The 56,407-nt window shown below is 70.0% G+C and carries 54 protein-coding genes, 1 tRNA gene and 1 pseudogene (2 of these 56 cut by a window edge); 34 read left to right on the top strand and 22 right to left on the bottom strand.

What is annotated here, in order from left to right; genetic code table 11:
* Positions 1–719 carry the 3' portion of a hypothetical protein gene (locus ACIA1L_RS09305; RefSeq protein ID WP_396072094.1) on the top strand. Its footprint begins 37 nt before the window's first position, so 719 of the gene's 756 nt are visible here — the last part of the coding sequence; its start codon lies off the left edge, out of view; its stop codon occupies positions 717–719.
* A gap of 1 nt (position 720) precedes the next feature.
* Here the strand turns inward: ACIA1L_RS09305 and ACIA1L_RS09310 are convergent, their stop codons facing one another.
* Together ACIA1L_RS09310 and ACIA1L_RS09315 are read right to left on the bottom strand one after the other, a co-directional pair.
* Entirely contained in the window at positions 721–1,035 is a 315-nt protein-coding gene (locus ACIA1L_RS09310; protein WP_396072095.1) for a hypothetical protein, read from the bottom strand.
* Positions 1,036–1,283: 248 nt separating this feature from the next.
* On the bottom strand, positions 1,284–1,544 hold the full coding sequence (locus ACIA1L_RS09315; RefSeq protein ID WP_396072096.1) for a hypothetical protein: 261 nt from the start codon (positions 1,542–1,544) through the stop codon (positions 1,284–1,286).
* Positions 1,545–2,062: 518 nt separating this feature from the next.
* On the opposite strand from ACIA1L_RS09315, the gene ACIA1L_RS09320 reads away from it, so the two are divergent.
* Together ACIA1L_RS09320 and ACIA1L_RS09325 are read left to right on the top strand one after the other, a co-directional pair.
* A complete protein-coding gene (locus tag ACIA1L_RS09320; protein ID WP_396072097.1) occupies positions 2,063–2,941 on the top strand; it encodes a helix-turn-helix domain-containing protein in 879 nt (292 codons plus the stop codon).
* A complete protein-coding gene (locus tag ACIA1L_RS09325; RefSeq protein WP_396072098.1) occupies positions 2,938–3,141 on the top strand; it encodes a DUF397 domain-containing protein in 204 nt (67 codons plus the stop codon). The genes ACIA1L_RS09320 and ACIA1L_RS09325 overlap by 4 nt, the downstream gene beginning before the upstream one ends.
* Positions 3,142–3,189: 48 nt before the next feature.
* On the opposite strand, the gene ACIA1L_RS09330 is transcribed toward ACIA1L_RS09325, so the two are convergent.
* Complete coding sequence (locus tag ACIA1L_RS09330) at positions 3,190–4,767, bottom strand: lysyl oxidase family protein (RefSeq protein WP_396072100.1); 1,578 nt, start codon at positions 4,765–4,767, stop codon at positions 3,190–3,192.
* 188 nt (positions 4,768–4,955) lie between these two features.
* On the opposite strand from ACIA1L_RS09330, the gene ppc reads away from it, so the two are divergent.
* The 3 genes from ppc to ACIA1L_RS09345 all read left to right on the top strand — a co-directional run bounded on the left by ppc (position 4,956) and on the right by ACIA1L_RS09345 (position 8,466).
* Positions 4,956–7,751: a phosphoenolpyruvate carboxylase gene (ppc, locus tag ACIA1L_RS09335; RefSeq protein ID WP_396072102.1), complete on the top strand. Its 2,796-nt coding sequence runs from the start codon at positions 4,956–4,958 to the stop codon at positions 7,749–7,751.
* Between the two features lie 106 nt (positions 7,752–7,857).
* Entirely contained in the window at positions 7,858–8,046 is a 189-nt protein-coding gene (locus ACIA1L_RS09340) for a hypothetical protein (protein WP_396072103.1), read from the top strand.
* A gap of 120 nt (positions 8,047–8,166) precedes the next feature.
* Positions 8,167–8,466, top strand: a complete 300-nt coding sequence (locus tag ACIA1L_RS09345; protein ID WP_396072104.1) for a hypothetical protein — start codon at positions 8,167–8,169, stop codon at positions 8,464–8,466.
* 14 nt (positions 8,467–8,480) lie between these two features.
* Here ACIA1L_RS09345 and ACIA1L_RS09350 read toward each other — a convergent pair whose 3' ends face one another.
* Entirely contained in the window at positions 8,481–9,239 is a 759-nt protein-coding gene (locus ACIA1L_RS09350) for a hypothetical protein (RefSeq protein ID WP_396072105.1), read from the bottom strand.
* 120 nt (positions 9,240–9,359) lie between these two features.
* Between ACIA1L_RS09350 and ACIA1L_RS09355 the strand changes: the two genes are divergently transcribed.
* Both ACIA1L_RS09355 and ACIA1L_RS09360 read left to right on the top strand, forming a co-directional pair.
* Entirely contained in the window at positions 9,360–9,923 is a 564-nt protein-coding gene (locus ACIA1L_RS09355; protein ID WP_396072106.1) for a hypothetical protein, read from the top strand.
* On the top strand, positions 9,923–10,174 hold the full coding sequence (locus ACIA1L_RS09360) for a hypothetical protein (RefSeq protein ID WP_396072107.1): 252 nt from the start codon (positions 9,923–9,925) through the stop codon (positions 10,172–10,174). Before ACIA1L_RS09355 ends, ACIA1L_RS09360 begins: the two co-directional genes overlap by 1 nt.
* Here ACIA1L_RS09360 and ACIA1L_RS09365 read toward each other — a convergent pair.
* The 4 genes from ACIA1L_RS09365 to ACIA1L_RS09380 all read right to left on the bottom strand — a co-directional run bounded on the left by ACIA1L_RS09365 (position 10,171) and on the right by ACIA1L_RS09380 (position 16,814).
* Positions 10,171–11,226 (bottom strand): glycoside hydrolase family 6 protein, encoded by a 1,056-nt coding sequence (locus ACIA1L_RS09365; protein ID WP_396072108.1) that lies wholly within the window; start codon positions 11,224–11,226, stop codon positions 10,171–10,173. The genes ACIA1L_RS09360 and ACIA1L_RS09365 overlap by 4 nt on opposite strands.
* Positions 11,226–13,175, bottom strand: coding sequence for a galactose oxidase-like domain-containing protein (locus ACIA1L_RS09370; protein WP_396072109.1), 1,950 nt, complete (start codon positions 13,173–13,175; stop codon positions 11,226–11,228). The genes ACIA1L_RS09365 and ACIA1L_RS09370 overlap by 1 nt, the downstream gene beginning before the upstream one ends.
* Complete coding sequence (locus tag ACIA1L_RS09375; RefSeq protein ID WP_396072110.1) at positions 13,172–14,959, bottom strand: glycosyltransferase family 2 protein; 1,788 nt, start codon at positions 14,957–14,959, stop codon at positions 13,172–13,174. Before ACIA1L_RS09375 ends, ACIA1L_RS09370 begins: the two co-directional genes overlap by 4 nt.
* A gap of 73 nt (positions 14,960–15,032) precedes the next feature.
* Positions 15,033–16,814, bottom strand: a complete 1,782-nt coding sequence (locus tag ACIA1L_RS09380) for a hydrogenase maturation protein (protein ID WP_396072111.1) — start codon at positions 16,812–16,814, stop codon at positions 15,033–15,035.
* A 192-nt stretch (positions 16,815–17,006) separates the two neighbouring features.
* On the opposite strand from ACIA1L_RS09380, the gene mfd reads away from it, so the two are divergent.
* Genes mfd through ACIA1L_RS09400 form a run of 4 tightly spaced genes read left to right on the top strand, consistent with a single transcriptional unit; the run spans position 17,007 to position 24,067 of the window.
* Positions 17,007–20,642 carry a transcription-repair coupling factor gene (gene mfd / locus ACIA1L_RS09385; RefSeq protein ID WP_396072112.1) on the top strand — a complete coding sequence of 1,212 codons (3,636 nt, stop codon included), beginning with the start codon at positions 17,007–17,009 and terminating at the stop codon, positions 20,640–20,642.
* A 7-nt stretch (positions 20,643–20,649) separates the two neighbouring features.
* On the top strand, positions 20,650–21,435 hold the full coding sequence (locus tag ACIA1L_RS09390; protein WP_396072113.1) for a hypothetical protein: 786 nt from the start codon (positions 20,650–20,652) through the stop codon (positions 21,433–21,435).
* Complete coding sequence (locus ACIA1L_RS09395) at positions 21,435–22,397, top strand: nucleoside triphosphate pyrophosphohydrolase (RefSeq protein ID WP_396072114.1); 963 nt, start codon at positions 21,435–21,437, stop codon at positions 22,395–22,397. Before ACIA1L_RS09390 ends, ACIA1L_RS09395 begins: the two co-directional genes overlap by 1 nt.
* Positions 22,398–22,450: 53 nt before the next feature.
* On the top strand, positions 22,451–24,067 hold the full coding sequence (locus ACIA1L_RS09400; protein WP_396072115.1) for a DUF885 domain-containing protein: 1,617 nt from the start codon (positions 22,451–22,453) through the stop codon (positions 24,065–24,067).
* Positions 24,068–24,071: 4 nt separating this feature from the next.
* Here ACIA1L_RS09400 and ACIA1L_RS09405 read toward each other — a convergent pair whose 3' ends face one another.
* Positions 24,072–24,689: a hypothetical protein gene (locus tag ACIA1L_RS09405; protein ID WP_396072116.1), complete on the bottom strand. Its 618-nt coding sequence runs from the start codon at positions 24,687–24,689 to the stop codon at positions 24,072–24,074.
* Between the two features lie 170 nt (positions 24,690–24,859).
* Between ACIA1L_RS09405 and eno the strand changes: the two genes are divergently transcribed.
* The 15 genes from eno (at position 24,860) to ACIA1L_RS09480 (ending at position 37,236) form a co-directional block, all read left to right on the top strand.
* Positions 24,860–26,143, top strand: a complete 1,284-nt coding sequence (gene eno, locus ACIA1L_RS09410; RefSeq protein ID WP_396072117.1) for a phosphopyruvate hydratase — start codon at positions 24,860–24,862, stop codon at positions 26,141–26,143.
* 112 nt (positions 26,144–26,255) lie between these two features.
* Positions 26,256–26,882 carry a septum formation initiator family protein gene (locus tag ACIA1L_RS09415; protein WP_396072118.1) on the top strand — a complete coding sequence of 209 codons (627 nt, stop codon included), beginning with the start codon at positions 26,256–26,258 and terminating at the stop codon, positions 26,880–26,882.
* Positions 26,879–27,379, top strand: coding sequence for a DUF501 domain-containing protein (locus ACIA1L_RS09420; protein WP_396072119.1), 501 nt, complete (start codon positions 26,879–26,881; stop codon positions 27,377–27,379). The genes ACIA1L_RS09415 and ACIA1L_RS09420 overlap by 4 nt, the downstream gene beginning before the upstream one ends.
* Before the next feature lie 6 nt (positions 27,380–27,385).
* Positions 27,386–27,889: an amino-acid N-acetyltransferase gene (locus tag ACIA1L_RS09425; RefSeq protein WP_396072120.1), complete on the top strand. Its 504-nt coding sequence runs from the start codon at positions 27,386–27,388 to the stop codon at positions 27,887–27,889.
* 9 nt (positions 27,890–27,898) lie between these two features.
* Complete coding sequence (locus tag ACIA1L_RS09430; RefSeq protein ID WP_396072121.1) at positions 27,899–28,804, top strand: exopolyphosphatase; 906 nt, start codon at positions 27,899–27,901, stop codon at positions 28,802–28,804.
* Positions 28,805–28,873: 69 nt separating this feature from the next.
* On the top strand, positions 28,874–29,203 hold the full coding sequence (locus ACIA1L_RS09435; RefSeq protein WP_396072122.1) for a PadR family transcriptional regulator: 330 nt from the start codon (positions 28,874–28,876) through the stop codon (positions 29,201–29,203).
* The gene (locus ACIA1L_RS09440) at positions 29,200–30,267 is read left to right on the top strand and encodes an HAAS signaling domain-containing protein (RefSeq protein WP_396072124.1); all 1,068 of its coding nucleotides are present in this window, start codon (positions 29,200–29,202) and stop codon (positions 30,265–30,267) included. Before ACIA1L_RS09435 ends, ACIA1L_RS09440 begins: the two co-directional genes overlap by 4 nt.
* Positions 30,268–30,326: 59 nt before the next feature.
* Positions 30,327–30,677 carry a hypothetical protein gene (locus ACIA1L_RS09445; protein ID WP_396072125.1) on the top strand — a complete coding sequence of 117 codons (351 nt, stop codon included), beginning with the start codon at positions 30,327–30,329 and terminating at the stop codon, positions 30,675–30,677.
* Between the two features lie 48 nt (positions 30,678–30,725).
* Positions 30,726–31,463 carry a uracil-DNA glycosylase gene (locus ACIA1L_RS09450; RefSeq protein WP_396072126.1) on the top strand — a complete coding sequence of 246 codons (738 nt, stop codon included), beginning with the start codon at positions 30,726–30,728 and terminating at the stop codon, positions 31,461–31,463.
* A 48-nt stretch (positions 31,464–31,511) separates the two neighbouring features.
* A complete protein-coding gene (locus tag ACIA1L_RS09455) occupies positions 31,512–32,213 on the top strand; it encodes a DUF4129 domain-containing protein (protein ID WP_396072127.1) in 702 nt (233 codons plus the stop codon).
* Positions 32,210–32,824: a hypothetical protein gene (locus ACIA1L_RS09460; RefSeq protein ID WP_396072128.1), complete on the top strand. Its 615-nt coding sequence runs from the start codon at positions 32,210–32,212 to the stop codon at positions 32,822–32,824. The genes ACIA1L_RS09455 and ACIA1L_RS09460 overlap by 4 nt, the downstream gene beginning before the upstream one ends.
* Positions 32,821–33,831 (top strand): AAA family ATPase, encoded by a 1,011-nt coding sequence (locus ACIA1L_RS09465; RefSeq protein ID WP_396072129.1) that lies wholly within the window; start codon positions 32,821–32,823, stop codon positions 33,829–33,831. The genes ACIA1L_RS09460 and ACIA1L_RS09465 overlap by 4 nt, the downstream gene beginning before the upstream one ends.
* A gap of 17 nt (positions 33,832–33,848) precedes the next feature.
* On the top strand, positions 33,849–35,189 hold the full coding sequence (locus ACIA1L_RS09470; protein WP_396072458.1) for a DUF58 domain-containing protein: 1,341 nt from the start codon (positions 33,849–33,851) through the stop codon (positions 35,187–35,189).
* A gap of 1 nt (position 35,190) precedes the next feature.
* On the top strand, positions 35,191–35,754 hold the full coding sequence (locus ACIA1L_RS09475) for a hypothetical protein (protein ID WP_396072130.1): 564 nt from the start codon (positions 35,191–35,193) through the stop codon (positions 35,752–35,754).
* Positions 35,755–35,880: 126 nt separating this feature from the next.
* Positions 35,881–37,236, top strand: a complete 1,356-nt coding sequence (locus ACIA1L_RS09480) for an NAD(P)/FAD-dependent oxidoreductase (protein WP_396072131.1) — start codon at positions 35,881–35,883, stop codon at positions 37,234–37,236.
* Positions 37,237–37,248: 12 nt separating this feature from the next.
* Here the strand turns inward: ACIA1L_RS09480 and ACIA1L_RS09485 are convergent.
* A tRNA-Leu gene (locus ACIA1L_RS09485) sits at positions 37,249–37,335 on the bottom strand.
* 200 nt (positions 37,336–37,535) lie between these two features.
* Here ACIA1L_RS09485 and ACIA1L_RS09490 point away from each other — a divergent pair.
* Positions 37,536–38,360 carry a Bax inhibitor-1/YccA family protein gene (locus ACIA1L_RS09490; protein WP_396072132.1) on the top strand — a complete coding sequence of 275 codons (825 nt, stop codon included), beginning with the start codon at positions 37,536–37,538 and terminating at the stop codon, positions 38,358–38,360.
* A gap of 123 nt (positions 38,361–38,483) precedes the next feature.
* On the top strand, positions 38,484–38,810 hold the full coding sequence (locus ACIA1L_RS09495) for a hypothetical protein (protein WP_396072133.1): 327 nt from the start codon (positions 38,484–38,486) through the stop codon (positions 38,808–38,810).
* Positions 38,811–38,881: 71 nt separating this feature from the next.
* Here the strand turns inward: ACIA1L_RS09495 and ACIA1L_RS09500 are convergent, their stop codons facing one another.
* The 3 genes and pseudogenes from ACIA1L_RS09500 to ACIA1L_RS09510 all read right to left on the bottom strand — a co-directional run.
* Positions 38,882–40,126: an acetyl-CoA C-acetyltransferase gene (locus ACIA1L_RS09500; protein ID WP_396072134.1), complete on the bottom strand. Its 1,245-nt coding sequence runs from the start codon at positions 40,124–40,126 to the stop codon at positions 38,882–38,884.
* Between the two features lie 67 nt (positions 40,127–40,193).
* Positions 40,194–41,000, bottom strand: a complete 807-nt coding sequence (locus ACIA1L_RS09505; protein ID WP_396072135.1) for an SGNH/GDSL hydrolase family protein — start codon at positions 40,998–41,000, stop codon at positions 40,194–40,196.
* A gap of 1,006 nt (positions 41,001–42,006) precedes the next feature.
* Positions 42,007–42,981: pseudogene (locus tag ACIA1L_RS09510) on the bottom strand (SGNH/GDSL hydrolase family protein); the annotation flags it as partial.
* Between the two features lie 179 nt (positions 42,982–43,160).
* Between ACIA1L_RS09510 and ACIA1L_RS09515 the strand changes: the two are divergent.
* Together ACIA1L_RS09515 and ACIA1L_RS09520 are read left to right on the top strand one after the other, a co-directional pair.
* Complete coding sequence (locus tag ACIA1L_RS09515) at positions 43,161–43,517, top strand: YkvA family protein (protein WP_396072137.1); 357 nt, start codon at positions 43,161–43,163, stop codon at positions 43,515–43,517.
* Positions 43,518–43,569: 52 nt separating this feature from the next.
* On the top strand, positions 43,570–44,928 hold the full coding sequence (locus ACIA1L_RS09520; protein ID WP_396072139.1) for a cystathionine beta-synthase: 1,359 nt from the start codon (positions 43,570–43,572) through the stop codon (positions 44,926–44,928).
* 183 nt (positions 44,929–45,111) lie between these two features.
* Here the strand turns inward: ACIA1L_RS09520 and ACIA1L_RS09525 are convergent, their stop codons facing one another.
* Positions 45,112–46,056, bottom strand: coding sequence for a S1C family serine protease (locus tag ACIA1L_RS09525; RefSeq protein ID WP_396072141.1), 945 nt, complete (start codon positions 46,054–46,056; stop codon positions 45,112–45,114).
* 198 nt (positions 46,057–46,254) lie between these two features.
* Here ACIA1L_RS09525 and ACIA1L_RS09530 point away from each other — a divergent pair, with 198 nt between their 5' ends.
* Entirely contained in the window at positions 46,255–46,569 is a 315-nt protein-coding gene (locus tag ACIA1L_RS09530; protein ID WP_396072143.1) for a hypothetical protein, read from the top strand.
* Positions 46,570–46,793: 224 nt separating this feature from the next.
* Here the strand turns inward: ACIA1L_RS09530 and ACIA1L_RS09535 are convergent, their stop codons facing one another.
* The 4 genes from ACIA1L_RS09535 to ACIA1L_RS09550 form a co-directional block, all read right to left on the bottom strand.
* Positions 46,794–47,339: a GNAT family N-acetyltransferase gene (locus tag ACIA1L_RS09535; RefSeq protein WP_396072145.1), complete on the bottom strand. Its 546-nt coding sequence runs from the start codon at positions 47,337–47,339 to the stop codon at positions 46,794–46,796.
* A gap of 87 nt (positions 47,340–47,426) precedes the next feature.
* Entirely contained in the window at positions 47,427–48,356 is a 930-nt protein-coding gene (locus tag ACIA1L_RS09540) for a ribonuclease Z (protein ID WP_396072146.1), read from the bottom strand.
* A 280-nt stretch (positions 48,357–48,636) separates the two neighbouring features.
* The gene (gene ppk2 / locus ACIA1L_RS09545; protein ID WP_396072147.1) at positions 48,637–49,626 is read right to left on the bottom strand and encodes a polyphosphate kinase 2; all 990 of its coding nucleotides are present in this window, start codon (positions 49,624–49,626) and stop codon (positions 48,637–48,639) included.
* Between the two features lie 37 nt (positions 49,627–49,663).
* The gene (locus tag ACIA1L_RS09550) at positions 49,664–51,088 is read right to left on the bottom strand and encodes a CHAD domain-containing protein (RefSeq protein WP_396072148.1); all 1,425 of its coding nucleotides are present in this window, start codon (positions 51,086–51,088) and stop codon (positions 49,664–49,666) included.
* Positions 51,089–51,153: 65 nt separating this feature from the next.
* Between ACIA1L_RS09550 and ACIA1L_RS09555 the strand changes: the two genes are divergently transcribed.
* The gene (locus tag ACIA1L_RS09555) at positions 51,154–51,324 is read left to right on the top strand and encodes a hypothetical protein (RefSeq protein ID WP_396072149.1); all 171 of its coding nucleotides are present in this window, start codon (positions 51,154–51,156) and stop codon (positions 51,322–51,324) included.
* 9 nt (positions 51,325–51,333) lie between these two features.
* Here the strand turns inward: ACIA1L_RS09555 and ACIA1L_RS09560 are convergent, their stop codons facing one another.
* The 4 genes from ACIA1L_RS09560 to ACIA1L_RS09575 form a co-directional block, all read right to left on the bottom strand.
* The gene (locus ACIA1L_RS09560) at positions 51,334–51,651 is read right to left on the bottom strand and encodes a hypothetical protein (protein WP_396072150.1); all 318 of its coding nucleotides are present in this window, start codon (positions 51,649–51,651) and stop codon (positions 51,334–51,336) included.
* A gap of 172 nt (positions 51,652–51,823) precedes the next feature.
* Positions 51,824–54,607: an FG-GAP-like repeat-containing protein gene (locus ACIA1L_RS09565; protein WP_396072151.1), complete on the bottom strand. Its 2,784-nt coding sequence runs from the start codon at positions 54,605–54,607 to the stop codon at positions 51,824–51,826.
* A gap of 175 nt (positions 54,608–54,782) precedes the next feature.
* Positions 54,783–55,442 (bottom strand): peptide-methionine (S)-S-oxide reductase MsrA, encoded by a 660-nt coding sequence (gene msrA / locus ACIA1L_RS09570; protein ID WP_396072152.1) that lies wholly within the window; start codon positions 55,440–55,442, stop codon positions 54,783–54,785.
* Between the two features lie 48 nt (positions 55,443–55,490).
* Positions 55,491–55,904, bottom strand: coding sequence for an HIT family protein (locus ACIA1L_RS09575; protein ID WP_396072153.1), 414 nt, complete (start codon positions 55,902–55,904; stop codon positions 55,491–55,493).
* 24 nt (positions 55,905–55,928) lie between these two features.
* On the opposite strand from ACIA1L_RS09575, the gene ACIA1L_RS09580 reads away from it, so the two are divergent.
* Positions 55,929–56,407: the beginning of a cystathionine gamma-synthase gene (locus ACIA1L_RS09580; RefSeq protein ID WP_396072154.1), read on the top strand. Its footprint extends 673 nt past the window's final position; only the first 479 of its 1,152 coding nucleotides appear in the window; the start codon lies at positions 55,929–55,931; its stop codon lies beyond the right edge, outside the window.

Consider the following 56,407-nt stretch of genomic DNA (forward strand, 5'->3'; position numbering starts at 1 on the left):
TGTCCGCTGAGCTCGACGTCCCCGACCCCGCCGACCAACGCGCCGCGGTCCGGGCCCGCCTCACCGGGTCCATGCCGCACCCTCGCCGGTCCGCTCCCCGTACGCGCTGGTCCTCGCCGGCAATGCGCTGGCTCGCTGCCCTTCTCGCCACCCTGGTCGGCGCGGTCATCGCAGTGACGCCAGCCAGAGCCGCTGTGCTTGCTGCGGTCGACGGGGTTCTGCGGATTGTGGGCATCGAGGTCCGAGCCGATTCCGACCCCGCGCCGCTGCCCGTGCGGCCGAGTCCGCTGCCGGCCACAGGTGCGGTCACGCTGGCTGCGGCGAAGGGGGCGGCTCGGTTCCCGGTGCGGGTGCCGGGTGCTTTGGGCGTACCCGAAAAAGTGGAGCTGGCGGACCCCGCACCCGGCGGCGAGCCGCGGGTCGTCACGATGGCCTTCCGCGGCGGCGCGGTGCGCTTCGACCAGTTTGACGGCCGGATCGCGCCGGCGTTTCTCAAGATGTCCGGCGCGGCCGAGTGGACCGAGGTCGGGGGCGACGCGGCCATCTGGGTGCCCGGCCCCCACGCCGTGACCTACGTCGACCGGGCCGGCGCCGAGCGGACGGAGACCGGCCGCCTCGCCGCGCCCACACTGATCTGGTCCAGCGACGGCGTGACCTACCGCCTGGAGGGACTCGCCACCGTGGCCGAAGCCCGAACCGTGGCAAGCGACCTGCGTTGAGTCAGCCGTCGACACCGCCGGTCAACGGCACCACGTTGCCGGGATGATCCAGCCACAATCGCTGGCCGTCCCGGTCGATGGTCATGCCGAAGCGGCTGAAGACCGGGTCGCCCTGCTCCTGCCACCACCGATGGGCCGAAACGATCTCATCCCAGAGCCGGCGTGGTCCGCCCTGACGCACCACGAACCGTCCGGCTTTCGTGCTTTCGGTAATCGTCGCCCAGGAAAGTGATGAAGGGTCGTCCAACCGTTGCACGACCCGGCCCGCTGTTGTTTCTTTCCACTCGTAGCACTCCGGTACGCGCAGCCCGATCACGAACTGGGCGTGATCGCCGTTGAGCAGCTCGCGGGGATCCGTCGTGGATCAGCGACTCCCGCAGCATGATCGCCACGACGGTCGGCATGGAGAGCGAACTGGTGGCTGCGGCGCCCGGCTTCTCGCCGGACGCAGCGCCGTCGTCCTTGGGCTTGGCGGTGCGCGAGGGTCGACGCCCTTCTTGTGGCCGTCGCCGGTGGTGTCATGTTTAGCCATGGTGTCTACCGCTCCATTCACGATCACGACAGTCAGCGGATCCGCGCGGCGGCCAGGCCGTCAGCGCGGAGATACATCTCGGCGCTCCGCCACTGCGGGGAGTGCCGGTCGGGGACGCCCGTGGTGAAGTCCGCGGTGACCTGCCACCACGGCTCGTCGTGGTACGGCAGCAGCGCGTTCACGGACACGATGTGTACGAGGACGGGGCCGACGCCGTATCGATAGTTCTCTTCGGCCAGGGCGTAGACCTCGCCAGGTCGTGGTGGATCCGAGGCGGTGCCGACCTCGCTCACAGTCGGCGGATCAGATCGCGAAGACGGACAAGGTCCGCAAGGGTTAGCTGCTTGGCGTCGTCTTGCGGCGGTGTTGGTGACCGCTCAGGCAACGTTGCGCCGGGCACGCGCCGCGGCAATGTCGGATCGCGGACCATCATTGAACCTCTCGTGTGGATTGGGAAACCCGCGGCAATCTCTTTCGGGACAGCTGAGACTGGCGCCGCAGGCCGGGCACCAACCCTGTTTTAGCTTGAATGAGAAGAGACCGAGCAGAAAGCCGCCGAGCAGAGCTCCGCCCATGGCGAATGCCAAAGTCATTACGTTTCCCCTCGCCGTGATTCGCGCTGATGTCGCGTTTGGCGGTGGTTGCTTGCTTGTCATACTGGCTCAGCGCGACGGGGGATGCAACGTTCCGGAGCAAATAATCAGTGACAGACCTTGATTTCCCGGGAGGTCGCTGGTAATCATTCCAGAGCGGCGTCAACAACCATTGCAGAAGTGGTGTTCAGCAGGGCCGACGTGGAAGGAATGCGATCATGACCAGCGAGGCCGGCTCCACAGTGCCCCGTCGACAGCTCGGTCGGTATCTCCGCCGCGCCCGCGAGGACGCGGGCATCACGCGGGAGGCTGCGGCTCGTGAGCTGGAGTGGTCGGTGCAAAAGTTATGGCGCATCGAGAACGGCGCTATCTCCATGCGCGCCATCGATGTGCGCAACATGTGCGAGCTTTATCAGGTCGAGCGGGAACTGACCGAAGCGTTGATGGCCCTTGCGCGGGAAACCAAAGCCAAAGGTTGGTGGCAGTCCTACCGGGAAGCAATCCCGCAATACTTCGAGCTTTACGTCGGACTCGAGGCGGCGGCTCGATGCATCCACCAATACGAGCCTGAACTTATTCCGGGACTACTCCAAACCGAGGAATATGTGCTGGCTTTATCTCACGTATTCGAACCCGGTATGTCGGAGGAGGAACGGCAGAAGCGGGTCTCGATCAAGCTGGAGCGTCAAGCGCTGCTGAAGCGCCGATTGCCGCCCCCGCCCGAGCTGCACGTCGTCCTGAATGAGCACGCTATTCGTCGTCCAATCCAAGATCATGCGGCAATGTCTAGGCAACTTCGACGCCTGGCAGAGGTCGCCACCGCGGAGAGCAACATCTCGGTTCGCGTTCTTCCGCTGTCTGCGGGGCCGCATTCAGCAGCGGCAGGGGCCTTCGCTCTGCTGGATTTTCCTGATGGCGGAGCTAATCCGGAGCCATCTACCGTGTACAGCGAGGGTGCCACGGGTGCCATCTATCTTGATAAGACTTCTGAAGTAGGTACCTACCGGGACATTTGGCTCAGGCTCAATGAAATGACCCTCGATGAGGGACAATCGATTGACCTGATCGCCACCGTTGGTAAGGAGTACGGAACATGAACCCCCTACGCGGCGCGCAGTGGCGCAAGTCCAGCCGCAGCACTACCAATGGCAACTGTGTCGAGGTGGCCGACAACCTGCCGGGCATTGTCGGAGTTCGGGACTCCAAGGACCCGCTTGGTCCAGCATTGGACTTCGAGCCTGAGAACTGGGCGGCGTTTGTGACCAGCGTCAAGGCCGGGATGTTCGACGCGCGATAGGTAGCCAGGTGCCGCCTCGCCGTGGGAGGCGAGGCGGCGGGGTGGACGTCAGTCCAGGCCGTACACCGTGGGGATTTCCAGGGTGCGGGCTTCTGCGGTGCCGCCGAGGCGGATCTCGCGGAAGGCGGAGTTGTTCTTCGTGCTGAGCTCGGTCAGGGTGCCGACCGGGTTGGCTTTGACTTCGATCCAGTACGAGCCGTTGGGCAGGTCGGTCACGTCGAAGGACTGGCCGGGCCGGGCCTGCGTGTACGTGTCGCCGCTACCCACGTCGAGGACCTCGCGGACCGCGACGGCCGTGTTCTGGCCGCAGGAGCTGGACAGGTCGGTGTTGTCCGGCCGCCACTTCGCGCCCGGGATCGTGTAGTCGACCGCGTCGGTGTTGGCGAGGCAGAAGGCTTCCTTGCCGCTGCGGACGGCCAGCTGCTTGTCGGCGGACAGCAGGTTGTACTGGGCGAAGTCGGTGAAGTGCCAGTGCCGGTGGCCGTCGCGGGCATCCCATTCCATCGTGCCGGCCTTGACCGAGGCGACTTCCTTGCCCTTGGTGTCGAAGAAGTACTGGTAGGCGTCCATCAGCTCGGAGCCGGTGCGCCGGAAGCCGTCGACGAGCAGCGGTGAGGTGCCGGCGTTCCAGACGGTGGCGCCGAAGTTGACGTTCCAGCGGCCCTCCTCCTGGGCGAGGGAGATGCCCCAGGCAGGCAGGGAACGCAGGTCGGGGCGCGGTCCCTTGGCGACGCGGGACAGCGGGACGGCCTTCGGTGCTTTGGCGGGCGGCCGGAAGCCCGGCTGGTAGGCCGCGATCTGCGTGGCGGGGTCGCCCTGACCAGCGTGTTCGGCGTGTGCGGCGGCGACGGCCCGGGGAGCCGTGTTTGCGCCCGCGCGGGCGGCTTCGAGGCGGGCCTTGGTGAGGCCGGCGCCGACGACACCGCCGTCGTCTGCGGTCCGTACGGTCAGACCGACGGTTTGGGTGGCGTTTTGCTCGGGGATTTTGAACTGGGCCCGGTAGCGCGGGTTCAGCGCGACCGTCGCCTGGTATTGCCCGTCGGGCAGGTCGAGGATCTGGGTTTGCGGGTTGGCGTTGACCTCGGCGTTCCAGCCGGCCTGGATGCCCCAGACAGCGCCCAGGTGGAACGGGTTGCCGCCGGCGCAACCCCGCGGGTACGGGTTCTGCGCGGGGGCGTCGCGGCGGGTGCGGGCCGAGTTCCACGAGTTGGGGCAGAAGTCGGTGCTGTAACTGGCTACTTCGGTGCCGGTGGAGTTGCGGATGCTCACCGTGGTGAAGTCCTTGAGGCCGTTCCAGCCGAGGACCATGCCGATCGGCAGGTTCACCGCCGTGCGTTTGCCGTTCTTGACGACGTACTGGCGGGCCTTGATCGGTTTGGCGTACGACGCGCGGGTCGCCCGGATTTCGAACGGGTGCTTGCCCGCGATGACGTGGATGCCCAGGTCGAGGTAGATGTAGGCCTGCCCCTCCCAGACGTAGCGGTCCGCGATGACCTCCGGGGCCGCGCGGGTGAACGCCAGCGGGGGCGGTTCGGCCGCTGCCGAGGCTACGCCCACGCCTGCGCCGGCGAGGGTGACGGCTGCCGCGACGGCGCCGGCGGCCCAGAGCCGAGTTCTTCTCGTCATGCTTCTTCCTTCTGGCAAAGCTGATGTGTCGCCGGGATCAACGCAGCCGGGGCGTTACGGACGTACCGGCGGGGGAGTCTCACCCCAAATCACCCGCCCGAACAGGGGCGGCGATACGATCGGCGGAGTCAGGACAGCGCCGTCCGCCGTACGCGAGGCTTCACGCCAGGCATCAAGGAGCGGTTTCGGTGACTGACCAGCAAGGCCATCTCGACCCTGACGGCCCCGACGCGGCCCTGCGCGCCGACATTCGGCGCATCGGCCGCCTCCTCGGGCAGACCCTGGCCCGGCAGGAGGGCAAACCGCTCCTCGACCTCGTCGAGGAGGTCCGGGCGTTGGTCCGCGAGGACGCGCCCGCGGCGGCTGCCCGGCTCGCGGCCATGGACGTCATGACGGGTACGAAGCTGGCCCGCGCGTTTTCCACCTACTTCCACCTCGCCAACATCACCGAGCAGGTGCACCGGGCCCGCGACCTGCAACGCCGTCGCGCGCGGGACGGCGGCTGGCTGGATCAGGCGGCCAAGCGGATCGCCGAGCAGGGTGTGCCCGCCGACCAGATCGCCTCGGCGGCCCGGCGGCTCGCCGTGCGTCCGGTGTTCACCGCCCACCCCACCGAGGCGGCCCGGCGCTCGATCCTGTCCAAGCTGCGCCAACTCGCCGACTCGCTCGACGCGGAAGCCTCGGCCGCCGTGCTCTACGGCGCCACCGACACCACCGCCTCCACCCGCCGGTTCGCAGAGCTGATCGATCTGCTGTGGCAGACCGACGAACTGCGCCTGGACCGGCCCGACCCCACCGACGAGGCGCGCAACGCCGTCTACTACCTGAAGGACCTGTACGCCGACGCCGCCCCGCAGGTGCTCGACGACCTCGCCGAAACGTTGCGCGGGCTCGGCGTGGAAACCGCGCCGACCGCCCGGCCGCTCACCTTCGGCTCGTGGATCGGCGGCGACCGCGACGGCAACCCGTTCGTCACGCCGGCGGTCACCCGCGAAGTGTTGATCATCCAGCACGAGCACGGCATCCAGGCCACCGAGGCGGCGATGGACGCGCTCATCGACGAGCTGTCCGTGTCCCGCCGGCTGCGCGGCGTCTCCCTCGACCTGTCAGCGAGCCTGGCCGCCGATCTGGACGCGCTGCCTGAGGTGGCGCCCCGGTTCCGGCGGGTCAACGCCGAGGAGCCGTACCGGCTCAAGGTCCGCTGCATCAAGGCCAAGCTGGCCGGCACCCGGCACCGGCTGCGCGAAGGCACCGCGCACGTGCCCGGCCGCGACTACCTGGGCAGCGACGAGTTGATCGCCGACCTGGAACTGATCCGCAAGTCGCTGGCCCGCAACTCCGGCCAGCTCACCGCGATCGGCACGGTCGCTTCCGCCATCCGTACGGCGTCCGCGTTCGGCCTCCAGCTGGCCACCCTGGACGTCCGCGAACACGCCGAGCGGCACCACGAAGTGCTGGCCCAGATGTACGCGCGGGTCGGCGAGGTGGGCGACTACCGGGCGCTGAGCCGCGAAGAGCGCACCAAGCTGCTCGCCAACGAGCTGACCGGCCGGCGTCCCCTGGCAGCGGCCGACGTGCCGCTCACCGACTCGGCCCGTAAGACGTTCGACGTCTTCCAGACCATCCGCGAGGCGCAGGACCGGTTCGGCGCCAACGTGATCGAGTCGTACATCATCTCGATGACCCTCGGCGTGGACGACGTGCTCGCGGCGGCGGTGCTGTGCCGCGAGGCCGGACTGATCGACGTCCACACGTCCCGCGCGCGGATCGGCATCGTGCCGCTGCTGGAAACCCCGGCCGAGTTGGACGCGGGCGGCGAACTGCTCGACGAGATGCTGTCGATGCCGGCGTACCGGGAGATCGCCCGCGCCCGCGGCGACCTGCAGGAAGTCATGCTCGGCTACTCCGACAGCAACAAGGAAGCCGGTATCACCACCAGCCAGTGGTCGATCCACAAGGCACAGCGCGCCCTCCGTGACGTGGCGGCCCGGCACGGCGTACGCCTGCGGCTCTTCCACGGTCGCGGCGGCACGGTCGGCCGGGGCGGTGGCCCCACCCACGAGGCGATCCTGGCCCAGCCGTACGGCACCCTCGACGGCGCCATCAAGGTCACCGAACAGGGCGAGGTCATCTCCGACAAGTACACGCTGCCCGCGTTGGCCCGGGAAAACCTGGAACTGACGGTCGCCGCCGTCCTGCAGGCCACCCTGCTGCACAACCAGCCGTCGGTCGACCGGGCCTCGCTCACCCGCTGGGACGCGGCCATGGACACCGCCTCCGGTGCGGCATTCCAGCGGTACCGGTCACTCGTGGAAAACCCGGACCTGCCGGCGTACTTCTGGGCAGCCACCCCGACCGAGCTCCTCGGCGCCCTCAACATCGGCTCCCGCCCGGCCAAACGCCCCAACGCGGACGCCGGCCTGGGCGGCCTCCGAGCCATCCCGTGGGTTTTCGGCTGGACCCAGACCCGCCAGATCGTTCCCGGCTGGTTCGGCGTCGGCACCGGCCTCGCCGCCGTCCGCGAAGCCGGCCAGGCCGACGTTCTCCGCGAGATGTACGCCGACTGGCAGTTCTTCCGCACCTTCATCTCCAACGTGGAGATGATGCTGACCAAGACCGACCTCACCATCGCCCGGCGCTACGTCGAGACGCTGGTCCCGGAGGACCTGCGCCCGATCTTCGGCACGATCGAGCAGGAGTACGAGAAGACGGTCAGTGAGATCCTCGCCGTGACCGGCCGGGAGCAGTTACTGGCCGCCTCGCCGGAGTTGTCCCGCACGCTCGGGGTTCGCGACACCTACCTGGAGCCGCTGCACCACCTGCAGGTCGCGTTGCTGCGGCAGTACCGGGACCTCAGCGACACCGACCGGCAGCCGGTCATCGCGCCGGGTGCGCGGCGGGCGCCTTCGGAGGCGGCGGCGTTGGAACGGGCATTGTTGACGACGGTGAACGGCATTGCCGCCGGCATGCGCAACACCGGCTGAGCGGCAGGTCAACGAACGACGGCCCTGGCTTCGGCCAGGGCCGTCCGTTGTCGACGTGGTCGGTCTGAGATAGCGATCTTGGTAGTGGCGTCATTACACTTTTCTCGTGACCAGCTCGCGGATGAGAGCGGAACGCGATCCGGGGTTGCTCGGCTTCTTCAGCTGGCTCCTCGGTTGGATCTTCTTGTGCCTGGTGGTCATTCCCTTCCAGCTGCCCAGCGCGGCGCTGCGTCCTCGGATGGTCCGCTGGGCCGCGCTCCACGGCGCCGCTCCCCCCGTGCAGCAGCGCAGCTAGGTCGCCCGGCCCTCGCCGATCTTGTGATCGTGACGTGGCCGGGGCAGCTCGATGCGCCGCGCGAGGCGCCTCAACGGCATCAGCCTGCCCCGTCCTTACCGACTTCTGTAAGGACATCCGGTGGACATCTCTGCTCTCAAAATCCTGCTCACCCTGTGCGCCCTGCTGGCGGCACTGTTGATGAGCCTGAGCGTCTTTCTTGTCTGCGTGCTCGTCTGCCGCACGCGCTCAACGCCGACTGTTTCCTGCGGCGTCACCAACAACAGCGCGAGCGGCGCGCCGACGCACTCGTGCCCGCCAGCGGCGAATCAGCATCCTACGGTCGACAACTGGCTCGTCACGCTGTCACTGACCGGCGGAGGTTTCATGGGCGCTCTCGGCGTGGTCTACATGGTCTACAACGGACTCGGACTGATCTGAACCCGCATCGAGGTCTAGACCTGGCTCAGGTGGACGAACCGCTGGATGGCGCAGGCGAGAACCAGTCGGGGATCCAGCCCGGCGGGAGCTGCTCCGGTGACGTCGATCAGATAGTGCTTACGGGTACGCCGCCGGATCTGCGCCACGGGCCGGCCGGCAACGGTGAACGTGATGCACGGCGCGGGATTGGTCGGGGTGGACGGCTCCTCCATCTGCCCCACCAGTCTGCCCTGCGCGTCGTGGATGACCGTCCGGCTGCCCGGAACGTCGTCGGCGGGGCGGGTCAGTCGGCCGATGACGACGCCGAGCCGGTTGTCGAGGACGTCCCAGGTGGGCGTCAGCGGTGGCGGACGGTTCTGCCAGGTGTGGTGCAGGTCGGCCGCCGTGTGGCGGAGCCGGGAGCGGAACGGCTGGCGTCGGTCGAAGAGACCGGCGATGGTGCGGTTCGCCGTCGACGGCCTCGTGGGGTCCTTGGGTCGGGCGTGGGCGAGCAGGGTGATCAGCGGCCCAGGCGGATTGTCGGCAATCGCCTTCGGGCCGGCCGGTGCGGGTGCCCAGGTTCCGGCGAAATCCTCAACGACGGACATGACCGCTGTGTCGCCCACGGTCACGCGCAAGCGGTTACGCGGGTACGGCTTGTACAGATTGACCGTGACGATCACGACGAGGCCGGCCAGCACATTGAGGAGCACGCCGCCCTTGCTCTGGCGGAGGGCGTACTGGCCGGTGAGGAGCTGTTCCGGCCAGCCCGTACGGAGGTGGTCGAGCTGCACGGCGGTCACGGTAGTCGGCGGCGCCCGTCGCCGGCATCAGTAGATCCCGGTATTCCGGGTGCTCGGCGGGGTGTGGGAGGGCATACTCGGGCGCTGATTGGCGCACGGGAGGGAGCGACGGTGGCTATCGAGTGGGAGGCGCGCGTCAATAGGAGGCTGACCGTCGCCGATGTTGTCGAGCAGACGGAGAGGTTTCTCGCCGACCTGCTTCCCGTCCCCGGGCGGTCATTCACCGTGAGTATCCATGAGGCGACGGCGGAACGGCTCCGTGGCGGCACGAGTCGGCCGGTAGTCGATGCGGAGCTGACGACGGTCCGCGATCCCTTCGGCGCTGTGGAATCGCGTTCGTGTGACCTGGTCTTCGAGATTCTCGAACTGGAGGCCGCGGCCTTCGTCCACCTGGCGGAGCACATACCGCGCGATGCGGATCCGGAGACTGGAATGTTCGCGTTCGTGTCCTCTTCACGGACGAATGTGTCGCAGGTGCTGAGCATTGCTACCGTCGCCGCGTTCGCCAAGTGTGGTGACAGTGAGGTAGTCGACGACTCACTTCGTTTCGGTGAGTCGCGGTGCGTGCCGCCGGACCGGCTCGTGAAGAAGCTGGCCGCCGATGGCGCTGTGAGCACAGTGGAGGATGCCGCCGTCAGCGTTCTCCGGAAAACAAGGTTGCGGAGCGACTTGTGATGCGGACGATCCGGTTCGACGGCCTGGATGTCGAAGTCATCGATGCCGAGACGCCCACGGAGCGATCTATCGAGTTCAGCTATGTGAATGACGCGGGAAAGCAGGTGCGGTTCGCCGTCGCCATCCCGGACGACAGCGGTTGGTCGGCCGCACGGTTCATGATTGATCCGCAGGGTGGTGACGTGTCTGCAGCGGTGGCAGCCGAAGCCATCCAGGTCGCCCGGGAGATGGTCGAACGCGATCAGGGCTAGCGGGCGAGGCCCAGCGCGTACTCGGGCCACCACTGGCCTGCGGCGGGTGCGCCGTTGCCACACGCGCCGTCGGATTCGCCGGGGCGTTTGATCCACAGGTACGCGTCGGCGAGCGGCACCCCCGTCCGCGTGCTGGGCGGATCCCCGAGAGATCGACCCGGTGGGTTGCACCAGTGCTCGTTCCCCGCACCCTTGCGGGCCGGCCCGTTGCCGTTGCGACTCGTGTCCACCACGAAGTGCGCGCCGCCCAGTAACGCGGACAGCTTGCTGCCGTACAGAACGTTGTCGGCGGTGGTTTCGAAGTTGGCGACGTTGAGGGCGAAGCCGGAGGCGCGGCCGATCCCGGCGATACGCAGGGCCGCGGTCATCCGGGACGGGTCGGTAAGCCACGTCGGGTTACCCGCGTCCAGATAGACCGACACGTCCGGGTTGGCGCGCAGTGCGCCGATCGCCTCGGCCAGCAGGCTGTACCGCTCGCGAGTGGCGCGGTCGTCGAGGCAACCTTCGACCGCCTGGGGGATCGCGTCCGGTTCGAGCACGATCAGGGCCCGATGGCCGTGCAGGGCGGACGCGATGGCGCGTACCCAAGATCGGTAGGCCGTGGCGTCGGCCGCGCCGCCCGCGGATTGGCCGGCGCAGTCGCGGTCGGGGATGTAGTAGAGGGTGAGGACCGGCAGTTTGCCGGCGGCGGTCGCGGCCGTGACGAGTTGCCGGGCGCGCTGGGCGTAGCCGGCGTTGGCGTCGGCGAACCAGGTGGCGACGGGCCGGTCCGCGATGCGTCGGATGATCGCGGCGTCGGCTTTGCGGCCGGCGGCTTCCCAGGCGCGCACCTGGTTGGCGGCCGCGCCGGTGGGGTCCACATAGAGCTGGCGGCCGACAATGCCGCGGGACGCCTCGGGTGCTGGCTCGCGGACGGCGGCGGCGGGTCCGGTCACGACGGGGGAGTCCGTGCCGCGCGCGGACAGGGACACGATGCCGGCGAGGACCGCGATCAGGGACAGGCCCGCGGCGACCAGGGGCCGCCGGCGGGATCGCATGGCGTGGCGGGACATCAGCGGACCTGGATCCAGCGGCCGGTGGACGGGACGCCCTTGCCGTCGACGAGGAAGAGCATGTACCAACCAGAAGGAACAAGACCTTTTGCCTTGGGTACGGACAAAGCGAGCCCTCCGGTCGCCGGGGTGATGTCGAGTGCCACCGAGCGTTGGTCCACATCGGTCACGTGGGTGACGGCGCTGGGGCGGACCAGGCGGGCGGTGCGGATCCGGGCGGCGTCCGGGGTGGCGACCGCGAAGGTGGTGCCGCGCTGGACCGCCTCCGGGTTGCGGCCGATCGTGGGTCGCTGACCTTTGAACAGGTACGGCGGGGAGTACACCTCGATGCGCTGCTCGAACGTGCCGGGGTTGCGGCCGTCGGTGTCGTAGAGGGGGTCGGAGCCGAGGGTGATGACCCGGCCGTCGGGCAGCAGCAGCGCCTCCGAGTGGTAGTTGCGGCCGACGTTCGACTCGGCGGCGGTCTCGAATTTTCCGCTGGTGGTGCGGAAGATCTGGGCGTTGTGAAGGTCGCTGCGGGTCTGGTTGCCGTACCGTCCGCCGCGGTAGCCGGAGGAGCCGCCGGTGGTGAAGACCGAGTCGTCGGGCAGGACCACGGTGCTCAGGTAGCGGGCGGGCTGTGGCAGGTTCGGGCCGGCGGTGTAGGCCGGGTTGGGGGCGTCCAGGTCGGCGATGGCGGTCCGTGCGGTGGACACCGGGGACTCACCGACCTCACCGCCACCGAAGATCATGACGCGTTGGTCCTGCGCCGGCGGCAGCAGCACCGACGAACTGGTTTCCGTCATGTGGCCGTCCTGGAGACCCGGCACCTCGCGGAAGCTGTTGTTGCGCAGGTTCCACAGGCCGGGCGTACGGCCTTCGGTGTCCGAGCCGTAGCCCGCGTTGGAGCCGGAGAAGAACAGCTTGCCGTTCGCCATCAGGTGCAGCGACGGGTACGTGGGGAAGACCCGCTTGAGCTCCGGGGCGTCGACCCAGCGCTTCTGGTCGCGGACGTAGCGTTCGTTGTCGCCGGGCAGCATCCGGCCGAACTCGTCGAGGCCGGAGACGGCGAGCACGTCGCCGCTGGGCAGTTCGGCGAGCGTGGGGTACCAGCGGCTTTTCACCATGTCGCCGGTGCGGACGTAGCGCTCGGTGCGGGGGTCGAACTCGTAGGAGGTTTTGTCGCCGCCGTACTCCTGCTTCTCCCGGGTGATCTTGTCGGAGAGGCCGTAGATGTTGCGGGTGTCCGCGCCGCTGAGACCTGCCACGGCGTACTGGGCCGGGTGGTCGACGACGGGGGCGGTGCCCTCCTGGACGGCGTCCACCCAGACTTCGGCCTCACCAGCGTGGGTCATGACCTTGCCGCCGTGGTTCATCGCGCGGGCGGCGGGGACGGTCAGGTCGGCGCGCGTACGGTATTCGGTGCCGTCCTGGGCGACCAGCGTGGTGCCCTTCGGGAAGACGCGCGGACCGCCGGCCGGCGACTCGTTCTTGATCTTCATGACGCCGGCGGCGTGGGTGATGTCCTTCTCCAGCACCTCGTACGACTTGGTGCCGCCCGCGACCAGCAGGTTGCCGTTGGGCAGGAAGGTGTGCCCGGCGCAGAACACGTCGGTGGGTGTGGGCACCTCGGCGAACGAGTCCTGCGCGGGGTCGTAGAGCACCGTACGGAAGCTGCCGGCCTCGAAGTTGTCCCGGTTGTTGCCGCTGCCCGCGATGATCAGCACCTTACCGGTGTGCAGCAGCGCGGCGTGGATCGCGTTGACCCGGAAGCCGTCCGGCACCGGCAGCCGCGACCAGTGGCCGTGCTTTTCCTTGTAGGACTGCCGGTTGATGGTGAAGTCGCGGTACGCGTCCGCGCCGAAGGCGACCATCGGCCGATTCACGAACACGAGCACGCTCAGGACCACGATGGCGATCCCGGCGCTCAGGAGGCGGCGGGGCGTCGAGGTGCGGGGGCGGGGCTTCATGCGTACGTCTCCACGGGTTGGTCCTGCTCGGTTTGCCGCGCGGGCGCCGGTGCGGCCCGGCGGCGTTGCCATTCCTGCGCCGCCCAGATGGCGGGCGGGGTGAGACAGATGACGAGGTTGAGGGTCGGCCACACCCACATGGCGCCGTGCACGTGGCCGCCGATCGGCGCGGCGATCAGCAGCGCGACATAGAACGCGGCCCAGCGCAGGCTGTGCCCGAAGGTCAGCAGCCGGTCCGGGCTGGCCGAGTCGCCCTTGGGGGTGACCACGAATCCGGTGCGGCGGCGCAGGATCGCGCTGATGAATGACGACACGTAGATCGGTGTAGACAATGTGGACACCACCATGCCGGTCAGTCCGGAGGAGCCGGCTTCCTCGTGCGGGCTGGTGTTGTGCCGTCGGTTCCAGACGTAGAGGCCGACCTGGAAGAGGGCCGCGTCGACGTAGAGCATCAGCCACACCTCCTGCGGCACCTGGACGCCTTTCGCGCCGAGCACCAGATAGCAGGTGGCGTTGACCGCGCCGAGGATCCACGCCAGCGCGGTCAGCGGGTAGTACGACATCAGCAGCAGGTAGTGCAGGCCCCGGCGTGGGCCGAGCCGCCACGCGAGCTTGGCGAACGACGTCACGGCGACCTCGTTCGTGCCGCGCGACCAGCGGTCCTGCTGGCTGAAATAGTCGGTCCACGAGGACGGACCCTCGCCGGTCGCGAGGACGTCCGGCGTGTAGACCGAGCGCCAGCGCTGACCGGTCTCCGGGTTCTTGGCGCTGTGCAGCACCAGGCTGGTCGCCATGTCCTCGGTGATCGAGTCCTGCAGGCCGCCGATGCTGCGCAGCGCCGCGATCCGGACGGCGTTGTTGGTGCCGACCAGCATCGAGACGCCGAGTCGGTTCCCGGCGCGCTGCAGCAGCGAATGGAAGAGGTACTGCTGCGACTCGGCCCAGCGGGTGACGACATTGTCGTAGTTGCCGTAGATCTGCGGGCCGACCACGAACGCCACGTCCGGATCCCGGAAGTAGCCGAGCAGCCGCTCGCAGAAGTTCGGCAGTGGCACGTGGTCCGGGTCCACCGACACGAACACGTCGTATCCGTCGCCCTGCGCGTCGACCCAGGCGTTGTAGTTGCCGTGCTTGGTCTTCGCCTTGAAGGCGCCGGTCGGTGTGTTCCAGTGCAGCTTTCCCTTGCGGGAGAAGTGCTTCACGCCGATCCGCGAACACATCCGGCGGACCTCGTCGTCGTCGCCCTCGTCGAGCAACCACACCTCGTACTGGCCGGGATGGCGGATGGCGCGGGCCGCGCGCAGGGTGCGTTCCACCATGGCGACCGGTTCCTTGCCGGGCACGATCGTGGTGAGGAAGGCGACCCGCAGGCCGGCATCCGGGACCATCGGCACCGGGTCCCTGGCCCACAGCGTGGCAAGGCACAGCGTGACCACGTTGACGAGGCGGAACAGCTCGATCAGGGCGGTCGCCACGATCATGAAGAGGGTGGCCGCGTACAGCCACGCGTGCAGGCCGCGGTGGGGCAGCTCGATCGAGGTGAGCAGCCAGGTGAAGAACGTGCCCTCGAAGGCGAACGCGAACAGCGTGATGAGCACGGTCGCGAACGGGCGACGCCGGGCCAGCGGGCTCATCACGACCGGGTGCGGGCCGTCGACGTTCTCCGCGGGGCCGGCCAGCACGCTGTAACCCGAGTACTCGTACCGGCCCGGCATGGCGACTGTCGGTGCGTGCAGCACGGCAGCAAGGGCGGGGTCCGCCGGAGGGCGTGCGGGATCGCTCATCGACGTCCTCTCACATCGAGGGCAGGGCAGAAGACCGGGCGGCGTGCGTCCGGTGGGAAGAGTGCCTACGCCGTCAGGCAGACAGCGGCGTGGCGGACCGCAGGCGCGGGTGCTGCTCACCGGCGGGCGTACGCGGGCGGCCGACCTGCCGCGGCCGGGTGGCGTTCTGCGGTGCCGGAGACGTCAACAGGAACCGGTCCGGTGCGGGGATACGGACCTTGCCGACGAATGCCCGCCGAGCGGCCGCGAACCCCGACCGGTCGCCGAACATGTCCGCGCTCATTTCGGCCAGCTCGCGCGACTCGTACACGTCCAGCGGCACCCGGTCGCCGGCGAGCCGCTTCACCTTGGCCGCGCGGCGTCGGCCGGCGGTCCGCGGGTCGGCATGCCGCGTCGCGAGGGCGGTCAGCCACTCGGCGTACGCCTCGGGGTGCCGCGGGCCGACCTCGTCGACCAGGCCCAACGACGCCGCCTCGGTGGCGCTGACCGGCAGCTTCGCGTCAATGAGCCGCTGTGCGGTCTCCGCGCCGACCCGCCGCGGCAACGTGTACGTGTGCAGCTCCGAGCCGTACAGACCCATGTCGTAGTACGGGTTCAGCACCACGCCGTCGCGGGCGGCCACCACGTCGGCGCCCAGGCCGAGCATGGCCCCGCCGGCTCCGGCGCTGCCCGCGTACGCGGAAATGACGACCTGTCGGGTGCAGCGGATCAGGGCCTTGCACACCTCGTTGATCGCCTTGATGTTGGCCCAGGCGGAGGCGGCCGGGTCGGCGGCGGCTTCCGCCACGTTGAGGTGGATGCCGTTGCTGAACGAGTCGGTGCCGCCGCGCAGCACGAGCACCCGGGTGTCCTGCCCGGCGGCGTGCCGGAACGCGGCGAGCAGCCGCCGGCAGTGCCCGGCGGACATCGCTCCGTTGTAGAAGTCGAACGCCAGCCAGCCGATCGGGCCGGAGCGTCGGTAGCGGATCTGCCGGTAGGACGGCGCTTCGGGTTCGATGCCGGCGGGCAGCGGGGACTGCGGCACCGTGCGCAGCCGGCGTCCGAGCAGCGCGGTGGCGGGCAGTTTGCAGCTGCCGGGTTCGGTCGCGTCGCGCAGATGTCCCAGCCAGATGCTGCCGTCGCCGGTGCCCACCAGCACCGCACCCTGCCGCCGCGCCGCGATGGCACCGGGCCGTACGCCGCGGGCCAGGCCGGGGTGCGCGTCGTAGGCGAATACCTCGAGGCCGGCGAGTTCGGTGCGGACGCCGGGAGCACCGTCGGCGGCCCGGATGCGCCGGACGATGTGCTCGGACGGCGCTGTCCAGTCGAACGCCCGGTCGGCCTGTTTCATGGCGGGCCGCGGCCGGGCGCCCTGCACCTCGACGGTCAGCTCGGTGGCGGCGGTGGGCCGGAACGCCGGGTCGGCGGCCTTGGCCACGACCTCGAGGGCGCACTCCAGGGCCGCGTCGGCGACCGGGCCGTTGTAGAGGGAGGATTTGCGCGGGGCGGCGGGCATGCCGAACGTCCGGGTGGCCCAGATCGGACCGGCGTCCATCTCCTCGACGGCCTGCAACGCGGTGACGCCCCAGGCGGGGGCGCCTTCGGTGATGGCCCAGTCGAGGGAAGACGGCCCACGGTCACCGACCGGTCCGGGGTGCACGATCACGGTCCGCCAGCGCTGCCAGATCTCGGCGGGGACCCGGTCCTTCAGGTACGGGCACAGGATCAGCTCGGGCTGCGCCGCGTGCACACCGTCGATCATGTCCCGGGCACTGGTGGCGTGCAGCACGCCGACCTCGTGACCGGCCTCCCGCAGCGCGCACCACACGCGCTGACTCAGGCCGTTGAACGCGGACACGAGCAGCAGGACACGCACATTGCCTCCCCAGACAATTCCCCCCCAGCAACAAACGGGCAGTCTTGACCACCTGTTTGGCGCTATGTCGGACATGTTGTCCGATAGCGGTCCGTCGCGCCGGGACTGTCGGTCGGCGGACTAAGCTGGGGGCATACCCCCCGTCCAACTGGCGTCGGGGTTTTTCGATGTGCCTGCGGAAGAGTCTTTTTGATGCAACTCAGTGGCCTCGTTCCCGCCGCCCTGCGTGACCGCGGGCTGTCCCGAGCCCGCGACCTGGCCCGCAAGGGCGGGGTCGACTCAGATGCGCTCGACCTCACCGCGCCCGCCTCGCTGCGCCCGTTCGTCGTCGCCGCGGTCGCCGGGCCGGCGGACATCGGCGGCGCCGGCCGGCCCGTGCTCGCGATCACCGCGACCAGCCGGGAAGCCGACGACCTTGCCGACGCGCTGGGCTGCCTGATCACCAGCGACAACGTCGCCGTCTACCCGTCCTGGGAGACGCTGCCGCACGAACGCCTCTCGCCGCGCTCCGACACCGTCGGGCGTCGGCTCGCCGTGCTCCGCCGCCTCGCACACCCCGGCGACGAGCCGCTGCAGGTCGTCGTCGCGCCCGTCCGCTCCCTGCTCCAGCCGCAGCTCAAGGGCCTCGGCGACCTCGAGCCGGTCGAGCTGCGCCCCGGCGGCGAAGCCGAGCTCGAAGACGTCGCCCGCAAGCTCGCCGACATGGCGTACGCCCGGGTCGACCTGGTCACCAAGCGTGGCGAGTTCGCCGTCCGCGGCGGCATCCTGGACGTCTTCCCGCCCACCGACGAACACCCGTCCCGGGTCGAGTTCTGGGGCGACGAGGTCGAGGAGATCCGCACCTTCGCGGTCGCCGACCAGCGCACGATCGACCCGGCCGACCGGCTCTTCGCGCCGCCCTGCCGTGAGCTGCTGCTCACCCCGCAGGTCCGCGCCCGCGCCGCCGAGCTGGCCGAGCAGCACCCCGAGATCGCCGAGATCCTGGACAAGCTCGCCGAGGGCATCCCGGTCGAGGGCATGGAGTCACTGGCCCCGGCGCTGCTGCAGGGCACCGACAGCATGGAGTTGCTGATCGATTGCATGCCCGCCGGCACGCACGTGCTGCTCTGCGACCCCGAGCGGATCCGGACCCGGGCCCATGACCTGACCCGGACCTCCGACGAATTCCTGGAGGCCAGCTGGGCCGCGGCCGCCGTGGGCGGCCAGGCGCCGATCGACGTCGGCGCCGCCGCGTTCCGCACCCTGGCCGACGTGCGCGCGCAGGCCGCGACGCTGCGCCAGTCCTGGTGGACGGTATCGCCGTTCGGTCTGGTCGAAGCCGAGGCCGAGCAGTCGGCCAACGATCAGCCCTGGCTGGACACCGCGCCGGCGGTCGAGGTCAGTCCCGACCTCGGGGACGCCGTCGCCCTCAAAGCCCAGCCGGTGCCGCTCTATCACGGTGACACCGCCAAACTCGCCGCCGACCTGCAGCAGTGGACCGTCGCCGGGTGGTCCGTCGCGCTCGTGTTCGAAGGCAACGGCACCGCGCAACGGGCCACCGAGCTGCTGCGTGACGCCGGCCTGGGCGTCACCCCCGTCGACTCGATCAGCGGCGCGATCGAGCCCGGCCAGCTGCTCGTCACCTGCGGCGGCCTCAACCACGGGTTCGTCGACGAGGGCTCCCAGCTCGCCGTCATCACCGGCAACGACATCAGCGGCGGCCGCGGCGCGTCCACCAAGGACATGCGCAAGATGCCGTCCCGGCGACGCAACACCATCGACCCGCTCGAGCTCAAGCCCGGCGACCACGTCGTGCACGAGCAGCACGGCATCGGCCGCTACGTCGAGCTGGTCCAGCGCAAGGTCAACGGCGCCGACCGCGAATACCTGGTCATCGAGTACGCCCCCAGCAAGCGCGGCCAACCCGGCGACCGCCTCTTCGTCCCCACCGACCAGCTCGACCAGCTCTCCCGCTACGTCGGCGGCGAGGCGCCCACGCTGCACAAGATGGGCGGCTCCGACTGGCAGAAGAGCAAGGCCCGGGCCAAGAAGGCGGTCAAGGAGATCGCCGCCCAGCTCATCCAGCTGTACGCCGCCCGCCAGGCCTCGAAGGGGCACTCCTTCGGCCCGGACACCCCGTGGCAGCGTGAGCTGGAGGACGCTTTCCCGTACACCGAGACGCCCGACCAGATGGCCGCGATCATCGAGGTCAAGCACGACATGGAGTTGCAGGTCCCGATGGACCGGCTGATCTGCGGCGACGTCGGCTACGGCAAGACCGAGATCGCTGTCCGGGCCGCGTTCAAGGCGGTGCAGGACGGTAAGCAGGTCGCCGTGCTGGTGCCGACCACGCTGCTCGCCCAGCAGCACTTCAACACGTTCACCGAGCGGATGAGTCAGTTCCCGGTGCAGATCAAGCAGCTGTCCCGGTTCCAGACGGCGAAGGAAACCACGCTCACCCTGGAAGAAGCGGCCGCCGGCACCGTCGACATCGTCATCGGTACGCACCGGCTGCTGGCGAACTCGACCCGGTTCAAGAACCTCGGCCTGATCATCGTGGACGAGGAGCAGCGTTTCGGCGTCGAGCACAAGGAACAGCTCAAGGCCCTGCGCGCGGCGGTCGACGTGCTCACCATGTCCGCCACGCCGATCCCGCGGACCCTGGAGATGGCGATCACCGGCATCCGCGAGATGTCGACCATCGCCACGCCACCCGAAGAACGACACCCCGTCCTCACGTACGTGGGCGCGCACGACGACAAGCAGGTGGCCGCGTCCATCCACCGTGAGCTGCTGCGCGACGGTCAGGTGTTCTACCTGCACAACCGGGTCGAGTCGATCGACCGGACCGCCCGCAAACTGCGCGAGCTGGTGCCCGAGGCGCGGGTCGCGGTGGCGCACGGCCAGATGAGCGAGGAACAGCTCGAGAAGGTGATGGTCGGCTTCTGGGAGAAGGAGTTCGACGTCCTGGTCTGCACGACCATCGTCGAGTCCGGCATCGACATCCCCAACGCCAACACGCTCATCGTCGAGCGGGCCGACCTGCTCGGCCTGGCCCAGCTGCACCAGATCCGTGGGCGGGTCGGTCGAGGCCGGGAGCGCGCGTACGCGTACTTCCTCTACCCGCGGGAGAAGCCGCTCACCGAGCACGCCCATGAGCGGCTCGCCACCATCGCACAGCACACCGAGCTCGGCGCCGGCATGTACGTCGCCATGAAGGACCTCGAGATCCGCGGCGCCGGCAACCTGCTCGGCGGCGAACAGTCCGGCCACATCGAGGGCGTCGGCTTCGACCTCTACGTCCGCATGGTCGGCGAGGCCGTGTCGGCGTTCAAGGGCGAGCGGCCCGAGGAGGAGCCCGAGGTCAAGATCGACCTGCCGATCGACGCACACCTGCCCACCGACTACATCGGCGTCGAGCGGTTGCGCCTGGAGATGTACCGCAAGCTGGCCGAAGCCCGCGACAGCGCCCGCCTGGACGAGGTGGTCGCCGAGATGACCGACCGGTACGGCGAACCCACCGAACCCGTCGCCAACCTCATCGCGGTCGCCCGGTTCCGCCTCGTAGCCCGGGCGTACGGCCTCACCGACGTCTCCATGCAGGGCAAGCACCTGCGGTTCTCGCCGCTGCCGCTGCCCGACTCCAAGCAGCTGCGGCTCAAGCGCTACCACCCGGACTCGGTCTACAAACAGGCGAACGACCAGGTCAGCGTGCCGCGGCCGAGCACTCGCCGGGTCGGCGGCGAGCCGCTGCGCGACCTGGCACTGCTGCAATGGTGCACCCAGCTCCTCAAGGACGTCTTAGGTGACATTTCCGCCCCCGTGGCGGGCGTCACTACCGGAGCGTGAGAGAGTCATGACCATGCAGCGTGCCCGCCGACTCGCATCCACCGCCGTCGTCGCCGTCCTCGCCGTCGCCGGCCTCACCGCCTGCCAGCAGTCGCCCGACGTGGCTGTCTACAGCGCGGGGGGCAAGATCACCCAAGAGCGGGTGCAGGGAATCTACGACCAGGTGCAGGACCAGCTCGTCGCCGAGCGGAAGAAGGCTCAGGAGCAGGCCGAGGCGGCCGGCACCGAGGCGCTGCCGCAGCCGGTCATGCCGTTCAAGCAGCAGGACGTGCTGAACACGCTGATCAGCGTCGACATCCTGCGTAAGTCGGCGAAGGCGCACGGCGTGCAGCCGGCCGCCGCCCCGACCGTCGAGCAGGTGGCCCAGGCCCGCAACTACTCGCCCGCCTGGGAATACACCCAGCTCTTCGCGGAGACGTACCGGCTGCGGACCGCGTTGCAGGCTGCCGTCCCGCCGGCCACGCTCACCGACGCCGACATGCGCGACGTCTACACCCGGCTGGTCCAGGGCGGTGCCGCCGACCCGAACATCAAGTTCGAGGAGTTCAGCAGCACACTCTCCGCCGAGAACAAGGCGCTCCTCCAGTCGTACGTCTCCCTGCGGACCGAGCTCGGCGAGATCGTCAAGAACGACAAGCTCAAGATCAACCCGCGGTACGGCAACCAGGAAATCGTGCTCCTGTCCGCCCAGGGCGGCGACGGCAAAGAGGTGCCGCTGGTCGTGCTCCGGCTCGGCGACGAAGCCGGCGACGCGTACGTCACGGACGTCTCCGCCGTCACCACCGTGGCCTGATGCCGCACGGCCGCATCGTCCTGCTCGTCACCTCCCCGCGGCTGCCGGCCGGAATCCTGACCGCTGCCGCGTGGGACCTGCTCCGCGCCTTCCCGGTGCTGGCCGCGGCCGAGAGCGACCAGGCCACCGCCCTACGCGCGGCCGGCATTGCGGTCACCGTGGTGGAGCCCGACCCCGAGCAGCCCATCGCGCTGCTCGCCGAGCACGGCACAGTCGTGTGGCTGGCCGGCGCAGCCGGTGACGAAGACTTCGCCCGGCGGCTCGGGCTGCGGCTCGCCCGCGAACCCGCCCTCGCCGAGCTGGAGCTCTGCTACGGCTCCTGGGATCCGCCCGGCGCCCGCCTGCTCGACGCCGTCGCCGTCATAGACCGGCTCGCCTCACCCGGCGGCGACCCGTGGAAACGCCAGCAGACTCACCAGAGCCTCGCGCCGTACCTGCTCGAAGAGGCGTACGAGGCGTACGACGCGATCGTCTCGGCCGACCTCGGCGCACTCCGCGAAGAACTGGGCGACGTGCTGCTCCAGGTCGTGTTGCACGCGCGGCTGGCCGAGGACCTGGCCGAGGACGAGCGCTGGACGGTCGATGACGTGGCGGGCGACCTGGTGGACAAGATGGTCCGCCGCAACCCGCACGTCTTCGCGGGCGAGGCCGTCGACGGCGTCGAGGCGATCACGGCCAACTGGGAGCGGATCAAGCGCGCGGAGAAGGAACGCGACTCCGTCCTGGACGGCATCGCCCTGAGTCAGCCCGCGCTGGCACTGGCCGCCAAGATCCTGCAGCGTACGGCCCGGGCCGGCCTCGACGTGCCGCTGCCCGAGGACGCCGAGCTCGGAGCAGCCTTGCTGCGTACGGTGGCGCAGGCCCGGGCTGACGGCCTGGACCCCGAAGCGTTGCTGCGCCAGGCGGCACTGACCTATGCCGACGCTGTTCGCGAGCAGGAAGAAGCCGGCTCGGCTTCCTAGCGCGCGCCGCGCGTGCCAGGAGAATGTCGCACTCAACGAGTAGATTTCGCTGCATGCCGGAGTTCGTTCCGCTCGCTGAGCGCATCGTCGACGCCATCCTGGACACCCACCCCGCCCTCGCCTCGTTCGCGGGTGACCACCGTGCCGATGACCGGCTGCCCGATCAGTCGCCGGGAGCGGTCGCCGAGCGGGTCGCCATGCTGCGCGACGCGGCCGACGCGCTGGCGGGGGTCGACCCGGACTCGTTCGCCCCGCAGGACCAGGTCGACCACGCCATTCTCGCCGCGATCGTCGAGCGGAACATGTTCGAGCTGACCGAGGTGCGGGAGCACGAGTGGGACCCGCTTGCCCACAACCCCGGCCCGCTGTTGCACACGTTGATCGCCCGCCCGTTCGCGCCGGTCGAGGAGCGTCTCACGGCGCTCGCCGGGCGGCTGACAGCAATTCCGGACGCGCTTGCCACCGCTCGGGCGGTGCTGCACGACGTGCCCCGGCTGCACGCCGAGGTCGCGATCGGCCAGTTCGCGGGAGCGGCAGCGCTGATTCGGGATGAGGTGCCCGCCCTGCTGGCCGACGCGCCCGGCCTGCGCGCCACGGTCGAGCCGGCAGCATCCGCCGCCCTGAGCGCGCTCGGCGAATTTGATGGGTGGCTCCGCGCCAGGGTCGACAGCGGTGAGCCCGGTCGCAACCCCCGACTGGGCCGGCCGCTGTGGGAAGCCCGGTTGTGGCACACCCTCGACACCGAGCTCCCCGCCGCCGAGGTCCTGTCCCGGGCCTGGCGCAACCTGGACGACGTGACCGCCCGGCTCCGCGAGGCAGCAGCCGAACTGGTCGGCGGTCCGGCCACCGACGACACCGTGCGGCAGGCCCTCGGCATCCTGGCCGACCAGCACCCGGACGGCGCCGGCATCGTGGACCTCGCCAAGGTGACCATGGCCGAGGCGACCGAGTTCGTCCGCGAGCATGATCTGCTGACCCTGCTGGACGACCCCTGCGTCATCGAGGAGATGCCGGAGTTCGCCCGCGGCGTCGCCGTGGCCTACTGCGACCCGCCGGGACCGCTGGAGACCGCGGACGTGCCGACCTTCTACTGCATCGCGCCGGCCCCCGCCGACTGGTCGCCGCAGCGGGTGGAGTCGTTCTACCGCGAATACAACAACCACATGCTGCGCAACCTGACCGTCCACGAGGCGATGCCGGGGCACTTCCTCCAGCTCGCCCACTCCCGCCGGTTCCGGTCCGCCACCCGAGCGCGGGCGTTGGGCTTCTCCGGGCCGTTCGTCGAGGGCTGGGCGGTCTACACCGAGGAGCTGATGGCCGCGCTGGGCTTCGGCGGTCTCCCGGTGCGCATCCAGCAGCTCAAGATGCAGCTGCGGATGAGCCTCAACGCGATCATCGACCAGCTCGTGCACTGCGAAGCGATGACCGAAGCCGACGGCATGGAGCTGATGCTCCACCGGGGCTTCCAGGAAGAGGGTGAGGCTGCGGGCAAGTGGAAGCGGGCGCTGCTCACCTCCACGCAGCTTTCCACCTACTTCGTCGGCTACACCGAGGTCGCGGCGATCGCGGCGGCCCGCCCGTTCGGCGCCACACCGAAGGCCTGGCACGACGCGATGCTCGCCCACGGCTCCCCGCCGCCGCGCCACCTCAGCTTCCTGCTGGGGGTGTGACGGCTCAGGCGCGGGTTCGGCTCAGCAACTGCTGCCGCATGACATAGCGGCGGATGATCCGCGCCAACGACTCGTCGATGGTGAACAGGGCGACCAGCTCGACGGACATCGGCCCGGGCGGCACCTGCTGCGGCAGCATCGCCACCCGGGACGCCATGGCGGGCACGTCCAGGATTTCGGTGCCGAGCTGCACCCAGAGGCGCAGCTCTTCGCCCTCGGCGATGTTCGTGCCCTCGAAGTGGGCGCGCAGGCTGTGCTCGCTGATGTCCCGGATCCAGCCGTGCGCCTCATCGCGGCCCGGGCGCCGCATGATGATCTGCTCGCCGCCTCCGCCGCGAACGAACTCGCGCTGCTGTTCGATCAGGGCCTCGCCGGCCGTCCGCACTTCCAGCCGGTTCTCGTCGGCCTCGACCACCGCGCAGGGCAGCGCGAACCGACCCCGAGGGGCAGCGGACCAGCGCAGCGTCACGGTGGCGCCCACCGGCGGCACCGCGGCGAGTGGCGCCGACAGGGTCAGGCCCGCGCTCTCCGCGTGAACCACGCGAACACGGGCGGCCTGCTCGTCGGCGTCGGTCATCTCGACATACGAGCCGGCATCGGGAAGGTGCGCGGGAGTAGTCATGGCAACTCCGGTGATCGGCAGCGCGGCGGCCGGCCTGAGGCAACTGACCACCGAACTTCCCCAGCCGCCGCCACGCGCGCGAGCGCGGCTCGATACCCTCAGGGTCGTGTCCGGCCCGCGGGGGCGCGGTCCGAGGAACCCATCCGTACGAACTTGAGGAGCCACGGCAGATGGCCACCATTGAAGCGATCGTCGCCCGGGAGATCCTCGACTCGCGGGGCAACCCGACCGTCGAGGTCGAGGTCGGGCTGGACGACGGCACGACCGCCAGCGCTGCCGTGCCGTCCGGCGCCTCCACCGGCGCGTTCGAGGCGGTCGAGCTGCGTGACGGCGACAAGGCCCGCTACCTCGGCAAAGGCGTCGAGAAGGCGGTCGCCAACGTCGAGGACAAGATCACCGACGAGATCATCGGGTACGAGGCCAGCGAGCAGCGCCTGATCGACACCAAGATGCTCGACCTCGACGGCACCGCGGACAAGTCCGAGCTGGGCGCCAACGCGATCCTCGGCGTCTCCCTTGCCGTCGCCAAGGCCGCCGCACGCAGTGCCGACCTGTCGCTGTTCCGCTACGTCGGCGGCCCGAACGCGCACCTGCTGCCCGTGCCGATGATGAACATCCTCAACGGTGGTGCGCACGCCGACTCGAACGTCGACGTGCAGGAGTTCATGATCGCTCCGATCGGCGCGCCCTCCTTCCGCGAGGCGCTGCGCTCCGGCGCCGAGGTCTACCACGCGCTCAAGTCGGTGCTGAAGAAGAAGGGCCTGTCGACCGGCCTGGGCGACGAGGGTGGCTTCGCCCCCAACCTGCCGTCGAACGCCTCCGCGCTGGACCTGATCGCCGAGGCCGTCCAGGCCGCCGGCTTCACCCTGGGCACCGACATCGTCTTCGCCATGGACGTTGCCGCGACCGAGTTCCACAAGGACGGCTCGTACGTCTTCGAGGGCTCGCCGAAGTCGACCGAGGAGATGATCAACTACTACGCGAAGCTCGCCGAGACGTACCCGATCGTCTCCATCGAGGACCCGCTCGACGAGAACGACTGGGCCGGCTGGACCGCGATGACCACGCAGCTCGGCGACAAGCTGCAGATCGTCGGCGACGACCTGTTCGTGACCAACCCCACCCGCATCGGTCGGGGCATCGCCGAGGGTGCCGCGAACGCCGTCCTCGTCAAGGTCAACCAGATCGGCTCGCTGACCGAGACGCTCGACGCGTGTGACCTGGCCCACCGCAACGGCTTCAAGACGATGATGAGCCACCGGTCCGGCGAGACCGAGGACACCACCATCGCTGACCTGGCCGTGGCCGTCGGCAGCGGACAGATCAAGACCGGTGCGCCGGCCCGCTCCGACCGGGTCGCCAAGTACAACCAGCTCCTGCGGATCGAGGAGGAGCTGGGCGACGCCGCGCGGTACGCCGGAGCGGGCGCGTTCCCGCGTTACCGCACCGCGTAACGCTCTGCCGTCGGATCATGGAGTTGTGGCGCCGCGTTCGGTGGGAATAGGGTCCAGCGAGCAGGTGCCGCAACTCCATGGTCTTGCGCGAGTGCCCGGGGGGAGGGCAGGGATGACGCAGCGCCGCACACCGAGTGGGCAGGGCCCCACCCGGCGGCCCACCGGACAAGCAGGACGTCCGGGGGTCCGCAGTGGCCGGCCTAGCCGGGCCCGTGACACCGGTGCCACCCGCATCGAGCCGCGCCGGGTCCCGCCCACCCGCACCACGGGCAGCGTGAACCGTTCCGGCAGCCGGCCCGCTGCGGCCCGCCGGGCCGCGTCCGCTGGCGCGACGAAACGAACGGTGGCGACCCGTCCGAAGGCCTTCACCGGCCGCGCGACCGTCCTGATCGTTGTCCTCATCGCGCTTGCCCTCGCCTACACCTATCCGGTCCGCATCTACCTCGCCCAGGAGTCCCAGATCGCGCAGATGCGTGCCGACCAGGCCGCGCAGCAGGCGAAGATCAAGGGCTTGGAGGAGGAGGTCGACAAGTGGAAGGACCCGGTCTACATCGGGATCCAGGCCCGCAGCCGACTGTTCTACGTCAAGCCGGGTGAGGCGCCGCTGCTGGTGCTGGAAGACCCGGTCGGTGCCGCCCGCGACGCAGGGCTCACCACGGCGCCCGGCCCCGACCGGTGGTACGACACACTGTGGGGCAGCGTCGCCGCCGCCAACGCAGAATCCGCGAAAGACAGATGACGACTCCTTCCCAGACCGATCTCGACACCGTCGCCCAGCAACTCGGCCGCCGCCCCCGCGGCACCCGCGCCGTCGCACACCGTTGCCCCTGCGGCAACCCCGACGTCGTGGAGACCGAGCCCCGGCTGGACGACGGCACCCCGTTTCCGACGATGTTCTACCTCACCTGCCCGCGTGCGACCGCAGCGTGCAGCCGGCTCGAGTCCGGCGGTGTGATGCGGGAGATGCAGGACCGCCTCGCCACCGACCCGGAGCTCGCCGAGCGCTACCAAGCGGCGCACGAGGACTACCTGGCCCGGCGCGAGTCGGCCCAGCACGTGCCGGAGATCGCGAAGATCTCGGCCGGTGGCATGCCTGACCGGGTCAAGTGCCTGCACGTCCACCTCGGCCACGCCCTGGCCGCGGGCCCGGGCGTCAACCCGTTCGGCGACGAGGTGCGAGAAGCCGTGGGTGAGTGGTGGGCCGGCGGCCCCTGCGTGCCCGCACAGGCCGGATAACGCCGGATGCCCATCGACGTACGCCGGGCCCGGACGACCGATGTGAAGACGATCCGGGCGCTCGTGGACGCGTACACGGCGGATCGACGGCTGCTCAGCAAGGCCACCGTCACGCTGTTCGAGAGCGTCCAGGAGTTCTGGGTCGCCGTGGACACCGAGCAGGACCGGGTCGTCGGCTGCGGGGCGCTGCACGTGATGTGGGAGGACCTGGCAGAGATCCGTACGGTCGCTGTCGACCCCGCCCACCGCGGCCGCAAGATCGGTCACCGCCTGGTCGCCGAGCTGCTGCAGGCCGCCCGTGAGATCGGCGTGGCCCGGGTCTTCTGTCTGACGTTTGAGACCCGCTTCTTCGGCGCTTTTGGCTTCACGGAGATCGACGGGGCGCCGGTGCCGCACGCCGTCTACGAGCAGCTGCTGCGCTCGTACGACGAGGGCGTTGCCGAATTTCTCGACCTCGAACGGGTGAAGCCGAATACGCTCGGCAACACGAGGATGTTGCTGCATCTATAGGAGCCCTGAGTGAGAGTCGCCGCCATCGACTGTGGCACCAACTCGATCCGCCTGCTCATCGCCGACGTGACCGGCGGCAAGCTCACCGACGTGGCTCGCCGGATGGAGATCGTCCGGCTGGGCGAGGGCGTCGATCGCACCGGGCAGCTCGCCCCGGAGGCCATCGAACGTACCCGCAAGGCGCTGCTGGGCTACGCGGCGGAGATCGCGGAGCTTGGCGTCGACCGGATCCGGATGTGTGCCACATCAGCCTCCCGGGACGCTTCGAACGCCGCGGAATTCCAGGCCATGGTGCGCGCGGTCCTGGGTGTGGATCCCGAAGTGATCACGGGGGACGAGGAAGCCCGGCTGTCCTTCACCGGCGCCCTGCACGGGCTGGACGCTGAGCCGCCCTACCTGGTCGTCGACATCGGCGGCGGCTCGACGGAGTTCGTGGTCGGGTTCCGCGAGGTGAAACACGCGATCTCGGTCGACATCGGCTGTGTCCGGATGACCGAGCGGCACCTGCACAGTGATCCGCCCACCCCGGCCGAGGTCGCGGCTGCGGAGAAGGACATCACCAAGGCTGTCGACAACGCTCTGCGGGCCGTGTCGGGTCACGGTGCGGCGACCCTGATCGGCCTGGCCGGTTCGGTCACCACGGTGGCGGCGCTCGCCCTGCACCTGCCCGAGTACGACGCCAAGCAGATCCATCACGCCCGCATCCACCGCGACGACGTGACCAAGGTGACGGCCGACATCCTCGGCTCCACAGTGGCTGACCGCCTCGACCTCTCAGCGATGCACCCGGGCCGCGCCGACGTCATCGGCGCCGGAGCTCTCATCCTGCGCATCATCATGGAGCGCGCCGGCAAGGCTTCCGTGATCGCCAGCGAGCACGACATCCTCGACGGCATCGCCTTCTCCCTGGCCTGACCGGCCGAGGTCGAAATCGCGCGCGCCGATCTTTGACACTACTTCGCATGGCGAAGTACTGTGCTCCGCGTGGATACCACCCAGCTTCTCAAGGGTGTCCTGGATCTTGCCGTGCTCGCCGCTCTGCGCGACGACGACGGCTATGGATACGACATCCTCCGCCGGTTACGCACCGCCGGACTCGCCGACGTCGGCGACGCCAGCGTCTATGGAACGCTGCGTCGGCTGTTCAACGCCGGCTTCCTGAACACGTATGTCGTGCCCAGCATCGAGGGGCCACATCGCAAGTACTACGCGCTGAACAGTGCCGGGCAGGCCGAACTGGACCGGTCGGGCAAGGTGTGGCACGGGTTCGCGGTGACGATGAACGAGCTGCTTGACGAGCGGGAGACGGCGTGAAACCCACGGCCCAGGACGAGATCACCGCGTACGTGTTCGCGGTCCGCGCAGCGCTCGGCGACCTGCCGGAAGCGCAGCGCGACGAGCTGCTGGAAGACCTGACCGCGCACCTCACCGAGGTCATGGCCGACGGCGAGGGCTCGCTCACCGAACGGCTGGGCAGCCCCGAGGCGTACGCCGCCGAGCTGCGCGGTGCTGCTCCCTTCGTGGGAGGTTTCCCCGATCCGCCGAGCGGTGGCCGGGTCCGCGTCCTCGCCGGGCTGCGGAACCAGGTCGCCCCGGCGCTGAGCGAGCACATCCTGCCGCCGCTGCGGTCGGCCGACGCCCGGTTCGGCAAGTTCGTCGGGTACGAGCGGGTCAGCGACTTCCTGCGCCTGCTCCGCCCGGGCTGGTGGGTGCTGCGCGGCTATCTGCTGGCGATGGTCGTCGCCATGATGGTCGACAACAGCGGGCAGCCGATGGGTCTGCTGCCCCGGATCGGCGGCAGTGCCCTGGTGGCGCTGCTGCTGCTCGGCGGCGCCGTGCTCGGCTCGATCTGGTTCGGCCGGCGCGGCCTGGAGCTGCGCCGCTGGTCGCGTCTCTCCCTGTACGCCGGCACGGCCGTGCTCGCCCTGGTGGCACTCGTCGGCTTCTTCGACGTCGACAGCACGACCCGTGGCTCCTACTTCCAGGACGTCAACAACTACACCGACCCGTACGGCAACGTGGAGGACGTCTTCGTCTATGACGAGCAGGGTCGGCTGGTGACCAACGCGCGTCTGTTCGACCAGAACGGCCAGCCGATCCACCTCGGTCACCCGTACTGCTGGGTCGACGAGAAGGAGGACGCCGACGGCTACAGCAGCGGATACAACGAGGAGAGGGAAGCCGGCGTGTATCCGTTCTGCCCCACCGCCGCGCCGTTCCGCATGCCGGGGGCTTCCCCCACGCCGGGGTCGTCGGAGTCACCTAAGCCCGAGGCGCCGGGTTCGTCCGAGAAGGCGAAGCCCGAGTCGCCGAAGCCGTCCGCCGAGCCCGAGGCTCCGGCGAAGCCCGCCGCGCCGTCGCCGTCCGCGGGGCGCTGACGCCGCTCTGAATCGTTGCTCCTCGGGGCGCAGGTATGCCCCGGGGAGGAATACCTGACGTGTGGAATCCGATTGCGCGGCACGTGGCCGCGGGCGTCGTCGCGCTGGTGACGTGCGCGATCGTGGGATCGCTGCTGGTGACGGGCGACGGCGCCGAGGAAGCCGTCGTGGGGGACTGCCTGGCGACGGCTGCGGACGCCCGACCCGGCGAGACAGAGGACCAGCCCGAAGCGACGGTGGTCGGCTGCGCTGAGCCGGCCGCGGCGTTCACCGTGGTGGGTCGAGTCGAGGCGGAGAGCGACGCCCAAAGCCGGGCGTGTGAGCGTTTCTTCGCGGCGGACGAGGAGTATTTCCTCTACACGAGCACCGCGGGTCAGGGGTATCTGCTCTGCCTGCGGCGTGCGGGCTGAAGCGACCCCGGCTGCCTGACTCGGGGGCCCGGATGCTCTCCTGGTGAGGTGTCCAGCCGTACCCGAGAAGACGTCTTTGCCCAGGCGGCCGCGGCGCGCGAGCTGAGCGTGCTGGATGCCGGCGTCGCGGATTGTTTTGCCTGCTCTCGGCTGGTCGCGTGGCGCGAGGATGTCGCGGCGACCAAGCGGGCGGCATTTCGGGACCAGACCTACTGGGGGCGGCCGGTGCCCGGCTTCGGGCCGGCCGACGCGTCGATCGCCATCCTCGGGCTGGCCCCGGCCGCGCACGGCGGCAACCGGACCGGGCGGATCTTCACCGGTGACCGCTCGGGTGACGTGCTCTTCGCCGCGCTGCACCGGGCCGGGCTCGCGAACCAGGCGACCAGCGTCTCCGCTGACGACGGCCTCGCACTGCGGCACACCCGGATCTTCGCCGCGGTCCGCTGCGCGCCGCCGGACAACAAGCCGCTGCCCGCCGAGCGGGACACGTGCGCGCCGTGGCTGCACCGTGAGGTTTCCCTCATCAAGCCGACCCTGCGCGTCGTGGTCGCGCTGGGTGCCTTCGCTTGGGCGGCGTGGTGGCCGGTTCTGGCTTCCGTGTACGCCTTGAAGCCACCGGTGCCGAGGCCACGCTTCGGCCACGGCGCCCGTGTGGTGCTCCCCGGCGCTCCCGACCTGCTGGGCTGCTATCACGTGTCGCAGCAGAACACTTTCACCGGCCGACTCACCCCCGCCATGCTCGACGACGTGTTCGCCAGTGCGAAGGCGGGCGCGGGCCTGGCATGATTCGTGTCCTGTCGACCTGCCCCCGAGCCCGGATCCGAGCCTGAGCATTTGAATCCCGCCGCACTGCGACGCTGGTGGCCGCTGGCCGCCGTCCTCGCGCTGCTCTTTCTCGCCGCGCTGGCCGCGACCCGGTCCGCGCCGCAGCTCGAGCGCTTCGACCCGAACGCGGGCTTCGAGGCTGCCGCCGAGCCGAGCGCGGTGCCGCTGCTGCCGCCGACGAACGCGCCGACGAAGCAGCCGCCGGTGGAGGCAGCTCGTGAGCTGCCCAGCTGGATCGGCACTGCGGCGCTGGTCGTGCTCGGCTTGGCGGTCCTGACCGTGCTCGGCCTGGCGGCGTGGGCGTTGCTGCGCGGTCAGACCGGCGGACGCCGCCGACGCGGTGGGCGGCGCGCCCGTAACCGAACCGATTCGACGGCGGCGGAGGACATCGTGGCTGCGGTCGACGCCGGTCTGCAGGAGCTGTCCGACACCGACCGGGACCCGCGCCGCGCCGTGATCGCCTGCTGGGTGCGGCTGGAACAGGCCGCGGCGGCGGCCGGCACCCCGCGGCACGCCGGTGACAGCCCTACCGAACTGGTCGAACGCCTGCTCGCCGAGCAGCAGCTCGATGCGGCAGTGCTGACCCCGTTCGCGCACGTCTACCGCGAAGCCCGGTACGCCACCCACACCGTCGACGACCGGATGCGTCAGCAGGCGGTGTCCGCGCTGGAACGGCTGCGTTCCGACCTGGGCGCCGGGGTGTCCGCATGAGCCGCGACCCGGATGGCAGCCTCGACGAGCTGTTCGGCGGGCGGGCCGAGCCGGCCTTCGTCGAAGAGCCGGTGACCGAGGCCAAGCCGCGCTCGCGAATCACGAAAATCGTCCTGAATGTTCTTCTGGTGGCCGGGGCCACCACGGTCACCATCGCCGTCCTGAGGACCCAGGGCGTCAAGTTCCCGGTCCCGCTCGTCGTGGCCGCCTTCACGGCGCTACGCCTGATCATGTACGCCATCGCCGAAGTGGCCCCACCCCCGAAACCCCGGGGCCGGCGGAGCCGCGACGAGCACCCCGGCCAGCAGGACTGGGCCGACGACTCGCTGCGTGCCGCCGTACGACGGTGGGAACGTCAGCTGGACTGGGCGCAGCACGACGGCGACCGGTTCTCGCGTATCGTCCAGCCGGCACTGGCGGAACTCGCCGACGAGCGCCTGCGGCTGCAGCACGGCATTACCCGCTCGTCGGATCCGCGACGGGCACGTGAGCTGCTCGGCGAATCGCTTTGGCAGCTGCTGGACGAGCCGGGGCGGCGTGCGCCGAAGCCCCGGGAGCTGTCGGCGTACGTCGACGCGTTGGAAAAGATCGAAAGGAGGGTGGACCGGTGACGGACGCGAGCGTGGAGGCCCTACCGCCGTACGAGGTGGGTCGGCTGGCCGGCGCGGTTCTCGACTCGGTCGGCAGCGTGGTGGTCGGCAAGCGGGACGCCCTCGAGCTCGTGCTGGCCGGCATCCTGGCCGGCGGTCACGTGCTGCTCGAAGACCTGCCCGGCCTGGGCAAGACGCTGACCGCCCGGTGCTTCGCCCAGTCGCTCGGCCTGGACTTCCGCCGCCTCCAGTTCACCCCGGACCTGCTGCCCGCCGACGTCACCGGCTCCTTCCTGTACGACCAGAGCAAGGGCGACTTCGCCTTCCGGGCCGGTCCGGTGTTCACCAACATGCTGCTCGCCGACGAGATCAACCGGACCCCGCCGAAGACCCAGGCCGCCCTGCTGGAAGCGATGCAGGAGAAGCAGGTGTCGGTCGAAGGTGTCACCTACCGGCTCGACCCGCCGTTCCACGTGCTCGCCACCGCCAACCCGATCGAGCACGAGGGCACGTACCCGCTGCCCGAGGCCCAGCTCGACCGGTTCATGCTGCGCGTGTCGTTCGGCTATCCGACCCAAGACGAGGAATGGGATGTCCTGCGCCGCCGCATGTCGCGCCGCCAGGAAGAGGCCCAGCTCGCGCCGGTGGTGAACGCCCGGACGCTGCGCGCGATGCAGGCGGCGCTGGAAACGATCGTGGTCGAGGACTCGATCGGCCGCTACATCGTGGCGTTGACCGCCGCGACCCGGGAGCACGCCTCTGCGCTGGTCGGCGCGTCGCCGCGCGGCTCGCTGGCCCTGCTGCTGCTGGCCCGGGCCCGGGCGGTCATGGCCGGCCGCGACTACGTGGTGCCCGAGGACGTCAAGGACGTGGCTGTGCCCGCCCTCGCGCACCGGATCACCCTGCGACCGGAGATGTGGCTGCGCCGGGTCGACCCCGCGTTCGTGGTCCAGGAGGTGCTGCAGAACGTCCCGGCCCCGGCCAGCGGCGCGCTGCCCACATACGCCGGTGGGTACGCCGAGCAGTGACCTTCTCCGATCCGCCGCTGCGGGCCGCGGTGCCGCCGATCGAGTCGTCGGCCGCCGAGGGCTGGGCGGCGCCGGCCTGGGTGCCGACCCGGGCGCTCGGACGCACTGTGCTGCTCACCGGCGTGCTGTTGGTCCTCGGCGTGGCGCTGGGCCGGGTTGACCTGGTGCTGCTCGCCGCACCGTTCGCCATCGGTGCGGCGGTTGCCCTGCGCCGGATGCCGCGGTCCGCGCCGGAGCTGAGCATCGAGGCCGGCCAGGACCACGTCGTCGAGGGCGGCGAGGTCACCGCGTCGGTCACCGTCACCAACCCCGACGTGATCGCGTACGACCTGGTGGTGGTGCGGACCCGCACCTCGACGTGGCTGCGGCTGGCGGACTCCGATCGCCCCTTCGCGGTCAGTGTCGCACCGGACCGCTGGACCGCGATCGAGTTGCCCGGCACGGCTCGGCGCTGGGGCCGGCACGATGTCGGCCCGGCCGCTGCGCGAGTGGCGGCCTGTGGTGGTCTGCTCGCCTGCCGGCCGGTGCTGGTCGAAGCTGAGGGCGTCCGGGTCTACCCCGAAACCGAGCCGTTCGCGGCCGTGGAGGCGATGCCCGCGGCGGCCGGCCTGGTCGGCAACCACCGGTCGCGGCGGCCGGGTGAGGGTGGCGAGCTGGCCGGCGTACGCCCGTTCGCGCCGGGTGACCGGCTGCGCCGGATCGACTGGCGAGTGTCCCTGCGGACCCGCGATCTGCACGTCGCGTCGACGCTGTCCGACCGGGACGCCGAGGTGCTGTTGCTGCTCGACGTGCTCGGCGAGGCCGGCGCCTCGGGCGGGGTCAAGGGCAAGGCTTCCGTGCTCGATACGACCGTGCGCGCGGCCGCCGCCATCGCTGAGCACTACCTCCAACGCGGCGACCGGGTCTCGCTGGCCGAGTACGGCTCGTCGGCGCGCCGCCTGCGCCCGGCCACCGGCCGCCGGCAGTACCTGACCGTGCTGGAATGGCTTCTGGACGTCCGCGCCGGCACCGGCCAGGAACCCGGCGAGTACACGTTCGGTGCCCACAACGTCTCCCCGGACGCGCTCGTCGTGGTGCTGACCCCGCTCGTCGACCCCCGGGCAGCGGACATGCTGGCGGGCCTGGTCCAGTCCGGCCGGTTCACGCTCGCCGTCGACACGTTGCCGGCCGACGCCGCCCCGGCGGGCCACAGTCAGTGGACCGCGCTGGCGACCCGGCTGTGGCGGATGGAACGCGAAAACGTGCTCGGCCGGCTCCGCGAGCACGGCGTACCGGTCGTGACCTGGGCCGGCGCGGGGAGCCTGGACCTGGTGCTGCGCGACGTGGCGCGGCTCGCCTCGGCGCCGAGGGGGCACTGACATGCTCGACGGCATCACCGACCGGGTCCAGCGCGCCCGCCGCATCGCCGCCCGCGCCACCGTCCTGCCGCTGCTGATCCGCGGCGGCATCGGCATGGCCTTCCTGCTGGCGTTGGTGGTGGCCTGGTCGGAGACGCTCGTGCTGGGCCGGGCAGCCCTGCCGCTGGCCCTCATGGCGGCCTATCCGATGTTCGCGCCCCGAGGCATCGCGCCGACTGCCGCCGCTCTGGCTGTCGTCGCCGGTTGGATCCTCGACACCACCTGGTACGACGCCCCCATTGCACTGTGGCGGGTGCTGGCGATAGCGACGCTGCTCTACCTCGGGCACACCCTGGCGGCGCTGGCGGCGGTCCTGCCGTACGACGCGGTGGTGGGGGCGGAGGTTGCCGGAAACTGGCTGCTGCGGGCTGGGGGAGTGGTGCTCGGCTCGGCCGTGCTGACGGTGATCGTGCTCGGCGTGAGCACCGAACTGACCGGCCCGGCGTTCCTTCTCGCCACTGTGGCGGGCCTCGCGGCGGCGGTCGGGCTTGCCCTGCTGCTGGCCCGGTTGCTTCGCCGTACGTGACAGTAAGGGCACCCTAAGTTCCCAGCGAAATGAAACCGAAATACCGGCGTTACGAGCCTTGACTTTCACGGGTTGTCCTCGTCACAGAACAGGGCGTCGATCCGGCCGGAGCGGAATGATGGGAACGTGAATCCGCAACGCATCGTGGTAGTCGGCGCAGGTCACGTGGGGCTCTACGCCGCACTGCGCCTGTCGAAGAAGCTCAACGCGCGCAAGGCCGAGGTCGTCGTCATCGACCCCCAGCCGCACATGACGTACCAGCCGTTCCTCCCCGAGGCAGCGGCCGGCAACATCTCGCCGCGCCACTCGGTCGTGCCGCTGCGCCGCGAGCTCAAGCGCTGCCACATCGTCTCCGGCGAGGTCACCCGGATCGAGCACGCCCGCAAGACGGTCACCGTGCAGCCGATCGAAGGACCGATCAAGGAGATCGCGTACGACCACATCATCGTCGCGCCCGGCTCCGTCTCCCGCGTCCTGCCGATCCCCGGCCTGCGCGAACGCGGCATCGGCTTCAAGACCATCGGCGAAGCCATCTTCCTGCGCAACCACATCCTCGACCGGCTCGACGTCGCGGCCGTCACGCCCGACCCCGAGGTGCGCCGGGCGTCGCTGGCCTTCGTCTTCGTCGGCGGCGGCTACGCGGGCGTCGAGGCGTTGGCCGAGATGGAAGACGTCGTCCGCGACGGCCTCAAGTACTACCCGGAGCTGAAGAAGGACGAGGTCACGTTCGTCCTCGTCGAGGCGTCCAACCGCATCCTCCCCGAGGTCGGCCCGGAAATGGGCGCGTACGCCGCCCGCCAGCTCCGCAAGCGCGGCATCGACATCCGCCTCGAAACCCGGATGGAGTCCTGCGTCGACGGCGAGGTCCACCTCTCCGACGGCGCGGTCTTCCGCGCCGAGACGATCGTCTGGACCGCCGGCGTCAAGCCGTCCCCGATGCTCGACCAGACCGACCTGCCCCGCGGCCCCCGCGGCCACGTCACCTGCGATCCCACCCTCCAGGTCGTCGACGGCGACCGGGTCCTCGACGGCGCCTGGGCCGCCGGCGACTGCGCCCAGGTCCCCGACCTGACCAGCCCCGGCGCCTGGTGCTCCCCGAGCGCCCAGCACGCCGTCCGCCAGGCCGCGGTCCTCGCCGACAACATCCGCCAGGTCGTCTACGGCGGCACCCCCAAGCCCTACCGCCACAAGTACGCCGGCAGCGTCGCCAGCCTCGGCCTCTACAAGGGCGTCGCCAAGATCTACGGCATCAAGCTCAAGGGCCTGCCCGCCTGGTTCATGCACCGGACGTACCACATGAGCCGCATTCCGTCCTTCAACCGCAAAGTCCGGGTGCTGGCGGACTGGACTCTGGCATTCGTGCTCAAGCGCGAGGTGATCTCCCTCGGTCAGCTGCACGCGCCGCGGCAGGAATTCACCCACGTCACCCCGCCGCTGGCCGACGAGCGTCAGTCGGAGCCGGTGGGAGCCGGCAGCCGCTGACGAAGAGGTGTCTGGTGCCCGGGGCGGGTCTCGAACCCGCACGCCTTTTTGGGGCAGCCGCTTTTAAGGCGGCCGTGTCTGCCGTTCCACCACCCGGGCCGGGCGCTGCCGCTTCACCGTAGCGGGTCGGACCCACCCGGCACGACGCCGGATCGGTGCGAAACCGGGCACGACTCCACCGATGCCCCGGATGAGCGGGGTTTTCAGCTCGTTCACAGCGTCCAGGGACGGCACCGTGCTGGTGCAGCGGATATTCTTGGCAGGCACGACCCCTCAACCTTCAAGGGAGACTGGACACAGTGAAGACTTCGAACCCGGTGCTTTCGCGCCTCGGCCAGGCGGCCGAGCGGGAGCGCGCGGCCGGATACGGACCGTACGGACCGCCCGCCGGTCAGCCGGGTTACGGTCAGCCGTACCCGACGGCCACGGGCTACCCGGCCTCGCCGCCGGCCGTGCAGCCGATGACGATCGACGACGTCGTCGTCAAGACCGTGACGCTGCTGGGCCTCACCGGCGTCTCCGCCGTGGCGGCCTGGAACCTGATCCCGGGCAGCCTGGCCGGCCCCGCCTTCGTCGGCGCGGCGATCGTCGGCATGATCCTCGGCTTTGTCATCTCGTTCAGCCGGATGGCCAACCCGGCGCTGGTCATCACCTATGCGGTGATCGAGGGCGTCTTCGTCGGCATGGCGAGCAAGTTCTTCGCAGTCGTCGCAGGCCAGCAAGGCATCATCTTGCAGGCGGTGGTCGCCACCTTCGGTGTGTTCTTCGTGATGGCGATGCTCTACCGTGCGCGCGTCATCCGGGCGACGCCGAAGTTCACCCGTGGCCTGATCGCGGTGATGTCCGGCCTCTTCGCCGTCATGCTGATCAACCTGGTGCTGTCGCTCTTCGGTGTCAGCACCGGTCTGCGCGACAACGGCGCCATCGGCATCATCTTCAGCCTCGTGTGCATCGTGGTGGCCTCGCTGAGCTTCATTCTGAGCTTCAACGAGATCGAAGAGGGTGTCCGGATGGGCCTCCCGCAGCGCTACTCCTGGACCGCCGCCTTCGGCATCCTGGTCAGCCTGGTCTGGCTCTACATCGAGATCCTGCGCCTGCTGAGCTTCCTCCAGGGCGACGACTGACCCGCAGCAGTCCGCCCAGCCCGGCATGGTTAGTGCCACTTGGGCCACCGCACCACTGACACACCGGAACGCCCGGTCCGCCTCGTGCGGGCCGGGCGTTTCGTCTTGGATAGGGTTTCGCCCGTGCCTGACGCCCCCGCACCCGCCGACGAACTTCGCACCGCCACCCAGCGCCTGCTCGCCCAGGTCGGCCACTGGGAATCCGGTCGCTGGTCCACTTCCGTCGGGGAGGGTTCCCGCGGCGATCTCGTCTTCGCCCTGGTGCAGCGGCTCGCCGACCTGGCCGCGGACGCCGAGCGGCGACCCCGCCGCGAGGTGCCCCGCGAAGCGGACACGGCCCTGCCCGACCAGCTCCGCGTCACGATCGACGACCTGCTCCTCGCCGAGCCGACCGGGAATGTCCTGACCCAGGCCGCCGCCGACCTCCTGGCGGTCCGCAAGACCCTGTGAAATGAGATCCGCCGAGCCCGGCGCCCTGTGCGGCAGCCGAACCCGGCGGAAGATCGGGTGGTGCGGGAAGGTCAGCTCAGGCGCTCGATGACCATCGCCATGCCCTGGCCGCCGCCGACGCACATCGTCTCGAGGCCGATGGACTTGTCGTGGAACTCCAGCGAGTTGAGCAGGGTGCCGGTGATGCGGGCGCCGGTCATGCCGAACGGGTGGCCGACAGCGATGGCGCCGCCGTTGACGTTGACCTTGTCGAGCGGGATGTTCAGCTCGCGGTAGGACGGGATCACCTGGGCCGCGAAGGCCTCGTTGATCTCGACCAGGTCGATGTCGTCGACGGTCATGCCGGCGCGCTTCAATGCCTGACGGGTCGCCTCGACCGGACCGAGACCCATGATCTCCGGGGACAGGGCGGTCACGCCCGTGGAGATGATCCGGGCCAGCGGGGTGATGCCGAGCTCGCGGGCCTTGGTGTCGCTCATGATCACGACGGCGGCCGCGCCGTCGTTCAGCGGGCAGCAGTTGCCGGCGGTGATCCGGCCGTCGGGGCGGAACACCGGCTTGAGCCCGGCCACCGCCTCCATGGTCACGCCCGGCCGCGGACCGTCGTCGGTCGACACCACCGTGCCGTCCGGGGTGGTCACCGGGGTGATCTCCCGCTGCCAGAAGCCGTTGGCGATGGCCTTCTCCGCGAGGTTCTGGCTGCGTACGCCGAACTCGTCCATGTCCGCCCGGCTCACGTCGTACGCCTGGGCGAGGTTCTCGGCGGTGAAGCCCATGCCGAGGTAGATGTCGGGGAGCTGACCGTCCTGGCGGGGGTCGTGCCACACGCCGCCGTTGGTGGCCGCTTCGGTGGTGCGTACCCGAGCGTCGGCGAACTTGGGGTTCTCCCAGCCGCCGCCGACGACGGCCTGGGCGTCCGGCGGGAGGGCGTCGGAGTTGCCGCGGGCGAAGCGCGACACCGTCTCGACGCCGGCGGAGACGAAGATGTCACCCTCGCCGGCCTTGATCGCGTGGAAGGCCATCCGGGTCGTCTGCAGGGAGCTGGCGCAGTACCGGGTGGTGGTGGCGCCCGGCAGCCCGTCGAGGCCGAGCAGGGTGGCGACCACGCGGGCCATGTTGAAGCCCTGCTCGCCGCCGGGCAGGCCACAGCCGAGGTACAGATCCTCGATCAGCGCCCGGTCCAGCTGCGGCACCTTGGCGAGCGCGGCGTCGACGATGGTCGCGGCGAGATCGTCGGGACGCAGGTCCTTCAGCGAACCCTTGAAGGCGCGGCCGATGGGGGAGCGAGCGGTGGCGACGATGACAGCTTCCGGCATGACCACACGTTAACGCGCCGGTAACTTATCGCGGTAGCGCCACTTCGTCACACCGAAATGTCAGACTTTATTCTTGAATTGAGCGGCGGCCAGCCGCCTGCGCCGCGTCGAACACCGCTGGGTAGAGCGCGTGCGCCCACACCCGGTAGCCGTCCGCCGACGGGTGGAATCCGTCGTAACAGAGCGTTCCCGCGTCCGCGCGGAACACCGCCCCGGTCTCGTCGGCGAGGTCTACCACCACACCGCCGGCCTCGGTCACGGCCGCAGCCTGCGCGCGGCTCATCCGGCGCCCCAGCCAGGCGGTCACGTTCCGCAGCGGTTGAGCAATGGAGCGTACGGCGCCGAGGTCGGGGCAGGTCCCCACGACCACCTGCACACCCGCGTCCCGCAGTCGCCGGACCGCTTCGGCCAGCTGCCGAGCAGACTCCTCCGGTCCGCGCAGGCCGGTCGCATCATGGGCGCCGATCAGCACCACCGCCACGTCCGGCCGGTCGCCGAGCAGTGCCCGGGCCACCTGGGTGGCCAGGTCGGCCGAACGGGAACCGGCCACGCCGACGCTGGACAGCAGCACATGCCGCTTGCCCGTCTCCGGGGTGCCGTCAGCGAGCAGCCGGGCCAACTGACCGCCGACGGTCTCCGACAGCCACTCCACCCCCACGCCAATCGCCGCCGAGTCGCCGAGCAGCACCAGTCGCAGCGGCGGAGATCCAGTCGGACCCATGGACGTCCGCAGCGCCAGGCCCATCGTGGGCTTCGCATACCGCCGGCTCTTGGCGGCCAGCGCCTCACCCGCGAGCAGGGCGACACCGCCCACGGCCGAAGCAAACAGCGTCGTGGCCGCCGCCTTGCCGATTCGTCCCGCCAGGCCCGTCATGTCGCCTCCCTGCCGCCCGAAGCGTCGTCCCGAGCTGCCCAGTCGCCTAGTCGGCGGCTGCTGCCATCCCCTGCGCCGCCCGGTCGGCGGGCGCCCGATGATCCTCTGGTGTCCACCCTACGGCGCCGACGCCCACCCGGCCCGCCCCACGGGCAACGCGAGCACTCATCCGGCTGGACATCAGCGCTCCGGCCCGCTTGACCCCGGCAACCGCACTACTCCCGGAAAACACCGGGAACCCGGAGGCTGCGGCCCCGCTGAGCACGAATCCCCCGATCGGCCGCCCGCCGAGCGAGCTGCCACCCCAGGACAGCCCGCCCAGCGAAAACTTGCCGAGCGCCCCGCCACCGAACGACGACCTGCGCTCGTCCTGCTCCGCCGTCAGCTCGTCCGTCCCCTGCTGACTCGGTCCCGGCTCGGTTGACCCGTGGTGACTCGGCCCAGGCACGTCCGTCGCCTGCTGACTCGGTCCCGGCTCGGTTGACCCGTGGTGACTCGGCCCAGGCACGTCCGTCCCCTGCTGACTCGGTCCTGGCTCGGTTGACCCGTGGTGGCTCGACTGAGGCTTGTCCGGCCCGCGCCGGCCAGGTCCTGGCTCGGTTGACCCGTGGTGGCTCGACTGAGGCTTGTCCGGCCCGCGCCGGCCAGGTCCTGGCTCGTCCGGCAGGTGGCGGCTCGACGGGGCATCCGGAGAGCGCCCACCCGGCGTGTGCTGGTCAGGCCCGGGGTTATCCGCCGCTCGCTCGCCTGACCCCGTCGCTGACCCGCCGCCGCCCCCGTGATTCGTCGATCCCCCTAAATCTGATTTGTCCCCTCCAGCATCAGCTGCGCTTTCTGAAGCCGCCCCACCGACAGCAGTTGCGTCATCTGCAGCAGTCGCGCCATCTGCAGCAGTCGCGCCATCTGCAGCAGTCGCGCCGCCTGCCGTGGTCGTGCGGGCTTCGGGAGCCGTAACTGCGCCGGAGGGCAGGAAGGTCAGCCCGCTCAGCCAGCTGCGCGGCTCGGCGAACCAGGGCCGCCGCCGCAGCTGTGCCCACCGTCCGGCCGGACCGCGTTCCGCTCCGTCCACCTTTGCCGCACTGACCTCGGTGCCCGCGGACCGCACCGCCTCCTGAGCAGCCTGCGGGAGACTGCGCACCCCGTCCGGCCCGTGTGCGGTGGACCGGTCGTCGTCACCGAGCACCGCCATCAGCGTCGGCATGATCACGGCGGCCGCGCGGGCGTACCCCTCGACGGAGGGGTGGAAGCGGTCCGAGCCGAACATCCGTACGGGATCGGCCACGAAGGCGGGCCCGAGCAGATCGCCCAGCGAGACCGTCCGTCCGCCCGCCTCGACCACCGCGACCGTCTGCGCGGCAGCGAGCTGACGGCTCCAGCTGCGCGCGAGCCACCGCAGCGGCGGCTTGATCGGTTGGATGGCGCCGACGTCGGGACACGTACCCACGACGACCTTGCAGCCGACCGCCCGCAACCGGCGCACCGCGTCGGCCAGGTGGCGCACCGCGGCGGACCGGGCCGACACATGGGTGACGTCGTTGCCGCCGATGATGATGACCGCGACCTCGGGGTCGTATTCCAGCGCCGCATCCACCTGGTACGGCAGCCCGGCCGACGTGGCGCCGACGACGGCCACCCGGTGCAGCCGGACCGGCCGGTGCAGCCGCCGGGACACTCCGGTCGCGAGCAGCGCGCCGGGGGTCTCGCGGGGGCGATGGACGCCGTAGCCGGCGGCGGAGGAATCGCCCAGGATCACCATGCTCAGCGGCCGCCCGGGCAGCTTCGCGCCGTAGAGGCCGTCGCCGCGTGGCGGTGGCGCCTCGGCCATCGGGATGATGCGCCGCGCGTCGGCCGCCTGACGCAGCAGCACTCCTGCGGAAAGCAGGCTGATTCCGGCAGCAGCACCCGTGACACCGCCTGCGACCTGCCCGGCCAGCTTGATTCGCCGCCAGTCCGTCGCTGTCAGATTGCGCACCTGTCGCATGCTCTCCCTCGCTCTCGCCCGGGTGGGGATTGCCCGTCAGCCGTCGAAAACAACCGGCCGCCGGCGATGGGTGGGGTCTTTGAGGCTAACGCGGAGGTGCGACACCTGTCTGAACCCCGCGCCGACCGGGCACAACTGGCGGATGGACGTCATGCTGGAATCGGCGAAAGGGGACGACCATGGCGAAGGCGTTGCGACGGACGGCCGCGTTCAGTGCGCTGGCCAAGGCGCTGATGGGGGGAGCACGCGGCGGACCGTCGATCGGCAAGCGCCTCGCGGCACTGCCCAGGATGCTGACGGCGACCGCGCGCGGCCAGTACGACGGCGGGCTGCGGGTGGCGTTGATGACGGCGGCGACGCTGTACGTGGTGTCGCCGATCGACGCCGTGCCGGAGGCCTTCCTGCTGGTCCTCGGGCTGGCTGACGACGCCGCGATGATCGCCTGGCTGGCCGGGTCGGTGCTCAGTGAGACCGAGCGGTTCATTCAGTGGGAGAAGGAACGCGATTCGGTCCTGCTCGGGAAGATCGTTCCCTGAGCCGTAGGCTGACCTGATCAGTCAAGGTCAGCACCGAGAAGGGCACAGAGACGTGCGGTACTACGACAACGTCGTCGACATGATCGGGGACACCCCCCTCGTCCGCCTGCGCAGCGTCACCGAGGGCATCTCCGCGACCGTCCTCGCCAAGGTGGAGTACTTCAACCCGGGCGGCTCGGTCAAGGACCGGATCGCGCTGCGCATGGTCGAGGACGCCGAGAAGGCGGGCATCCTCAAAGAGGGCGGCACCATCGTCGAGCCGACCAGCGGAAACACCGGCGTCGGGCTGGCCCTGGTCGCCCAGCTGCGCGGCTACAAGTGCATCTTCGTCGTCCCGGACAAGGTCAGCGAGGACAAGCAGAACGTGATGCGGGCGTACGGCGCGGAGGTCGTGGTCTGCCCGACCGCCGTGGCCCCGGAGGACCCGCGCTCGTACTACAACGTCTCCGACAAGTTGGCCCGGGACATTCCGGGCGCTTGGAAGCCCAACCAGTACAGCAACCCGGCCAACCCGCGCTCCCACTACGAGGAGACCGGGCCGGAGCTGTGGAAGCAGACCGAGGGCAAGATCACGCACTTCGTGGCGGGCGTGGGCACTGGCGGCACGATCAGCGGCACCGGCAGGTACCTGAAGGAACAGGGCGCCGTCAAGGTCATCGGCGCGGACCCGGAGGGCTCGGTCTACTCCGGCGGCACCGGTCGTCCGTACCTGGTGGAGGGCGTCGGCGAGGACTTCTGGCCGACCACCTACGACCGGAACGTCTGCGACGAGATCATCGAGGTCTCCGACTCGGACTCGTTCGAGATGACCCGCCGCCTGGCCCGTGAGGAAGGCCTGCTGGTCGGCGGCAGCTGCGGCATGGCCGTCGTTGCCGCCCTCGAGGTCGCCCGCAAGGCCGGCCCGGACGACGTCGTCGTGGTCCTGCTCCCGGACGGCGGCCGTGGCTACCTGTCCAAGATCTTCAACGACGGCTGGATGGCCCGCTACGGCTTCCTCCACACCGGCGACGGCGCCCCCACGGTCGCCACCGCCCTGGAGGCCAAGGGCGAGACGATGCCGCCGCTCGTCCACGTCCACCCGACCGAGACGGTCCGCGACGCCATCGACTACATGCGCGAGTACGGCGTCAGCCAGCTGCCGGTCCTCAAGGCCGAACCGCCCGTCGTCACCGGCGAGGTGGCTGGCTCGATCGCGGAGAAGGACCTGCTGGACGCACTCTTCACCGGCCAGGCCCACCTCCACGACACCATCGAGCGCCACATGAGCGCCTCGCTGCCGATGATCGGCGGCGGCCAGCCGGTCAGCGAAGCGGTCGCCCTCCTCGAGAAGTCCGACGCCGCCATGGTCCTCATCGACGGCAAGCCCGCCGGCGTCCTCACCCGCCAGGACCTCCTCGCGCACCTGAGCTGACCTTCTTCCGCAGGATCAAGATCAAGATCAAGATCTGGATGTCGTAGCGGGGTGGTGGGTGCAGACCGCTGCTCACGCCGAGGGCCGGGGTGGGCCGAGCAGGGCGCAAGGCGCCCAGAACGCTCGACCCACCCCGGCGACCTGCGTAAGTGGTTGCGCTCGAACCCCTCTGCGCTCGAACCGCTAAGTCAGTTCCGTGGGTGTGGTGATGACGTCCACTAAGGCGTTCTTGCGGAGCAGGGTGATCGGCAGGTTGACGCCAATTGCGGGGCCGAGCATCAGCCGTTGGAGGGCCTGAACCGTCGGGAGGGGCGTGCCGCCCGCGGTGAGCAAAATGTCCCCTAAGTAGATGCCGGCGAGTCCGGCCGGGCTGGCTGGCACCACCTCGACCACGCGCAGGCCGAGCTTCTGCCCGAGGCGGTCGGCGAGCGGCGGGGGCAGGGGAGTGGGCAGCCCGGCCACGCCCAACCAGGCCCGCCGAACGCGTCCGGTCGAGACCAGCTCACCGAGGATCTGTCGGGTTGTCGCGTTGATCGGCACGGCGAGGCCGAGACCGTAGCCGGCGACCGCGGTGTTGACACCCACCACGGTGCCGGTGGCGTCGGCGAGCGCGCCCCCGGAGTTGCCGGGGTTGAGTGCGGCGTCGGTCTGGATGACGTCGTCGATGATGCGCAGCCGCCGCCCGTCGCGCGCGGGCAGCGACCGGCCGAGTCCGGAGACGACGCCGGCAGTCACCGATCCCGCGAGGCCCATCGGGTTGCCGACCGCGACCACCAGCTGACCGATCCGCAGCTGGTCGGCATTCCCCAGTGGAGCGGCTGGTGCCCCGGGCTGGTGCACCCGCACCACGGCGAGGTCGGACAACGCATCCGCGCCCACCACGTCGAACCGCGTCTCCGTCCCGGCGGCGAACGTCGCGGTCCCGCCGGTGGCGCCGGCCACCACGTGTGCGTTCGTGATCAGAAGTCCGTCATCGGTGAAGGTCACCGCCGACCCCGCGCCGGTGCCCTGCGGGGTACGCACTCCGAGCGCCGCGACGGACGGCAGCAGGGCGGCGGCGACTCCCGTGACCACCCGGCTGTAGGCATCGAGTGCCGAGGATTCGACACCTGTGTGTTCGGTATCCATGGCAGTCCCAACACCCGCCAGCGGACCATCGATGCCCGCCGTTCGTGCGCCCAGAGCGAACATTCCTACCAGCGAAGATCATGGATCCAGTCACTCTTAGTTGCGAGGGTCGCACTTTCAGTCCGATCGGCGGCCGGGGTGCGGGGGTTGTATGGGGTACGAGAACGCTACGCAGCCCCGGATGGAGGTTCGCAGAACATGGTCATCGTCGACCAGGCCGCATCGGCCGGCATCGTGGACCGGTTGCTCTGGCAGGACGCCCAGCGGATGCTCGGCCGGCACGCCGAAGCCGGTCACGACGGCAACTGTGTCTGGTGTGGGTGGCGGTGGCCGTGTGCACCCCGGCGCATCGCCGAGCGGGCCGATGCCGCTTCCCGGCGGCCCTGGCGGGAGGCGTGGACGATGCGCCACGATTTGAACAGTCTGCGCGAGGTGCCCGGGGTGTTCGACGACAACCGGGTGCACCGGGAGACCCGGAAAACCGAGGAGCTCAACCGCGGCCGATTCGACTGATCGTCAGGCGTCGACCGGAAGCGTGACCGTCCCCCGGCAGACCGCTTTCGGCACGCCGTACCGCGGTGACATTGCTGTAGCCCCGCCAGCGCGCGATGTCCCGCACCTTGACCCGCCCCGCCGATCGACCGGCACGCCTCCGCCGGTCGGCGCCTCCGGCCAGGCGCAACCCGGTAGGGGCGGGCGCGGTAGGCGGGAGTGCGTGACCACAGGTTCCCCCGCATTCACTCGGTCACGCGCTCCCGCCCTCCCTTGTGGAGGATGAGCGAATAGCGCACCAGCTGGACCGGTTCCCCGCCCATCGTCTCGGTCCGGGCCACGTCGTCGGACGTCCAACCGCCGCGCTCGTAGAAGTCGCGGGCGCGGCGGTTGCCTTGCAGCACCCACAGCACCGCCCGGTCGGCGATGCGGGCCAGCTCGGGCAGCGCGTCGCGCATGAGTTCCCGCCCGACGCCGGAGCCGACGAATTCCGGGGCGGCGTGGATAGCGGTCAGTTCGGCACAGCCTTCCGCGTCGCCGTCGTCGGAGTACGCGGGACCGAGGTAGGAGAATCCGGCCAGCGTGTCCCCGACGGTCGCGACGGTGAGGCGATGCGTGTCGCGTTCCCATTTCCAGCGCTCGGCCCACCACTCGCCCATGGCCTCGGGGCTGCCGAAGGTGAGCGCCGCCGGCGTGAGCAGCCCGGCATAGGCCGAAGCCCGTGACCGGTAGTGCAGCTCACCGACCCCGGCAAGGTCGGCAGCTGCGGCGGGCCGAAGCACCACGTTCACCACACGCTCCCCGGACTCATCATCTTGGGGTTTCGCAGCGGCATGCCGCCTGCCCGCTCATGGTCGACTGCACCGCTGTTGCCGGGCTCAGCTACGCGCCGGGGCAGCTCGGTTATGGGGCGACCCTAGCCGGGGCGGGACCGGCACCCGCATGAGGTCCTCGGCGAGCACGATGTCGCCGTCGAACTCGGCACGGGCCTCGTCGAGGAAGCGGGTGCTGTCGGCGTACCGCTGGGAGAAGTGGGTGAGGAGCAGGGTGCGTACCCCTGCTTGGCGGGCGACCGATGCGGCCTGGCCCGCGGTCAGGTGGCCGACCTGCGCGGCGAGCGCGGCATCTTCCGCGAGGAAGGTCGACTCGATGACCAGCAGGTCGGCGCCCTCGGCGAGGGCGAAAACGTTGTCGCACAGGCCGGTGTCCATGACGAAGGCGAATCGCTGGCCGAACCGCGCCATGCTGACGTCGTCGAGGGTGACCCGGCCCGAACGGCCGGTGCGCTGCAACTCGCCGATCGCCGGGCCGGTGATGCCGTGTGCGGCGAGCAGCGCCGGCACCATCCGGCGTCCGTCAGGCTCAGCCAGCCGATAACCGTACGTTTCGATCGCATGCCGCAGCGGCAGCGCGGTGAGGGTGCCCGCCGAGATCTCCGTCCGGAAACCGTCCCCGACCGGCTCCTCCACCAGGTCGGTCGTGTCATAGAAGCTGGTGGCGTGCCGGAGCCGCTCGAAGTATTCGCGCCCACCGGCCGGGAAGTGCACGTGCACGGGGTGCGGCACCTTGTCCAGCGAGATCCGCTGGATGATGCCCGGCAGGCCGAGGGAGTGGTCGCCGTGGAAATGCGTGATGCAGATGCGGCGCAGCGGCGACACGGACTGTCCGGCCATGAGCAGCTGCCGCTGGGTGCCCTCGCCCGGGTCGAAGAGGATGACTTCCTCGTCCCAGCGCAGCAGGTAACCGTTGTGGTTGCGGTGGCGGGTGGGCACTTGGCTCGCCGTGCCCAGGACGGTCAGCTCACGCATCGGTGGTTCCCCCGGAAATGAAGCGACCCCCGGGGACTTCCGCGCACCGTGGTGCGCGGTCCGGTCGGACAAGGCCGGATCCCCGGGGGTCGGGTGGCTATCTGAGATTCGCCGCACCGCTGCCACACGGTCTCGACGTACTGCTTTGAAGCTGTCGAGGACAGCGGCTAGCGGACAGCCACCTCACGAGTCCAGTTGCTATACAACTTCAGACCACCTCCCTTCACGTGTACGGCCACGGTAGCCATCAGGGCGGCGGCCGACAACGGTTTTATGGTCACTACAGCCGCGGGAATACGTGCGGGGAGGTTTCGGTGCCCTCCACAGCGAGGGAGGCCGGGCCGACGATCTTGGGATCGGGCTCGCCCACCATCTCCGCGTCCTTGTCGCCGTACTCGAAGCGGCGCAGGACGTAGCGCATAGCCTCGAGCCGGGCCCGCTTCTTGTCGTTGCTTTTGACCACGGTCCACGGGGCGTCGGCGGTGTCGGTGTAGAAGAACATCGCCTCCTTTGCCTCGGTGTAGTCGTCCCACTTGTCGAGGGATTCGAGGTCCATCTTCGAGAGCTTCCACTGGCGGACCGGGTCGACCTGGCGGATGGCGAACCGGGTGCGTTGCTCGCCGCGGGAGACCGAGAACCAGAACTTGACCAGGTGGATGCCGGAGCGGACCAGCATGCGTTCGAGGTCGGGAGCCTGGCGCATGAACTCGAGATATTCGGCGCGGGTGCAGAAACCCATGACGCGTTCGACGCCGGCACGGTTGTACCAGGACCGGTCGAACAGCACGATCTCGCCGGCGGCCGGGAGGTGTTTGATGTAGCGCTGGAAGTACCACTGGGAGCTTTCGCGCTCGTTGGGCTTTTCCAGGGCCACCACTCGGGCACCGCGCGGATTGAGGTGTTCCATGAAGCGTTTGATGGTGCCGCCCTTGCCGGCGGCGTCGCGGCCCTCGAACAAGATCACCAGTCGTTCGCCGGTGGACTTGCACCAGTTCTGCAGCTTCAGCAACTCGATCTGCAGCAGCCGCTTGTCGTGGTCGTAATCGGGCCGCGCAAGCCGGGAGTCGTACGGGTAGTCCTCCCGCCACGTGTCCACCGGGCTGCCGTCGGCGCTGAGCAGCACCGGATCGTCGTCATCGTCGTCGGCGACCCGGTAGCCGCCCAGCTCGCTGACCGGCCCTTCGTAGGGCGGGGTGCACACATCGTCCGTCGACTCGTGCACCTCTCCCTCAGTGGCTTGCTCGTGCGTCTGCTCATCCTCGGCCTGCATGACCGGAGTACATACCCGCCGCGGCGACCGCGAAAGCTCAGAGCCAGTCGCGCACCTTCCGTTTACGCGAACTCTTGATGACGGCCGGGAGCTCGTGGAAGGTTTCTTCGCCGACGCGCTCCTGCCGGGCGTACAAGACGCCGAAATCGAAGGCGTCGGGGGCAGTGGCCGCCACCTCGCGCAGCACCTCGCGGGCCACGACCGAGTCCTGGTGTGCTCCGAGCACGTCCTGCAGGTCAGTGAGGGCCGAGACCAGCTTCTTGCCCGGCTTACCTGCGCTAGAGGCAACAACTTCGACGGCGTAGCGGGCCTGCTTGTACTTTTTACGAGCCTCGTGCAGTTCGGCGTCCACGCCGTCGCCGACCGCGGTGTCGAGGAGGGCGTCGGCCCGGCCGAGAACCTTGCGGGCCCGGCGCGGTGCCCGCTTCCCGGCCGGGACGGCGTCATCGACCAGGGCGTCGATCGCGTCGAGCAGAGCCAGGTAGCGGTCGCTGTCGAGGGCCTCGACCAGGGCAGCCCGACCGCTGGCGACATCGGCTGCCAACTTTTCGGCGATGCGGTCCGCGACCTCGGGGAACTCCTCGGCCGCGGCGCCCAGCTTGTGGCCGAGCACCTGGCCGTCACGGACAGCACCGAGGCGGTCAGCCAGCCACTTCAACTCACCCCGGAGCGCGTCCGCCGGCTCCGCATCGAAAGAGCCTTTGAAGGTCTTCAGCGTGCTGCGCAGGCGCCGGGTCGCCACCCGCATTTTGTGTACGCCCTCAGCCTCACCCGCCCGCACCGCGGCGTCCTGCCCGTCGATGGCATCGCGCTGCTCCCGCGCGTACCCAAGAACGGGGTCGGTTCGGTGTCTTGTGCCGCGCGCTGGCGCGCGGAGCCGGTCGCCGAGCGCCCGGGCCAGCTTGGACGGCCCGGCGGCGGGCGTGGCACCGGCCTCGCGCAGCAGGGCGTCCAGCGCGTCGAGCAGCTCGGGGGCGCCGTCGACCAGCTCGACCTCGATCTCCTGCCAGCGCTGGGTGCCGTCCAGGGTCTCCGCGTCAACGTCATCCTGCGCGATCAGGGCGAGCGTGCGCCCGTCCGCGGCGCGGACCGGAGTTTCCACCCGCCGGGTCCGCAGCGTGGCTACCGGCCGCAGCGGCCGGGTCCGCGCGATCGTCCGCACCTCGGCGACCAGCTCAGCCGGCACCTCGTCACCATCGGTGAGCGGAAGCTGGTATTCGGTGCGGCTGGAACCGGTCCCAGGCGTCTTGAGGTGCCACCCGGCATCCGTGCCGCCGGTACGCCGCCGCAGCGTGCGTTTGTTGCGGGCGAGCCGGAGATCCTCAGTGTCGAAGTACGTGGCGTCGAGCTCGTGTGTCTCGGGCTCGCCGGTGCCGCTGACGCCTTCCGCCCCGGTGAGCGGGGGAAGTGCGAACCCGGCGGGGACGTCGTACTTGCGTTCGGACTCCGTCGCGATCTGCATCCGACAATTCTGGCGGAAGCACGGCCGCACAGCGACCGCACAGGAGCAGGATGCACTCTTGCCGCATGAACGAACCGGAACGCCGCAAGATCTCCCTCGCCGGTCTCGGCCTGCTCAGCGCCGGCGCCGTCCTCGGCCTGTCGCTCGCCGGCCCGGGGGAATCCCGATCGGCAGCGCCTGCCCCGCCGCCCGCCCCGACCACACCGGTCGACCCGCAGCCACCCACGTCGACCTGACGCCGGCCCTCAGACCCGGGCCTCGCCGCGGCTCCGCAGGTACTGCGCCCGCGAGTAGTGCGCTGCGGCGGCGTTGTAATACATGGTCGCCAGCGACACGTGGAAGCTGTTGTCGGTCAGCGCATTCTTGGCGTTCGCCGTTTCCGACCACCGGATCTCGGCATCCGACTCGCTGATCCCGCGTCGGGCGCAGCGCAGCCGGTTCATCTCCTTGCCGATTCGCCACGTCTCCAGGGCAGTCTCGGCCTGTCGCATCATGGCCCGCGCCTTGTCGATCAGCGACTCGGCGAGCATCCAGGCGGCCTGTTCCTCATCGTTGTTGAACATGAGACACCTCCCGAGGGCTACCTCCTGAATTGTCGGTCCATTCAGTGTGTGAGACGCCTCGGTACCTGTCGATCTTTTCCACCCGCACGGATTACGGCCGCCGCCCCAAACCCGACGACGGCCGCGGCTTCCCCGGCCCCGCGCCAGGGAAGCCATCCGCCACCCAGTGTGGTCAGGGGGCGGATACCGGCAACGACGTCTCCGCCGAGCTGTTCCCGGCCCGGTCGACGGCCACGACGCGGATGGTGTGCGCGCCCGGCGACAACCCGTCGAGGGAGATCTCGGCGATCCCGTACCGCAGGTCGGCCCAGGGGGCGTCGGCAGCGGTCGGCGAGCCGTCGATGGCGTACCGGAAATGGTCCACGTCGACGTCGTCCGCCGCACGCACGGTCAGCGTCGCGCCGACCGTGCTCGCGGTCACCGGGTACCTCCCGACGGCGCCGGAAGTCCGAACGACATAGCGCGTGCCCGTCGCGTCGTCCCGGTAGACGTCTCGAGCATCGGCCCACGTGCCCGCCGGATACAGCGCCGCCTGCGCGGCGAAGCCGCCCCGGTCATCCTCGACAGCGGCGGTAGCGGCGCCGAGGAACGTCCGCAGCACCACCGCCCGCTTCCCGTCGATCCGGTCGACGTGCAGGCCCGCGGTGGTGGCGGTGTCCGTCGAGGTCACCCTGACCGGGGCCCCGACGATCAACTTCTCGGTGACCGGGTACGCGAGCACGGCGCCGTCACCACAGCGCAGGACGAGGTCGTCGCGGTCCCCGGGCAGCGCGTCCCCCGCGGTGACCTCGGTGATCGCCGAACCGGGGCACCAGCCGCCGGCCGGCGCCGCGAGGGGCACACCGGGTTCGGCGCGGAGGGCCGACTCGTCGAACGGCGCAGCTACGACCGCAATCCGGCCGACTCCCTGCCGGACGACCAGGTCGTCGCGCTTGTCGCCGACCAGGTTCGCCGGTGCCAGGTCCCGTACGCCGGGCCAGGACATGCCGCGCATCGTGCCGTCGGCGGCCCGCGCCTTCAGCGGGGTGATCGACCCCGAGCTCCACCGGCGCAGTTCCTCGGAGGCGCCGGCGGTGGTGAAGGAGCCGATGACGGCGTGACTGACGTCGCTCCAGCCGTCGGTGACAGGAGCTAGCGCCCGGGGCGCCTCGGTGGCCGTACCCTTGTCGATGGTGTAGCGGCGCAGCCGGCCGTCGTCGCCGACCCGCCGGCCGCCGGCCTGCTCGGCGCGGGCACGGACGACGATTTCGTCGCGCCCGTCGCCGTCGAAGTCACCGAGAGTCGTCGTGGCGACCGAGTTCTCCCCGTCCGGGAACGCGGGGTGGATCGACCTGCTGGTGGACAAGGAGAAGGCGCTGGCCGGGCCGGGGAAGACGTACAGGCTGCCGGCGTTCCAGCGGACGAACATGTCGTCGTGGCCGTCAGCGCCGGCCCGAGGTTCCGAGCCGTAGGCGTCGCCGAACGCGATGTGCTGCGCGTCGGAGAGGCTCTCCGCGGGCAACAGTTCCTTCATCGGTGCGGCCTTGCCGTCGCTGATCGCGAAGGCAGCCAGCGAGCCGTCCTCGCGCCGGATGACCACCGAGTCGCGGTCGACCTCCGGGTCGCCGTCCACGTCGCCCGCGGCGATCTCGCTGACCCCGTTGAGGGCCCACACGGGCAGCACCGCATGCCGCTCGCGGAACCCCGACTTGCCGTCGTACACGAATAGGCTGTTCCGGCTCCACCGTACGGCGATGTCGTCCCAACCGTCGCCGTCGAAGTCGCCGGCCGCGATGTCGGCCGCGTCGTTCCAGCCGCCGTCCTGAGCGGTACGGACGACCGCGGGTCGCCCTAGTGTGCCGTCGGCGCGGCCCGGGTAGAGATCCACGGCGCCGTTCCACCACCGTACGATCAGGTCGTCGATCGGGTCTGGGTGGTCTTGTCCCCGCTCGGCGGTGAACCGGCCCGCGACGACGTCGACGGCGCCGATCCAGCGGTGGGCCGCCGCTTCCCGGCCTTCCGGCGACAGATCCACCACCGGTGCGGCCGGAGCCGTCGTATCGGTCGTCAGAACCGCCTCACCGCGGAGGATGCGGTGGTCCTTCCGCTGCAAGCCTGGGTCGACCGGACCGCCGCCGGTCCATCGCACCCGGTCCGCCGTGCCGAACATGTAGTCGAACTTGCGCGGGACGTCGCCGAACGTGGTCGGTTCGCCGGTGCGGCATCGGGTCACATGCCGGCAGCCGGCCGTGAAGAACGCCGAATCCTCCTCGTCGACCTCCCGGAACTCACCGGCGGCCCGGCTCCGCCCGGCGTAGAGCGGATCCAGCAGAGCGTCGAACGGATCGGCGTTGAGGTCACCGGCGAAGATCACCGGCCGTCCCGCCGCCCAGGCCCGCAGCCGTGTCGCGATCTCGGGCACGCCGTGGTCGACGATGGTCTTGTTCAGATGTGCCGTGCACGCGAGAATGTCGCGTCCCTTGACGGCGGCACCGGCGCACAGCAACGCGGACTTGCCCGCTTGATCTTTCTCTTCCGTCCGGAATTTGTCCCACAGCATCGGCAGTTCCTGGACGTTCCGGGTGACCGGCCCGGTGGTCTTCACGAAGACGGCGATGCCGATGTCCTGGCTGCCGCGGACCTCGGCACTCAGCCACTTTTCGCAGCCGTAATGCTTCGTCCGCGACGGGTACCACTGGGCCTGGTAACCGGGAAGCTGGGCGAGCAGCCGCAGGCGTTGCCCGTCACACATCTCCTGGAACGTGGCCACATCGGAGTTCCACTCGGTCACTTTGCGGGCGACCTTCTTCGCCCAGTCGTCCGCATGCTCCGTGGGCCGGCACACGTCGATGTATCCGCCACAGACGTTGAAGTCGAATGCCCGCACCGTGACATCGGCGGGCTGCGCGGCATTCACCACCGCCGGCTCGGCTCGCGCGGGCACACCCGCGAACCCGGTCAGCGACAGAGCCGCCATCACGGCGACCAGACCTTTTAGTGCATTCCTCGACACAGCGCGTTCCATCCCCGTGTTCGACATCGACCGATCGACGCGCCAGTGTGCCAGCGCGCATCCAAGTCGATCCCAGAGGGTCGAATACCCCGACCTCCATCGGGAGGCCGGGATGTGCATCATCGCGGGGACACCGCGATCAGGAGGTGCGCGCCACACCCACCGGACAAGTCATGCCGTTGGGGCCGTGGGTGCAGTAGCCGCCTGGGTTCTTGCTGTCGCTCAAGTACTGCTGGTGGTAATCCTCGGCGTAGTAGTACGTCGTCAGCGGCGCGATCTCGGTCGTGATCCGGCCGTGGCCCGCCGCGGTCACCACCGGCTGGAAGGCGGTCAGCGACTCCTCGGCGATCTTCGCCTGCTCCGGCGTGGTGGTGTAGATCGCCGAGCGGTATTGGGTGCCCACGTCGTTGCCCTGGCGCATGCCCTGGGTCGGGTCGTGGTTCTCCCAGAAGGCCTTGAGCAGGTCCGCGTACGCGATCTTCGCCGGGTCGTAGACCACCTGTACCACCTCGGCGTGCCCGGTCGCGCCCGAGCAGGTCTCCTCATAGGTGGGGTTGCGGGTGGAGCCGCCCGCGTAGCCGACCGACGTCGAGTGCACGCCCGGCAGGCGCCAGAAGATGCGTTCGGCGCCCCAGAAGCAGCCCATGCCGAACACGGCGGTCTCGTAGCCGTCCGGCCACGGCCCCTGCATCGGGGTCCCGAGCACCGTGTGCGTGTCGGCCACCGGCATCGCGATCAGGCGGCCGGGGAGGGCCTGGTCGGGGGTGGGTAGCTCGATCTTCTTGTGTCGCAGAAACACGGTGACTCCCTTCATCCGAAGCATGCAACGCCGGCCGGTCGAAGATCCTTACCCGAGGGCGGCGGCTATTCGGGAAGCGTAGGAGGCAGCCTCGTCGTCGGAGGCGTACTTGGTCCGCGGCCAGAAGAATCCGCGCAGTCCGTCGCCCTTCGTCCGGGGAACAACGTGTGCGTGCAGATGTGGCACTGACTGCGACACCACGTTGTTCATCGCCACGAACGTCCCCTTCGCGTCGGTCGCCGCGGGCACGGCCGCGGCGACCCGCTGCACGAGCGCGAAGAAGCCGGGCAGCAGAGCAGGATCAAGAGCGGTCAGCTCGGGTACGTGCGGACGCGGCACCACCAGCACATGCCCCTTGAACACCGGGCGGATGTCGAGGAACCCGATCCCGTCCGGCGAATCCACCACCGTGAACGCGGGAGTCGTACCCGCCACTATCCCGCAGAAGAGGCAGTCGGCCATGGCCGCAGACTAGCCTTGCCCCTCATGACGGGTAACGAGTACGGCTTCGACACACTGGCGATCCACGCGGGGCAGGACCCCGACCCTCGGACGGGTGCCGTGGTGCCGCCGATCTATCAGACCAGCACGTACGCCCAGGACGGCGTGGGCGCGCCCCGGCTGGGCTACGAGTACAGCCGCTCGGGCAACCCGACCCGTGACGCCCTCCAGGAGTGCCTCGCCGCGATCGAGGGCGGCCGCAAGGGCCTCGCCTTTGCCAGCGGGCTCGCCGCCGAGGACACCCTGCTGCGGACGGTGTGCCGTCCCGGCGACCACGTGGTGATCCCGGACGACGCGTACGGTGGCACGTTCCGGCTCTTCAGCAAGGTCGCCGAGAACTGGGGCCTGGACTGGACCGCGGTGTCGCTGCACGACCTGGACGCGGTGCGGGCGGCGTTCCGGCCCGGCCACACCCGGATGATCTGGGTGGAGACGCCGACGAACCCGCTGCTGAACATCGCCGA

This window comes from Actinoplanes sp. NPDC051859 (assembly GCF_044452725.1).
Taxonomy (GTDB): Bacteria; Actinomycetota; Actinomycetes; order Mycobacteriales; family Micromonosporaceae; genus Actinoplanes.

What these genes read in the sequence shown, in the direction of transcription:
- ACIA1L_RS09460 (WP_396072128.1), top strand. Translation starts at nt 32,210, where the DNA reads ATGAGCCGCGACCCGGATGGCAGCCTCGACGAGCTGTTCGGCGGGCGG.
- ACIA1L_RS09330 (WP_396072100.1), bottom strand. Translation starts at nt 4,767, where the DNA reads ATGACGAGAAGAACTCGGCTCTGGGCCGCCGGCGCCGTCGCGGCAGCC.
- ACIA1L_RS09505 (WP_396072135.1), bottom strand. Translation starts at nt 41,000, where the DNA reads ATGACGGGCCTGGCGGGACGAATCGGCAAGGCGGCGGCCACGACGCTG.
- ACIA1L_RS09365 (WP_396072108.1), bottom strand. Translation starts at nt 11,226, where the DNA reads ATGTCCCGCCACGCCATGCGATCCCGCCGGCGGCCCCTGGTCGCCGCG.
- ACIA1L_RS09395 (WP_396072114.1), top strand. Translation starts at nt 21,435, where the DNA reads ATGCCGCACGGCCGCATCGTCCTGCTCGTCACCTCCCCGCGGCTGCCG.
- ACIA1L_RS09415 (WP_396072118.1), top strand. Translation starts at nt 26,256, where the DNA reads ATGACGCAGCGCCGCACACCGAGTGGGCAGGGCCCCACCCGGCGGCCC.
- ACIA1L_RS09375 (WP_396072110.1), bottom strand. Translation starts at nt 14,959, where the DNA reads ATGAGCGATCCCGCACGCCCTCCGGCGGACCCCGCCCTTGCTGCCGTG.
- ACIA1L_RS09320 (WP_396072097.1), top strand. Translation starts at nt 2,063, where the DNA reads ATGACCAGCGAGGCCGGCTCCACAGTGCCCCGTCGACAGCTCGGTCGG.
- ACIA1L_RS09565 (WP_396072151.1), bottom strand. Translation starts at nt 54,607, where the DNA reads ATGGCGGCTCTGTCGCTGACCGGGTTCGCGGGTGTGCCCGCGCGAGCC.
- ACIA1L_RS09500 (WP_396072134.1), bottom strand. Translation starts at nt 40,126, where the DNA reads ATGCCGGAAGCTGTCATCGTCGCCACCGCTCGCTCCCCCATCGGCCGC.
- ACIA1L_RS09515 (WP_396072137.1), top strand. Translation starts at nt 43,161, where the DNA reads ATGGCGAAGGCGTTGCGACGGACGGCCGCGTTCAGTGCGCTGGCCAAG.
- ACIA1L_RS09360 (WP_396072107.1), top strand. Translation starts at nt 9,923, where the DNA reads ATGCGGACGATCCGGTTCGACGGCCTGGATGTCGAAGTCATCGATGCC.
- ACIA1L_RS09550 (WP_396072148.1), bottom strand. Translation starts at nt 51,088, where the DNA reads ATGCAGATCGCGACGGAGTCCGAACGCAAGTACGACGTCCCCGCCGGG.
- ACIA1L_RS09525 (WP_396072141.1), bottom strand. Translation starts at nt 46,056, where the DNA reads ATGGATACCGAACACACAGGTGTCGAATCCTCGGCACTCGATGCCTAC.
- ACIA1L_RS09370 (WP_396072109.1), bottom strand. Translation starts at nt 13,175, where the DNA reads ATGAAGCCCCGCCCCCGCACCTCGACGCCCCGCCGCCTCCTGAGCGCC.
- ppk2 (WP_396072147.1), bottom strand. Translation starts at nt 49,626, where the DNA reads ATGCAGGCCGAGGATGAGCAGACGCACGAGCAAGCCACTGAGGGAGAG.
- ACIA1L_RS09400 (WP_396072115.1), top strand. Translation starts at nt 22,451, where the DNA reads ATGCCGGAGTTCGTTCCGCTCGCTGAGCGCATCGTCGACGCCATCCTG.
- ACIA1L_RS09390 (WP_396072113.1), top strand. Translation starts at nt 20,650, where the DNA reads ATGACCATGCAGCGTGCCCGCCGACTCGCATCCACCGCCGTCGTCGCC.
- mfd (WP_396072112.1), top strand. Translation starts at nt 17,007, where the DNA reads ATGCAACTCAGTGGCCTCGTTCCCGCCGCCCTGCGTGACCGCGGGCTG.
- ACIA1L_RS09555 (WP_396072149.1), top strand. Translation starts at nt 51,154, where the DNA reads ATGAACGAACCGGAACGCCGCAAGATCTCCCTCGCCGGTCTCGGCCTG.
- ACIA1L_RS09530 (WP_396072143.1), top strand. Translation starts at nt 46,255, where the DNA reads ATGGTCATCGTCGACCAGGCCGCATCGGCCGGCATCGTGGACCGGTTG.
- ACIA1L_RS09575 (WP_396072153.1), bottom strand. Translation starts at nt 55,904, where the DNA reads ATGGCCGACTGCCTCTTCTGCGGGATAGTGGCGGGTACGACTCCCGCG.
- ACIA1L_RS09325 (WP_396072098.1), top strand. Translation starts at nt 2,938, where the DNA reads ATGAACCCCCTACGCGGCGCGCAGTGGCGCAAGTCCAGCCGCAGCACT.
- eno (WP_396072117.1), top strand. Translation starts at nt 24,860, where the DNA reads ATGGCCACCATTGAAGCGATCGTCGCCCGGGAGATCCTCGACTCGCGG.
- ACIA1L_RS09405 (WP_396072116.1), bottom strand. Translation starts at nt 24,689, where the DNA reads ATGACTACTCCCGCGCACCTTCCCGATGCCGGCTCGTATGTCGAGATG.
- ACIA1L_RS09560 (WP_396072150.1), bottom strand. Translation starts at nt 51,651, where the DNA reads ATGTTCAACAACGATGAGGAACAGGCCGCCTGGATGCTCGCCGAGTCG.
- ACIA1L_RS09425 (WP_396072120.1), top strand. Translation starts at nt 27,386, where the DNA reads ATGCCCATCGACGTACGCCGGGCCCGGACGACCGATGTGAAGACGATC.
- ACIA1L_RS09420 (WP_396072119.1), top strand. Translation starts at nt 26,879, where the DNA reads ATGACGACTCCTTCCCAGACCGATCTCGACACCGTCGCCCAGCAACTC.
- ACIA1L_RS09475 (WP_396072130.1), top strand. Translation starts at nt 35,191, where the DNA reads ATGCTCGACGGCATCACCGACCGGGTCCAGCGCGCCCGCCGCATCGCC.
- ACIA1L_RS09540 (WP_396072146.1), bottom strand. Translation starts at nt 48,356, where the DNA reads ATGCGTGAGCTGACCGTCCTGGGCACGGCGAGCCAAGTGCCCACCCGC.